The following is a 57,671-nucleotide window of genomic DNA, read 5'->3' as shown; positions in this document are numbered from 1 at the left end:
TCGATCAGGATGCCGAAGATGGCGCCGAATATCGCCGCGGTGCCGAGGAGCGGACGGCCGGTCATGAAGAACCAGACGATCAGTCCTCCGTAAAGCAGGGCAATCAGGCCGCCGACATACGGCTGGACAATCCGTTTTTCACGCTTCGGGGCGGGTGCCGGCCCGCCTTTCATGAGCTTCGGTTTCCCTTTCCACCATTTTGTCTTGGCAACTTTCACACCGGCAAAGGTCCCGACGCCGGTTGCGACAATGAAGATCCACGAGTGGAACGAAAACTGCGGGACACCGGTAAAAAACGCGGCGAGGTTGCAGCCCATCGCGAGGCGCGCGCCGAACCCGGCGATTGTGCCGCCGATCAGGCCCTGGACGTAGCGGCGTTTTTGTTGCGGCTTGCGGATCTTGAAGTTGTTGGCAAGAAGAACGGTGATGAGCGCGCCGATCAGCATCCCCCAGACGATCCAGCCGTCGGAGCGGCCGAACGACGAGCCTTCCAGATGGACGAGGTCCAAATAGGCCCAGCCGGAGACATCACCTCCGAAAAATTCGATGACATGGCCGCCGAGTCTCGTAAACTCACCCGTCACCGCCCACACCGTGCCGGTGAGCCCGAAGTAAGCCGCACTGAAAATGCCTGCGAGAACCAGTGCCATCGCCGGGTTCCAATACTGGCCGAATACCCGGTTATAAAGGGATTTCATGATAAGGACTCCTTACATAAAAAAGACGGATCGAAATCCGTCGTGTAGTCTTTTTCCAATATAAATTATAGTCCTTGCGCTTTGGCTGGTCAACAAGATTTCCATAATGCGGAAGTTTCATCTCTGACATCCCGTTTATCCCTTTTTCCGCCTTTGAATCATCCCCCGCACGACATCCGGAGCCGGCCCGCCGGTGATGCGCCTTCTGGCGACGAACGTGATGGGGTCGGTGATGGCGTTCCAGTCCTCGGCGGTAAGTTTGACGTCGCCGAGCCAGCCGTTAACGGTTTCAAGGGGGATTTCATACAGTTCCTTTTCCTGTCGGTCGGCTTCGCGGGCAATGACGCTCGCCTTGTGGTGGGCCCGGCGGAACGACACGCCGTAGTCCCTGGCGAGCACGTCCGCCAATTCGGTGATGGTGATCATGTTCTCCCTTGCCTGACGCAGTGCGCGGTCTTTATTGAAAGTGAGCGTAGTTACCACGGCATGCATCAGCCGGAGAACGCGGTTGGCTTTTTCAAAGCCGGTGTACAGATGCGGCTGGAGGTCATCTTCGGTGTCGTTGATGTCCCCATATGGCGTGTTGTGGATCATATGGATGACTGCGAGGCCTTCTGCTGCGGCGCTCGAGGCGAGTGCGCGGGAGTGCTCCATCGACACCGGGTTCCGCTTTTGTGGCATGATGCTCGAAATCTGCACGTACGCATCCGACACCCGAAGCAAACCGACTTCCTTGGACGCCATCCGGAGGAATTCCTGGATCCAGCGGCCCATGTTTGTCATGAGGCTCACGAGACTCTGGGCGGCTTCGATCAGGTAATCCCCCGTCCCGATCGCGTCATACGAGTTCTCGATCATCCCCTCGAACCCGAGCAGTTCCACCATCCGCTCCCGGCTGATCGGAAAGCCTGTTGTCGTGATTGCGGCAGCGCCCATCGGGGACTGGTTGACGGTATGGCGGGCGCGCTTCAGCCGCTCGATGTCCCGGATCAGGTTGTCGTAGATCGCAACCAGGTAATGCCCGAACGTCGTCGGCTGGGCAGGCTGTGTGTGCGTGTGAGCCGGCATGACGGACTCCACATGCTCCTCCGCCTGGGCGAGCAGTGCTTCCGCCAATGCCTCCGCCTGCTCGACCGTCTCGGCCAGATACTGCCTGAGGACGATCCGGTACATCGCCTCGCCCATGTCGTTCCGGCTTTTCGCGATATGCATCTTCCCCGCCAATTCCTCGCCGATCAGCTCGCCGATCTTCGACTCCACGAGGAAAAACAGGTCTTCATGCTCTGCTGAATACTTTAGTTCCGCCCGGTCCATCTTCCAGACTTCCCGGATGGCGTTCAGAATCTTGCCCGCCTCCGATTCGGCCAGGATCTTCTGTTCCGCGAGCATCTGTGTGTGGGCGGCGTGCACCTCGAACATCGCATCAAAAAGATAGTCACGCTGGTCATTGAACACAGGACGGAGAAGAACGTCCACGTACGTTTTTCCCGGGAAGACGTCCCCATCCGCCACAACAAATTCTTTTTTCCAAGCACTCATATTGCTGGCACCTCAAATTCTTTTTATTAACCCAGGGACTTCTCTGCTTTAACCCCGAGGAACCTGCTGGAGATGAACATGACCACTGCAATCAGGGCAACCTGGATCATGCCGTAGGCTGCGGCCTGCCCGATGTTGAACATCCGGAGCTGGTTCATGATTTCAATCGAAATCGGTCGGTTTCCGATTGTGTAGAGAAGGACGGATGTCGGAAACTCCCCAACCGCCTGGACGAAGGCAAGCAGCGTACCGCTCAAAACGCCGGGCATGATGATGGGAATCACGACCTTCCGGAATGTATAGAACCATTTGGCCCCGAGGTTCTGCGCTGCCTCTTCAATAGAGTCGTCCAGTTGCTCCAGCACCGCGTTGGTCGAACGCACGACAAGCGGCAGGAAACGGATAAAATAGGCAAGCGGCAAAATCCAAAACGTCCCGACAAGGATCTGTCCGAACGAGAACGGGTTCGGCGAGTTGAATGCCAGGATCAGGTTCATCCCGACAACCGTTGCCGGAAGCGCCCAAGGAATCATGACGAGAATATCCAGAAGGTTTTTCCCGATGAACTTCCGTTTCACAAGCGCATAGGAAGTGAAAATCCCGAAGACAAAGACGCCAAGACAGGCGATGAACGCCATGATCAGACTGTTTCGGACCGGTTCCCAGATGTATGGCGTGTCAAACAGCATCGTATAGTTTTCCAGGTTGAATGCAGTCGGATAGGTCTGCCACGTCCAGGTCCCTTCCGGCACGAGCGAAAGGATGAGCAACGTCGCATGCGGGAGAAGCAGGATGACCACTGCGAAGACTCCGAGTGTGACCATCGTCCACTTTAGCAGCGGATTGCTTACTTCACTGCGGTGGGCACCGATCCCCTTTGAAGCCATCCGGTAGTCTTTCCTGCCCTGATACCAGCGCATGAACAACAGGAACACAATGGACACGATCGACAAAATGACGGACTGGGTGGCGGCCATTTCCAGGTCTCCATTAATTTTTGAGAAATAGATCTGTAGGCTCAGCACCCGGAAGCCCCCTGCCAGCAGGAACGGCGCACTAAAACTGGCCATCGAGACCATGAAGACAAGGAGTGATGCGGCCACGAGTCCCGGTGTCAGGAGCGGGAATGTCACCTGCCAGAACACCTTGAAGCGATTCGCCCCCAGGTTGGAAGCCGCTTCCTCGAGCGATGGATCCAGGTTCGACAAGGCAGATGCCGTCGTCATGTAAAAGTAAGGGTACATCGTATAGGCGTGGACGATCAGGATGCCTGAAATCCCGCCGATCTTGAACGGCACTTCGGATAGGTTCAGCAAGTCTTTGATCGCATTGGGAATGAGACCGGCTTCACCGTACAAGAACATAAACGCCATGACGCCGACGAGCGACGGCAGCACGATCGGCATGATGGCAATGTTGGAGAAAAAACGGCGGCCGGGGAACTCATAACGGTTGAAAATGTATGCAAGCGGCACACCGATCAGCGCGCTGAACAGGACCGACAGCAGGGAAATCCAGACCGAATTCCAAAGCGCCTGCAGGTTCGCCTTTGCCTTCGAGCCGAAGAAGTCTTCATAGTTCTGAAGGGACGGGACGCCGTTGTGGAAAAAGCTCTCATAAGCTGTCCTCAAAGTCGGGTAGAGCACATAGCCGATCAGGATGAGAATGACCGGAATGAGAAGCAGCAGGGTTTTCTTCTTTTCAGCGTTCAGCATGACGACGTCCTCCTTCCGCAAGGGCGTGCGGATTCCGATTTCTCATGGATCACACCCCCGCTTTCGGCACAATCCGGATCTGGTCTTCGGGAAGACGGACATATACTTCGGCGCCTTCTTTCAGATAGGTGCTCGGCCCCTGGTTCAAGGCAGTTCCAACTAGTGTCAGCCGGTCATTCATCTCTACATAGGTATGTACGGCCGCCCCGGTGAACTGGACCATTTTCACCTTGCCGGGAAAAACATTTGCCCCGGTGATCGGCTGGTCGGAAACCTGTACCGCTTCCGGTCGGACCGACATCCTCAGTTCATCATTTTCGGTATACTCGGCAACATTCAGGGAAGTATTGTTCACCGTCACGTCATTGCCCAGCATATCCACATGATATGAGCGCTGGCTGTTTCCCGAGCCGGCCTCCACGACAGTCAGCAAGTTGGTCTCCCCAATGAATTCCGCGACAAAGTCGTTGACCGGTTCATTGTAAATCTCCGTCGGCGTGCCGACCTGCTGGCATTTGCCGAAGTTGAACACTGCAATCCGGTCGCTCATCGTCAGGGCCTCGACCTGGTCATGGGTCACATAAATGGTCGTGATCTGATATTCCTGCTGCAGCCGGAGAATTTCCGCCCGCATTTCATCCCGCAGGCGGGCATCCAGGTTACTGAGGGGCTCATCCAGCAACAGGATATCCGGCTCGATGACGAGTGCACGCGCCAAAGCAACACGTTGCTGCTGGCCTCCGGAAAGCTGGCTTACCTGGCGTTCAGCATACTGGTCAAGCCGGACTTTCCCCAACACATCGTCCACCCGTTTTTTTGTCTCAGCCTTACTCATCTTTCGTACTTTCAGGCCGAACGCAACATTCTCGAACACCGTCATATGCGGGAATAGGGCATAGTTCTGGAACACCATGCCGGTATTTCGTTTTTCAGGCGGAACGGTTGTCATGTCGCGGTCGTTAAACCTGACGGCACCTTTTGTCGGGTAATAGAATCCGGCGACCATCCTGAGTGTCGTCGTCTTCCCGCAGCCGCTTGGTCCCAGGAACGTGAAGAATTCCCCTTCCTTGATCAGGAGGTCAAGATCCTCCACTGCCGTGACTTTGCCAAACTGTTTGGTAATCGCTGATAAATGAACGGTTGACACAGCAACCACTCCCTTCCCTGTAAAAACACTGGACTACCGCTGGCATTGCTGCCCGCGATAGTCCAACGTCAAGAGTAAACGCTATACGGAGCCCATGCAGACTGCAGGTTACTCGCCTGTTTCTTTTTCCGCGTTTTTGATTTGGTTATCCCAGTGGTCCATCCACTCATCGGATTTTTCCTGGAACAGAGCCCAGTCAATGTCCATCGGCTTAATCTCGTCTTCGGCTTCAGTGATCCACTCCGGAAGATCGGTCACGTCTTCACGTGTCGGAATCCGGTAGTATTTTTCCGCGAGCAGTTTTGCCGCTTCCGGCGTGTTGACGAATTCATAGAACGCTTCTGCCGCTTTCGGATGAGGGGCATCCTTGACGATTGCGATCCCTTCGGTCAGAACCGGTGTGCCGCTTTCCGGGAGAACATAACCGAACGGATAACCCTTTTCTTCTGCGAGCATGACGGCATCCGGCATGTTCCAGACCGTCAGGGATCCGACGCCTTTGGCCAGCTGGTTGTACATCAGCTCAGGGTTGGCCGAGTATTCTTTCGTGTTGTTATCAAGTTTCTCAAGCCATTCGTAGCCTTCCTGCGGATCTTCCGTGTCCTTGTATGTCCGGTAGATCATTGCGGAATAGATCGTGCGCATCGTACCGGAAGCGAGCGGATAGCGGATGATCAGCTCATCCTGCCACTTTGGATCAATCAGGTCGTCCCAGTCTTTCGGTGCTTCTTCCTCGGATATTTCTTTGTTGTTGTACATGATGACTTCCGGTGTCATCGAAGTACCGCTCCACATCCAGTCTTCGTCGTGATACATTTCATCCAGCGCATCCGCGTAGGACGGCTTGTATTTGGCTAGCAGTCCTTCATCCTTCGCCTGGTCGAAGTTCACCTGAGGCGCTCCCCACCAGACGTCCGCCTGTGTATTGTTTTTCTCGGAGCGGATCCGGTCCAAAATTTCCTGCGAGCCCATGTCCAGGAACTCCATATTGATGCCATACTCTTCTTCAAACTGTTGCTTGAAATCCCCCAGAATGTCACTGCCGTGCGGGGAATAGACGACCACTTTTTCCTCCAGGTCTTCTGAAGCGGCAGTTTCGCCACCCGCATCTCCGGTTGTTCCGGAAGCATCCTCTTCCTCTCCTCCGCCGGAATCGGCCATGCAGCCTGCCAAAGCAAGCGCAAACAATGCCGTCAAAACAAGCAACCAGCTTTTCTTAACCCATTTCCCCATTCAAACTGCCCCCTTCGTTTTAAATGTTGTACAACCCCTCATGCTCCTTCAACAGCAAGGCAACAGCGCCGATTACGCCGGCTTCCTGTCCGAACGCCGTCCTGACGATCTCACATTCTTTCGGTGCGTACCGCTTCACGTTGTCTGAGACAATCGGCCGGATCACATCGAATGACTGTGACAGACCACCTCCTAAAATGATCATCTCCGGATTCAGCAGGGACACGTAGTTCGCGACTGCAACCCCGAGATGTTCCAGTGCGTGCCGGATCGTTTCGGTGGCATCTCTGTCTCCGGATCGGTACCTGTCGAACGCCTCTGCCGCCGTCACTTCCCTGCCGAGACGTTCAGACAGTGCCCTGCCGACAGAGGTTCCGCCCGCGACACTTTCAAGGAATCCATAGCCTTCATAGGAAGGCTGATAGCTTTTGGCAAGACTCCGGTCTGTCACCATGTAACCGATCTCGCCGGCACTGTACTGGCTTCCGCGGAACAGTTGGCCATTCAGGATGATTCCGCTGCCAATCCCTGTTCCGATGGCAATGTAGATGAGGTTCTGCTTGCCCTTGCCGCGACCCGTCCAGTGTTCCCCCAGCACGCCGATGTTGACGTCATTGTCTACGTATACGGGATACGGAAACACTTCCTCCAGCTTTTCCCGGACCGGATAATTCCTCCATTGCAAAGCCGGTGCTTCTTCCACGATTCCGGTCTGTACGTTGGTCACCCCCGGGACACCAACGCCTACACCCAGAATTTCCTCTTTATCCAGGGACAGCTCTGCCATCATTTCATCGGTTATCTTACGCATCGCATGGAAGAAATCACGGTCCAGGTGTTGTTGGGTCGTGAATGTCCTGTAGCTCTCAAGCTCCCCTTTCAGATCGGTGATGCCGACCGCCACTTTTGTTCCCCCGATGTCAATCCCGATGCAGTGGGCCTTTTTCGGGTTGAACTTCAGGTTCACCGGCTTGCGGCCGCCGCTCGCGGATGCCTCCCCGCTGCCTGTCTCGGTGACCCACCCTTCTTCAATGAGCCTGGAGATTGCCGCTGAAACAGTCGGCTTGCTGAGAGACAGTTTTTTTGCAATTGCCGTCCGGGTTGTCGGCTCTGTTTCCAGCACACACTTGAGCACCTGCCGTGCATTGCTGTTGATATTAGATTCGTCATTCACAAATTGCATGGCACTGCCCCTAAAAGGTTAGTTTGTTAACTTAACTTACTAACTTATCTGAAAACATTGTAATCAACGAAATTGAAAATGTAAACCGCTTTTATAAACTTTTCTTCCTTTTCTTCCTAAAAATATAGACTGCAGACTTGGTCTCTGCAGTCTATGCTTTCGGCACTCGGATTTATTGATCGGCTCCGTAGCTGATCAGGTTTGCGAAGATCCGGTAACCGCCCGGCACCTGTGCACCGACCTGACGGTAGAATACAAGGTTCGTATACAGATAGGTCCCCTCTCCGTATTCAGCCATGAGGATTCCGCTCGTGAACGGGTCTTCTCCCGGGTCCGCCATCGACACGAATGTCTCGAAGCGCTCATCCCATTCCATCGGGAAGTAGAGACCGCGCTCCTGTACCCAGTTGTCCCAGTCACTGTCGGTGATTTTATTCGGATAGTTGAACAGCGGATGATCCGGTTGGGTGACGGTCACTTCCGCGTTCTCATCGGTCACGCGCCACCGGATGGACGGTGTACCGATTTTCAGGCGATAAGGAGCCGTCAGCTCTGCATCCCACGGATCGGAAGCTGTGACATACTGCATGACAAAGTGTCCTCCGTTCCGCACGTACTCCTTGATCCGATCGTTATTTGTAAGAAGGTCCTCCCTGCCGAGTGTGGCGCGGATACCCGTCACGATTGTGTCGTACTGTGAAAGATCTGCTGATGCCAGGTCTTCAGGCGTCAGCTTGGTGATGTCGAAACCGGCATTGATAAACGAATCGGCAATCGTATCAAAGCCGCTGTCGATGTATCCGACCTTCAGGTTTTCCGGCTTCAGGAGTTCAAATGCGACGCCGTTGATGGCGGAAGGATACAGATAGTAAGAGTCATTGATATGCTCGTATTTGATTTCTTGCACGGTCGTGCTGTGCGTTTTGCCATTCGCTTCGGCGATGGCCTCGATCGCAAACTCTCCTTCTTCCACCTGTGAAGGTGGAATCAGATTGAATGACACGCTCTTTTCCTCAAAACGCTCTTCCAGATTCACTTCAGCCGATGCCGGCTCGCTGATCCACCCCTCAGGCAGGTTCAGAGAAACCGTTGCTTCCTGAGAAGCATCAGCGTAGTTCTTCACTTTCACGCTAACCGGAATCGTTTCCTGCACATCAGCCGTATTTACCGTGATATTGACCGGATCAGGCGTAACGCCCAGTTCAGGCAGGACACTGACCGTATTGTCGAGGTCACTGACAAATGTTGTATCCACTCCATTCTCCTTGAATGACAGTTGTGCCTGGATAGAAGCTTCGGCATAAGGCTCAAAGTATTTCGCATCCTCCGGCACTTTTACCGTGAAGCTGGCTGTCTTGGATTCACCAGGTTTCAAATGCTTGAGCTTAGCGGCCTTTTCGTGTTTCCAGTCCTCAGGAGTCAGAAGTGCCGCTTCAATATGGTGAAGCTTTCGGCTTCCTTCATTGGTGACTGTCACTTCCACTTCCGTCTGCTCACCCTGGGTAAGCACGTAAGAGCCGATGGAAATGTCCACAGTCAGTTCGGAGGCCACACGGCTTACTTCAACAAGCTGCTCCTCTTTCAGCTCCAGCTTGTGGAGAAGATCATTCTTGACGTTCTGGTCAAGCTTGGATGCTGCCACTTCCCCGGCCAGTTTCCTTACATCGCGCAGCGCCTTCTGGGAGTCAGGAAGGATGGCTCCCCGATCCGGATAAAGTTCAACGATCCGGTCTAGTTCTTGCTGAAGGGAACGGAGGGTTTCACTGAGCTTTTGATCTGAAATATCATTCGCCCATTCATCAAAGTCATAGGGGATTCCGCTGAACAGGTTGCCGGACTCCTCCTGCACCGCGGATTCAGCAAGTTTCAAGTGAACCTGGCGAGGCTCAACCGGAACGTCACGGCCCATGCCCTGGCTCTTATGAAGATAGCGTGACGCTTCACCCAACTGTGGATAGCTCATTCCGTAAATCGGATCGTAGTCACCGATCTCAATGGACACAGTCGCTTCATCCTTCGAAACCGGCAGGTAGAGCTTTTTGATCTGCCAAGGTTCCAGCCCGTTCTCGATCTGTTCCGGGAAGACCGTCGGATCGGCCGCATCCTCGAAAGCCTTTAGTGACAGGACATTGATCGCCCGGTGATGCCCATGCTGGCTGTCCACATTAAGGAAAGAAGGCATCACCACATCCGGCTGATACGTTCGGATGAATTCGATAAGACGTGAATAGGTGACTTCCTCTCCCCATTTCTCCAGTGTTTCTTCCGGAGATTTCGAGAAGCCAAAATCATAGATGGCGTCCGAGGTGGTGTCGCTCAGGTGATAGGCTTTAACACCATTGACTTTGGCTGCTTCGATCATCTCGTTGGAACGGATGATGCCGAGCCCATTCCCCAACTCATTTCCGATCGCATTCTGCCCGCCTTCCCCGCGGTTGGCGATCAGGCTGGCCGTCTTCACACCCAGCCCCCTCGACAAATAAGCGAGGAAGTCACTGCGTTCGTCATCCGGGTGGGCACCCGTGTTGAGGAACGTGACCGTCGTATCCAACGGCTTCACGGCATTCCATAGTTCCACGTCGGGCGCATTCTGATTTTCTCCCTGGACGGCCTGCGGCAGCACGGACAGCACCAGCAAGACGGAAAGCACAGCGTACCAAAACCTATTCACATTTCTCGCCCCTTTCATGAAATTGATTTTAAAAGAAAGCGCATACAAGTTGGTTAGTAAAAGTTACTAACTAACTAAAAATGAGTGCTTTCCTTTATTAAAACCAGTATACATATAGTCAGAATATTTTTAATCTACCGATGTGACTATTTATCTTTCTGGATACGGGTACTTAGGCGGAGGATAAAAGTCTGGCTATTTTGGCGTGATCCTGTTTTGCACCGAAAAAAACATCCGAGATCTCTCGGATGTTCAAATCTGCTAGATAGATTCCGCCATATTCTTTACCGCATCCTGCCTGCCAAAGATAATCCTCAGGAAAATCGGAACGATAAACAGGATAAACAGCACTCGGAACAGCTGATAGGCGGCAACCATCGAGACGTCCGCCCGGATCTCCTGTGCGGTCACGCCCATCTCCGGCAGTCCGCCCGGCGCAATGCACAGGAATGCCGTTGCGAGGGACATCGGGTGGATCCGGTGAAGGATGTAAGCCAGGAGCAGGGCAAATGCGACCAGGAGCAGTCCGGTCACGAGTGAAAACGGCAGCAGCCGCTTCCAGTCTTTCAGCATGTCCGGACGGATGCTGATGCCCAGATAAACACCGAGGAGCAGCTGGGCGAGCACGGTCAGGATTGGCGGCAGACCGGGCGGGCCAAATCCGCTCACTGTGAGGATGGCGGCCGCAATCAGCGGGCCGAGGATCCACGGGGTCGGGAATCGGAGCCGGAGGGCAAAAACCGTCACGGCGAAAACGGCTCCCACCGCTGTGATTACCTGCAACGGGCCAACTGCACCCGTCCCGACGGAAGAAAAGCCAGCGCCTGTTGCCGCGCCTTCCGAGAAGGCATAGGTGGAAAGCATCGGAACCATGAAGGTGACGGACAGCATCCGGATCGTCTGCATGAAGGTGACTACGGTCGGATCGGCACCGCGGATTTCCTCACTCAGCATCGTCATCTGGGACAGTCCGCCCGGCGTCGTCCCCATGACCGCAGTCGGAATGTTGATGCCGGTCAGCTTTGAAGCGAGCATGGCAAGGCCAAGTCCGCCGGCAATCATGAGCACGGTGACGACCGTCATGGAAGGCAGCTGGCCAGTGATTTGTCTGGCGCTTTCCGCTGTAAATGACAGGCCCATGCCGTAGCCGAGCAGGACCTGGCCACCATTTTTGAAGCTTTTTGGCCAGTAGAGTGTCCGTTTTGTCAGCAAGCTCCACAGGATCACGGCCGTCAGCGGGCCGAGCATCCAGGCAAGCGGAAGGCCGATCCAAGAAAATACGGCTCCGCCTGTCAGCCCGCACAGCAGCGCTTCGATAAACGGCCGTTTAATTATTTGTTTTTCTGTTGGTTTCATCCTGGTGCACTCCTGCCTGATTCCTTTTCTCTGACTATCTTAGCATAACGGCCAAACTCCGCTTCCTGACTGCCCAAAAAGAGGGTTTGCCCTTTCTCTGTCGAAAGCAGAATCATATTCAGGAAGGAGGCCGGCCGATGTTTCCTTTTGTCGGAAGAAAAACGATCATAACAGGCGACCCCAAGTTTTCTTACCGTTACTTCACCGGGTCACCGGATGACGATGTGCTGCGCCACATTGCAAAGGAGCTCGCTCGGCTCTATCAAACACATGATGGCGATGTCGTCTTTTTATGTATCGGTTCGGACCGCTCGACCGGGGATTCCTACGGTCCCTTTGTCGGATCGATGCTGAAGGAAAGCCGTTTCCCCCATCCCCTCTATGGAACCATCGAAGACCCCGTCCACGCCCTGAATATCCAGCAGACACTCAGGGAGATCCGCAGCCGGACCCGGGAACCGCTCATTGTCAGTGTGGATGCCTGCCTGGGAGTGACCGACCGGATCGGCTCCATTCTTTTCAATGAAGGCCCTTTAATTCCGGGCTATGCCGTCCGGAATCCGCTGCCAGGCGTGGGCGCGTGTCATTTCAAGGGCATCGTGAACCATCTTGACCCGCATTATCCCGCCGATTCACTGAACAGCACCCGGCTGGATACGGTTCTCCGGCTTGCCAGAATCACATCTGATATTATTTTGGACTCGGTCCTGTTGGCCACCTCTGAAAATGCTAGCCACCCATGATCCGGTCAAACTCATTGTCTTTCGGGAATGTCAGCGTGAGGACGGTGCCCCGCCCTTTTTCCGAGGCGGCGGACAGTTGGATGCCGAGCCTCTTGGCCACCGTATCGGCCAGATACAGACCAAGTCCCGTCGCGGCGTTATGAATGCGGCCCGTGCCCCCGGTATAGCCTTTTTCGAAAATCCGGGGCAGGTCATGCGCCGGGATCCCCGGCCCTTCGTCTGTGATCCGCAGCCGCACGTTTTCTTCGGGGGAGCAGTCGGCCGTGATGGAGATCGTGCCGCCGACCGGGCTGTATTTCACCGCGTTCGTCAGGATCTGGCGGATGATAAACCGCGCCCATTTCACGTCGGTCCGAACAGAAAGATCGTCCCCTTTCAGTTCGACGGCGACATCCTTTTCCATGCACCAAGCGGCGAGTTCCCGGACTTCAGGTACGGTGAGCGAGCGCACGCTCGACGTCTCCGGCAGGAAATCTGCCGCAAGCGTCGGCATCCGCGAAATGTACAGCTGGCGATCGATCAGAAGATGAAGGCGGAGCCACTCCGACTGAAGCCGCCGCACGGCTGGGTCTGCCCGGTGCTCATCCAGAATCAGCTTCATCGCCGTCATCGGCGCCTTCGCCTCATGCACCCACGCCGCCACGTAATCCGCCTCGAGATACTGCGCATCGGCGAGCTTCGCCAGCTCCTCCCGGTGGACCCGGGAAGCAGCGGTGAGCAGCTCAGCCGTCGTTTGTTCCAGGCCGGTCGGCCGCTTCGGCAACAGCTCCTCCCATTCCCGGAGCGATTCATCGGACAACCTGGATGCCTCCCGGAGAAACGCCGTTTCCCGCCGCCAGCGCCAGATGATGAACAGGGTGAAGACGGCGAGCAGAAGAACATTCATATACACGACGGACGCCGCTTCGATTTCAATTCCGTCATCGAGGAGGATGATCAGGTCTGCGAGAAGGAGAGCGCCGAGGAAGAAAAGGATCCATGGGAGACGGGATTTTAGGTAGGGGATGAACACGGTGAGTTTGCCTCCTTCCAGGTGGGGGTGGTTGATATCTTTCTAAAAGTGCTCGATATCCGAATGAAAGTGAACGATATCTTCGGGTAAGTGGACGGAAACCGGTTTGACTGAGCGTTCAGTCAGGCTAATTTGTCCTCCACTGCCACATACCCCATGCCCTTCTTTGTCACAATCTTGTCCCCCAGCCTGATTTCCTCGAGCTTATTCCGCAGGCGGTTGATGTTCACAGTCAGGGTATTGTCGTTCACGAACCGCTCGTCATCCCAGAGTTTCCGGATCAATTCATCGCGTGTCACGATTTCGTTGCGCGACTCGACGAGGACCGCGAGAATGAAGAATTCATTTTTCGTCAGTTCGACGTCGATGCCGCCTGATCGGATGGTCCCCCGCTTCAGATCAAGGATAGCTCCGTTCCATTCCACAATATCCGGCTTTTCGTCGGTATAGGCGTACGTACGCCGGAGAATTGCCTGGAGCTTTGCCAGCAGGACGTCCGAGTTGAACGGCTTCTGGATAAAGTCGTCGGCGCCCATCGACATTGCCATCACCTGGTCCATCGGATGGTCGCGCGACGACAAAAAGACGATCGGCACGTTCGACTCCGCACGGATCTCGCGGCACCAGTGGTACCCGTCAAACGCCGGCAGCCCGATATCGAGAATTACGAGATGGGGGCCGACCGCGCGGAACACTTCCATCACCCTGTGAAAATCGTCCGGGCCCATGACCGACAGCCCCCACTGCCCGAGCTTGTTGGACAGTGACCGGAAAATCGCCTCGTCATCCTCCACCAAAAACACTGTGAATTCCATTACGCAGACCCCCTTTTCCATCATTTTACCGGAAACTCCGAAAGTTTTTTGGGAAAACATGAATAACTCCCCGCAAGGCGGGTAACCTATTAGCAACCCCACTTCTCTATTTCCCCCTTTTAGAGAATGCAGGTCCTGGCCCGCCGGCGATGTCGGCGGGCATTTTTTGCGTTGTCATAAGAAAAATAGCTCGATACATAGTTATATTAAGTAACTCAAAAACAAAAGGAGAGTAGTTTAGATATGGACAAGAACGATATCGCGAAAGTCATTTTGAGGGTCATCCTCGGTTTTACCTTCTTCATTCACGGACTGGTTAAGTTCCAGGGCGGCATTGCCAATACGGTCGGGTACTTTGATAGCCTCGGCATCCCGGGGTTGATGGCCTATGCCGTAGCCACCATTGAGCTTGTCGGCGGATTGGCGATGATTCTCGGCATCGGTACAAAGATTGTCGGTATTCTTTTCGCCATCATCATGATCGGTGCCATCTTTACCGCAAAGCTTTCACTCGGCTTCCTCGGCAATGGCCAGATGGCGGGCTATGAACTGGATCTGATCCTGCTTGCGGCTTCCCTGTACTTTGTACTCGCCGACCGTTCCGTCCTGTCGGCTGACCACAAACTTGCCCAAAAAGGATAATTGAACGATTACCCGGATAATGATTACTTTCCTCTTGACCGGGTACCCTATAACCAACCCCTTCTCTATTTCCCCCTTTTAGAGAATGCAGGTCCTGGCCCGCCGGCGATGTCGGCGGGCATTTTTTGCGGAAAGAAGAAGTGCGGAACCCCTTCCTCCGCTGATTGGACGGGAAAATTAAAGAAAATTCATTTCTTTAGGATTAAAATCCGACGGACCGGGTAACCTATGACCAGCCCCACTTCTCTATTTCCCCCTTTTAGAGAAAGCAGGTCTTTGATCCGCCCGGTTGTCGGCGGATCCTTTTTTTGTACACAAAAAACAACCCTCCATCAAAAGAAGATGGAGGGTTGATGTTCAGTTAACGGGATACGCGTAAAAGACGAACCGTTCCGGAGCGGAGCCCAATGCATCAAAGGGATAGCATGTCGAGACGACAAGGACTTCCTCGCCCATGCTTCGGATCACGGAGGTGTCATCGGCATCCACAATTTCTGTATCCCGGATCACGTACTCAAACTCACCGTAAGGCATTTGGACGATGAATGTGTCACTGATCTCGAGCTCCGCAAACCTCTTGAATACGGTGTCCCGGTGCCCCGCCAGCAGAATCTGCTCGTTCTGCCCCGGGAACACCGATTCGGTCAAGTGCCCCACCCCCTTCATCAAAGCGTCAGGGTCGGTCCCTTCGACAATCGGCAATTCCTTGCCGAGTTTCGGCACTTGCAATAGGCCGATTGCATCGCCGGATGCGGCTTTGAAAGCCTCTGCGTTTGCATCTGTCTTCGTGCCGTTTTGGCCCTGTTCGAGCCGTTCCTTGGCCTCTACGAGCGACTGTTCCTGCGCTTTCGAGTGGCTGAAATAGGACCAGCCCGCAAACACGAGCGCTGCCGCTCCGATGACAATCAGGATGTTGCTGATCCATTTCATATGCTCACTCCTTCCTTCTTAATACCGGGTTTCCCCGGTTGCTTCACTGAACGTTTTTTCCCTTGCGTGCAAAGCGCCTCATCAGCAGACCCGCGAGGAGAACACCGCCTCCTGCCAGCCCCAATGCACCGGTCGCTGTCGCTGTCTTTGGAAGCTTTTGTCCGGAACTGCTGCCGCTCGTACCGCTCGTACCCTTCGTACCGGACTCTGCCTTGTAGTCCGAGCCTGAGCCGGATTCTGCTGCTTTCTCAACGGTCACTTGAACCGGTTCGCTCAACTTGCCATCCGGGTCGGACTGACGGACTTCAACTTTCGTTCCAGCCTTGAGCTTTTCTTGTAGTTTGATCGAGAAATCGCCATCCTCATTGACGTCAGCCTTTCCGATTTCCTTCCCATCCACGTAGGCGATGATGCTGTGCTGATCCTTACCTTCACCCGTGATGGAAAGATCGGCATCGGTGATCGGATCCACACTCGGCTTGTCCACCTTCACAGCGTCCCCCGTCTTCAATACGGTCGTTGAGACGAAGTCGCTGTATTCGCCGTCCTCCGAAGCCTGGAACAAATCGATCACCGTTCCCGCTTCAAGCGGTTCAAACAGTTCAATGGCATAGTTCCCTTCACCATCCGCCTCTGCAATGCCGATGAGTTCATCGTCCACGATTGCAAACACCGCATTATTAGCTCCAGCAGTGCCGTTGATTTCGAGATCGGTATCATAGACATCATTCACTTTTGGGGCTTCGAGTGTCGCCACGGATTCCTTGACTACAGTAAAGACGAAATCGCTGTATTCTTCCTCGTCATTCACCTGCAATAAGGCGACTTCCCTACCTACTTCTAGCTGGGATTCCAATTCAATGAAGTAAGAGCCGTCCTCCATCACTTCAGCCATACCTAAGAATTCCTCTTCGGTAAACGCTCCCACAAGATTACCTGGTGTAGCGGTGCCGGTAATCCAGTAATCAAGATTATAAATATCATCAACTACAGGAATCTCAAGCGTAGGATTCCATTCCTCGTCCTGCGGGGAAGGAAGTACCTGCGCGCGATAAACCTCACTCTCTTGGCCATCTTCTGTCATCTGATAAAAATCGATGAATTCTCCTTCCTCCAGCGGCCTGTCAAGTACCATTTCGAAAATACCATTGTTGCCCACCACAACATCCTGTGCAGAGAAGAGGGAGTACGGCGGCTGCACTTTGGCGTTGCCAATATAGCCCCCATTAGACCTTGCAAATACGGTAGCGCCGACAAGCCCTTCACCTATCACGAAGGTGTCCCCTGCGAAGATCCAGTACGGATTCGGCTTGTCCGGAATAATGACCACCTGCCTGGATTCATCGAAGTGGACTTCATCTGTCGCAGTAAGTGCCCGAAGCTCTTCTTCGCTTGGATCAGCCACTGTCAGACCGCCTCTAATGGTAATGTCTCCATCCACATAAGCTGGTTTCGGCAAACGGAGTTCGGCGTGTGCCGTGATATGTCCGATTACTTTGGCTGTCTCAAAATCTTTGGTCCACTCTGAGGGTTGGATACCCAAAACCGTTTGCAGTTCCCCCGTCAGTCTGGAGAGGTCTTCTTGAGCCGGTTTGATAATATCAAGGACGACCTCCTCCGCAAGACTTGTCTCCGTCATCACTCCGCCATCGGAGGAATTGATGTCTTCTTCCGGCTGTTCTTCATTACCAGTCCCTTGAGGCTGTTCATCCGCCTGATTCTCTATTACATTCAGATTTTCTGCAGCAACGTTCAACTGTTTTAACGCCTGTCGGATACCCTCTTCGATTTCTGTTTCAAGCTGTGCATCGAGCGCTTCAGAAAAGTCACCTATGGCCCCACCATTCTCTCGGACATCCATCGGGGCTTCTCCACTGTAATCCGACAGGTCAGAAAGCATTTCGGGTTCTGCAAATCCAGCGATTGCTTCGTGCAGGCCGTCGATACCTTCGATACGAATTAGATCGGATACTTTAAGGCTATTCTCCCCATCAACCGGCCTTTCCAGGAATTCCTGCAGTTCGACAGCCAGTAAATCCGCCTGTTCTAAAATCGGCTGTGTAGTATTGGACAGGGTCGGCAATTCTGTCATGCTGAGTGGAGCGACATCGATGTCCACATTCACAGGACCTGTGGCCATCAACCGAGTGGACAGGGTCGGAGCATAGAATGCCGCTGCACTCTCCGGCGTCCCGACCCCGTTTCCGCTGCCCGAAAGATTCAAGGACAGCCGATAATAATCCTCCTCTTCCAAAAGCTCCGCATCCAGCGTCATAACGGATTCCTGCGTCTGAGCCATCATACTGGCCTCGGCTTTGTCTCTGACAGATACCGGAACACCCGATGGCAATGTGCTGAGAACCAGCGCTGCAGTGACACCTGAAGCTGTAATCATACGCTTCATCCGGCCGGCTGCGGACCTCCGACTATCCCCCATCTTCTTTTTATAATCGAACGACCTCATATAAATCCCCCTTCTCCCTTTATGAATCTTTTTTATATCGGAGACCGGCAACCTTCGCCGACCATATATAATCTTGGGCGGTAGTACAATTTTCCCGGTTCAGCCATTGAATTCGACCTATGCTGTGTCGAATCCTTCTTGGACATAGGTGTGAAAAAATAATTTTGGAAATATAAAAACCGAAACACATTCGCCCGCTAATTCATTTCCTTTTGACCGAAAGATTTTGTCATCAGCGGAGGTTTGTCCCCGCTTTCTTCAGACTCCGCCTCACTGCGGATACCCTTGCGTTTAGCCAACTGTTCCATCTGCCTTCGCAGTTCGGGACTTGCACGCTATAGGCTACGCCCATGACGGGCGCACAACAAAAAAACCGCCGCCCAATCGGGCAGCGGTCTTCATGTTCGGTCAGTCTTCGTCTTTTTCAAAGTTGATGATGTTGCCGTTTTCTGCGTCAATGTCGACTTCGTATTCGAACTTGTCATCACGAAGTTCCACTTCATAGTTCCAGCGGCCATCGTCTTCATCGAGCTCGGATTCAATCACTTCGGCTGCCGAGCCGGCCTTGGCTTTCGCGATCTTGATCGCTTCCTCTTCCTTAATCAGGTTGTCCGGAGCAGCCTTGCTGTCGTTTTGGTCGTCATCCTCGTCATCCTCGTCATCCTCGTCATCCTGTTCGGTCTTCAAGACCTTTCCGGATTTCGCATCAACCTTGACCTCTACTTCGCCGGACTCGCCGCGAATTTCGAACTCATACTCTTGGTCTTCGCGATCCAGCTCCATCTCGCGGACTTCTCCGCCGCCTGCCGCTTCAATTGCAATTGTCTTTGCCTCATCCGCCGAAATCCAGCCCGATGCCACCTGCTTCACTTTCGCTTCAGCCGTATTGACCGGCGCGAGTTTCCCTGTGTCTTCTGCAAAAGCCGCCATGCCTCCGATTGCCAGAACCCCTGCTGCGACCGGTGCAATGAACCAACGTTTTTTCATGTTAATTTCCTCCTCGTTTGTTATTGTCCTTATCATATCCTCGCTGGATTAAGGGACACTGAGGAGAAGATTAGAGATTCATGAGAAAAAACATGTTAGCCAATTTCTTCCTCATCCATTACCTACAGGAAAAGAAAGACCGGGGATATCCCCCGGCCCTGATTGTTATAAGCAGCCTGACCCCGCAAATACGAACGAAAAGTCATCGCAAAAGATACTGCATTACCCAATATTAGATTTTTTTGTGTTCTTTTGGCGTCCGAATAACCTTGCAATTAGACCGAGCAGAATCGCTCCCGCTCCTGCGGCACCTACCCCTCCTACAAGGGTGGCTGTCTTCGGCAGCTTCTTTCCGTTTGCTTCTCCGGACTCTTCGTTCACGGAGAAATTCTCCTTTGAGCCACCATTGGTAGCACTTTGGTTAGTTGAGGAATTCACGTCCTCTGATTGATCTTCATCAGTTGTTGAATTACCACTCTCTTTTTTACCATCTTCATCTTTATGAACCGTTTCCTCATCAGACTCATCTGTCTTAGTTGATTCTTCCGGTTGCTCTTCTTCGTCACCTGGATTGGTTGATTCTTCAGGCTGTTCTGCACCATCACCTGGAATAGTCGGATCATCTGGTTGCTCTTCTTCTCCGTCTGGCTCTGTCGGATCCCCCGGCTGCTCTTCTTCTCCGCCTGGCTCTGTCGGATCTCCCGGCTGCTCTTCTTCTCCGCCTGGCTCTGTCGGATCTCCCGGCTGTTCTTCTCCATCTCCCGGTTCAGTTGGTTCTCCCGGTTGCTCTTCTCCGTCTCCCGGCTCGGTCGGTTCTCCAGGTTGTTCTTCTCCATCTCCCGGCTCAACCGGTTCTCCAGGTTGCTCTTCTTCGTCTCCCGGCTCGGTCGGTTCTCCAGGTTGTTCCTCCCCATCACCTGGAGTGGTCGGCTCTTCTGGCTGTTCTACACTATCTTCCGGCTCAGCATTTTTTTGAACTTCGATTACTACGATTTTGCTATAATTCCCGTCAGAATCCACTTGTTCGATGGTTATTGTATGGTCTGCAGTGAGTTCCAAGTTTCCTAGGTCAATGACGAAATCTCCGTTTTTATCTGCAATGGCAATAGCATGATTACCCTTTCCATCTCTTACCGTCAAGTAGCCTCCGGGTACAGCTCCGCCCCCTGTAATTTCCCCCGAGTTTTCTTTAACATCATTCACTGTTGGTGGTACAAGTATTTCTTCGCCTGTAGCTTCCATAGCCACCTGGACGAATGTTGATTCACTCTGGTTGCCTTCTGTGTCAACCTGGAACAATTCAATCGTACTTCCACCTTGGAGCCTCTCATTATCAAGTTTGAGGGTGTATTCCACAAGGTCGGAGTCACTTTGGTTTGATATAGAAGCAAAAGCCATGAACATCATCTGTATACTTTCTTTCTCTTCAGTCTCGATATCCCCGATTTTCGTATGCCCTACCACTTCACTGTTAACCAATGCATAAACGGTAGCTCCTTCAACGCCACTGCCATTAATAACTGTAGTTGTCTCCGATATTACAGATTCCACCACTTTAGGTTTTTTAATGTTACCATTTTTCTCTCCTAGTACCCTTAGGTCAACATAACTACTTATCCCATCATATTCATCAGCTTTGTGGGCTTCAAAGAACCTTAACTGCGTCCCGAAGGGGAAAATATTCTTGATTTCAAAAATTCCGTTTTCATCAATTCCATACCACCGTTCATACGAACCGTTTATAACAAGTCCAATAGTTTTCCCCGGTGTTCCCGTTCCTTTGATATATTCGTCTTTCATAGTAAATGGATTAATTGTTGGAGCAGGCAAATACTCAGTTGTGTCTTTCTCAACAATGTACTGAACAGCTTCGCTGCTTGTACCATCTATAGTTTGATAGATTTCTACAACAGTATCCTTTGGAAACGGTTCATTTAATCTAAATTCAAAGTATCCAGAAGTAACTTCGGCTTCAATGACTTGATCATTTGCCTTTAAATATACAGAAGCGCCTTTTTTCGCCCAACCAGCTATAAAGGTTGTTTGATCAGTTAATAAGTGATTTGCTACATCGGGTTTATCTAACAGTTGTGCATTTGAATGTGAGAATTCATCCACCTTAAATTCCTTATCAGCTTCTTCAGAGTGTTCATCCGTTACATTATCCTTATCAGCAACTACAGCTTCAGTCAATTGTTCATTAATCTTTTCTTCATTAGGCGTAACAATTGTACTTTCAATTGCCTCGATGTCATTTTCCCCATCTGCCTCTAGTTCCTCTTCTTTAGTTTCCATATCCTCAGCTTCTTTATCGTTCGGCTCATCCAAAAGCACGTCTTCCATCTCATCTACGAAATCTGTATTTTCATCTAAAGTGATAGATTCACTTTTTTCAGCAACCGTTGCTTCTGTGGTCTGTTCATCTTGGTGCATAATTTCCGCAGTCTTGGTTGTCTCGGTTGCATCTACTGGCATTGAAGTTCCCACACCAATAACTGTCACCAGTGCTGATGAGGCAACAACTCGTCTTGTCCGGCGGAAAGTAGTCTGTTGCTTTGCCCCCATTTTCTTTTTGAAGTCGAATGATTTCAAAGTTTCCCCTCTTCTCTCTCTTTTTTGCAGAATAGAATTCGCACCGTTACTTCCTGTCTAATGGTCTCCCCTCGTTTAATAGGATTGAAAATTATGTATCATAGAGCAGTGAATCCTGTTAAACCAAAAGACTCATTGGATAATAGTCTGAATTTACTATACTGCCATATTTATCATATACATCATTTTACAACTTATCAATATTATTTCCTGCAATGGGTAATATCACTCAAATTCTAATAAATAATTGATTTTCTGCTTTTTTAAAACCTCTTATTCCTATCATTTCAATAGTATTAGGTCTTGATCTTAAATCGAATGTTAAAAATCCAGTAAATTCGTCCAAAATAAAAAGCCCTGCATAGCAGAGCTTTTTCAAAATCCTGATCATGGTTATTCTAGAATGGCATCAATACCGGTGAAAATATTGAATCCATCACTGATAGAAACGCAACCTTAATCGTCCCAAGATATGGTCAAAATCTCACCAGTGATGGCGTGGATTTGGATATCTGCTTCCCGGTCATCTGCTGTTTCGACCTGGACCATGTAGTAGCCGCCGTCTTCGGTATCCTCGAAGTCGATGTCATCATCCAGCTCTCCCGGGATCTCCTTGACAGCGATGTCTCCGGCTTCACTTGGTGTAAGCCGGACGGACTGCTTAGGCGCTTCTTCCTGTGCAGGCCCGGCCGGTTCTTTTTCGGTCACGGATTCTTTGATCTGCTCACCGGTGACTGCGTCGTACTCAGCTTCTGTCGTTCGGGTTTCGTCTTCGACGGTTGCGCTGTAGACGTTATCTTTCAGCTCGAGCACGACTGGTTCTGAGCCGTATTGCTCCGCGACTTTCACTTTCATGTCCGCTTCGGGGATCGGGTCGACGCTTTCGGCCTTGGTCAGCGATATGATGGCGCCGCCGTCGCTGTCGACGACCGCTTCGAAAACGCCGTCTATGCGTTCGAGCGTAACTCGATAGACGTCGCCGTCCTGCACGATTTCCTGCACTTCGCCGCCGTACATCTGCTTGAGCTTGTCTTCGACGTCAGCCGCGGCCATCGCCTCCCCGCCACCGCGAAGGGCCATGATAGCCACAACGACCACGACCAAAGCCGCCGCCCCGATCGCCGAGGGCCATAGCCATTTTCGTTTATCCATGATGAACGACCCCCTTCTTTTCACCTATTATACAAAGCCAATATTAAAAAACGGTGAGAGGCCTGACGTTCTGATTGCTGCGTATTCATTGGTCTGCCTGACTGGCGGGTCGGGGATTCAAGTTGGTGTTCGCCCCGGGTTCTTCTTTTTTTCCGGCATTGGACCGCTTCCTGCCTGTTGCCATTTTGAAGGAAAGCTAATCCTGAATACCGTCCCGACACCGATGATGCTTTCCACACTCAGCTCCGCCCCGAGTCCGTCCGCGATTTCCTTGGCGAGTGCGAGGCCGAGGCCGGTGCCGCCGGTTTTGCGGTTCCGGTCATTGTTGACGCGGTAGAAGCGGTCGAACAAGTGCGGAATGTCCGCTTCGGTAATGCCCGGGCCGTGGTCGGCAACGGCAAGTTCGACGCGGCCGCCGCTTTCTTCCAACGTAAGGCGGACTGCGCCGTCGCTGTACTTCCGTGCGTTGTCCAGAAGGATGAACAGCAGTTGACGGAGTTTGTCCGGGTCGGTGTCGGCAAGGAGTTTGTCCGGTCCCTCAATCGAGAATTCCCTGCCGTACGCCTGGCGCATCGGCCGGACCGTTTCTTCGGCGATATCCCGGATGTCCGCCTGCTTGAACATATAGGCGGCCGCCCGGTCGGACCTGGCAAGGTCCAGGAGCTGTGCGGTCAGGTCTTTCATGCGGACGGCCTGCGACAAAATGGCGTCGACGGCCTCAACCGCTACGCTCCGGTCATTGAATCCGCGCCGCTTCAGCAGGCGCGCGTAGCTTTCGATGACGGTGATCGGCGTTTTCAGCTCATGGGAGGCGTCGGAGACGAAACGCTCCTGCTTTTCGTAGTTCCGGCCCAGTTGATCCATCATGTCGTTGTAGGCAAGCGCCATCTCATGCAGTTCATCCCGTCCGTGGCCTTCATCGATTTTCTCATAGGCGCCCTTTTCCCGGTTTTCGCGCATCGTGCCGGTAAGCACGTTGATCGGCCGGGTGACGAGACGGCCGAGTGCGACGCTCGAGGCAATGACCGGGATCATCGCGGCGGCGGTGAGCCCGATCAGAATCAGCCTGAGCAAGGCCAGTTCGTGTGCGATGTCGTCCGCAAGCTGTGTGATGCGGAGCTCAGCCACTTCACCGCCCGTACTGATAAATGGCATGGCCACCGTCACGGCGGGCACGCCTTTCACTTCATTAATGGTATACGGTTCGCCGCCGGCCGGTTCAGCCGTGAAATTACGCAGCCGGCTGTCGCTTTCCACTTTGCGGATTACCCGCCCGTCCTCCCCTATGATCTGCAGCGCGCCGTCCGGCGGCATATAGGCCCGGATGACCATGTTCGCGTCTGCGGGAGCGATTTCATTCAGCTCGGCGGTCAGCTCCTCCCCTCTCTCGATTAACTGCCCCGCCTGCCGCTCGTAGGTCATTTTCTCGAACAGGAAGTAGATGCCGATGCTGAGCCCTGTCAGGATGAGGAACATGAGGAACGTCGTGAACACATGGATCCTCGTTTTCAGCTTCATTTCGGTGCTTCCTTCAGCACATAGCCGACGCCGCGGACCGTATGGATGAGCCCGTCACCGATTTTCTTGCGCACGTAACGGACGTACACATCGACGACATTCGTGTCGCCATAATAATCAAATCCCCATACCGCATCCAGCAGCTGCTCACGCTCGAACACGCGGTTCGGGTGTTTCAGGAAATGCAGCAGCAGATCGTATTCCCGCGGGGTCAGTTCGATGGCGCGGCCGTCACGGGTCACGTCGCGTGTTTCTTCATTAATGGTAAGTCCCGCGAACGAGTGGATATGCTCCGGTGTCTCTTCCTTTGCCCCGATGAGCGCCTTCGCCACACGCAGCATCGCCCGGATGCGCGCCAGTAGCTCCTCGATCTCGAACGGCTTCGTGACGTAGTCGTTTGCCCCGAGGTCAAGTCCCGCCACTTTGTCTTCCACATCACTTTTCGCCGTCAGCAAAATGACCGGAACCGCCGTGTCGCTCGCCCGGATACGGCGAAGCACATCCAGCCCGGACAGCCCCGGAAGCATCAGATCGAGCAGCACGAGATCCCATCCGCCCTCGCGGAACTTGATCAGCCCCTCATCCCCCGCGTGCGCCACTCCGGCCTCGTAGCCCTCAAACTCCAGCTCGAGCTGCAGCACCCGCGCGATGTTCTCCTCGTCCTCCACAATCAGGATCCGTTCTGCCATGCCGTCCGCCTCCTTCACTTTCTACCTATTACTATGATGGCGGCGGAATTTGGCGTCAAGGGCGGAAGGGCTCAAAGCCTGCAGGTCGCAGAGGGCGTGCGGCGCACGGCATTTCTCACCAAAAGGATTCACCGGGCGTTCCGGTGGTACACTGTTGATAACGCGTTTTCTGAGGAGGGGTTTTGAATGAAAGTGATTCCTGTCGGGATCTGGGGCGGCTATCCGAAGGCCGAGTCGGCGACGTCGTCGTTTCTGATCGAGCATGAGGGGTTTCGGGTGCTGTTTGACTGCGGGAGCGGGGTGCTGGCGCAGGTGCAGCGGTACATTACGCTGGATGAGATCGATGCGGTCGTGATCAGCCATTATCACGCGGATCATGTGGCGGATGTCGGAAGCCTGCAGTACCATCATCTGATTGCGTACTACACGGGGCGCCCGCTCCGGAAGCTGACGTTTTACGGGCATGACCGGGATGCGGACGGGTTCGGGAAACTGACGTATAAGGAAGTTGCCGAGGGGCATGCGGTGTCGCCGGGCGAGACGTACGATATCGGGCCGTTTTCCGTAACATTCGAGGAGACGGTCCATCCGGTGTATTGCCTGGCGGCGCGCTTTGAGGCGGGCGGCAAGGCGGCCATGTTCACGGCGGACACGGAGTTCCACGAGCCGCTTGCGGAGTTTGCGTCGGGCGCGGACCTGCTTGTGAGCGAGGCGAATCTGTATGAGGAATACAAGGGCAAATCGCCTGGGCATATGACGGGCAGCGAGGCCGGCGAACTCGCACGTCTTGCGGGTGCGAAGCGGCTTTTGCTGACCCACCTGCCCCAGGACGGCGATGTGCAGCTGATTTTATCCGCCGCCCAGGAAGCGTTCGGCGGGAGCGCGCGGCTTGCGGAAGCAGGAGCGGTGATCGAGATATGAATGAAGAAAAGGGTTCCGCCGGGATGGGATGGCGGCACCCTTTTCTTTGTGGGTCTGATTGCTATTTCTGTCTAATCATATAGAATGTTGTAGTTGGTGCTGCAGAAATTTTTCTTAATTTTCATCAAGGTTTAAGGAGGATAAACGATCATGGCTGTTTTGCCGAATTGCCCCAAATGCCAATCGGAGTATACTTACGAGGACCGCAATGTATTCGTATGTCCTGAATGTGCAAATGAGTGGACACTTGAAGATGAAGAAAAAAGTGAGGAAAACGTTGTAAAAGACGTCCACGGCAATAGTTTGAAAGACGGAGATACAGTGACCGTCATTAAAGATTTAAAAGTGAAGGGCAGTTCATCAGTCCTCAAAATCGGTACGAAAGTAAAAGGGATCCGTATCGTTGATGGTGACCACAATATTGATTGCAAGATCGATGGATTCGGTGCCATGCAGCTGAAATCTGAATTTGTGAAAAAGGCCTAAATACAGCAATCGGCACGGACGCCTGAGATACCTGCGGGAAAAGCCGGGCTGTTGAGATCCGCTTCACGCGGAGCTTAACAGCCCGGACCTCAGGTAAGACCAGATTCCGTGCCGTTTGCTTTTTTATCGTGTCAATGACTTCCATTAAAATTCGATTTTAGGGTGATGAAGAGTGCGTGTTAAGAAACACACGGGCACAGCGTCCTCATTCTGCCGCCGGTGCTTCCGCCACGACTTTCTTCGAGCGCAGTTCCTTCATCTTGTAGAACACCATGCAGGCGATAAAGAAGCCGACGCCGTAGAGGAGGCCGATGCGCTGTGTCGGGTCGACGAACAGGCTTTGAACTACAGGTCTTCGATGCAGCCGCCGTCTTCACATCCCCAACACTTTCTCCGCAACTTTTACATAATAAGCGGCTCCGAGCGGGAGGGCAGTTTCGTCAACTTTCATCTTCCCATGATGGAGCGGGTAAGCGGGTCCCCAGTCATCGTTGTGGACGCCAATGAATTGCATGGAGGCAGGGATGGCTTCCGAGTAGAAGGCGAAATCTTCGGTGCCGAAGGCAGGTTCGGCCACTTCGATGACCCTGTCTTCGCCGTACACTTCGCGGGCGGCTTCTCTGGTAACGGCAGTTGGAGCCGGGGCGTTGATGACGCCCGGGCAGCCGAGCTCCCATTCGAGTTCATACGTGGCGCCATGGGCGGCGGTGATGCCCCGGATCACCTGTTCAAACAGGTCACGAGCCTTGACGCGCACATCAGGATCGTGGGAGCGGATGGTACCGGTAAGTTCTGCATCGGAGGCAATGACATTGTTCGCCGTGCCGCAGTGGAAAGTCGCAATCGTGAGGACCGGAACCTTGAGCGGCGGAAGCTTGCGGGAGACAATTTGCTGGGCGCTCGTGACAATTTCGGAACCGATGACGAGCGGATCGACGGTGAGTTCGGGTGTCGAGGCGTGGCCGCCACTGCCGAGTATTCTAACTTTAAAGTCATCCGCCGCACTCGTAAACGCGCCTTCCCGCACAGCGAACACTCCGGCCGGATAGTCAGGCTGAATGTGGAGCGCATAGATCTGATCGACACCGTCAATCACGCCTTTAGCAACGAGCTGTTCCGCGCCGCCCGGCGACACTTCCTCTGCGTGCTGGAAGATAAACCGGATTTCGCCCGCAAATTCACTCTGCTTCTCAACAAGTTCGCTGACTGCCCCGAGCAGCATTGCGGGATGGCAGTCATGGCCGCAGGCGTGCATGACTCCAGGGCTTTCCGATTGATAGTCGATATCCGCCTCCTCCCGGATTGGCAACGCGTCAATGTCTGCCCGAAAAGCAATAACGGGAGCACGTCTTTCCGAAGGCTTTGATCCTTTCAGGACAGCGAGCACACTTGTTTCAGTAGGCCTTGTAATTTCAAGACCACCTCCAAAACTCTTCAACACCTCCTCGATATACCTGGCCGTCTCGTATTCCTCGTGCGACAGTTCCGGATGCCGGTGCAGGTGGCGCCGCCATCCGACAATCTGATCAACGCGTGTTTTTGTCATCTGTACCATGTCTGATATCCCCTTTCATTCGAAGCCGGTCGTTCTATTTAAAACGGACCATAGCCGATGGCCTGTGCGATCAGGAGGAAGATAGCGCCGACTACGACTTGAGCCACAAACAGCGGGAATACCCATTTCACCCATTTCGTGAATGGAATGCCCATCATGGCAAGCCCCGCCAGTGTGACGCCACTCGTCGGAATCACAATGTTCGAGAGTCCGTCGCCAAGCTGGAAGGCGAGCACGGCGGTTTGCCGGGTGACACCGAGCAGGTCCGCCAGCGGTGCCATGACCGGCATGGTGAGCGCAGCCTGTCCGCTTCCCGAAGGCACCAGGAAGTTGATAAATAGTTGCGTAATAAACATGCCAACCGCGTTCAGGCTCGCCGGAAGCGTACCGAGCAGCCCGGCTGCCGCATGCAGGATCGTGTCCAAAAGGGCCCCTTCACGGGCAATGACTAGAATCGTCGTGGCCACCCCGATGATGAGGGCACCCGACGTCATTTCCTTCGCACCTTCGATAAATCCATCCGCCATTTCCCCCGGCGCAATACGGCAAATGATGGCCATGACAATGCCGCCAAGAAGGAAGATGCCTGCGATTTCACTGATGTACCAGCCTAGGTTGATCACCCCGTAGACGAGTCCCGCAAAAGTCAGTCCGAGTATGACCATCGACAACTTGTGGCTGGCAGATGCTTTGTAACTTTTATTAACTTCAGGGATTTCTTCCGGATTGTACTTTCCGTAGACCATCCGGGACGGGTCTTTTTTGATTTTCTTCATATGGAGGAAGATGTAGCCGACAACCATGATATAAAACACCGCAAACAGTGCGATACGGAGACCCATCCCGGAATAGACCGGCAGCTCGGCGATCGTCTGAGCAACACCGATATTAAATGGGTTCGTAATACCTGAAACAAAGCCGACCGACATCATGCCGAGCGCTACAGACGCATAGGCCGTCAGTGTATCCAGTTTCAGCGCAAGGAGCATCGGTGCGATAATCGCGATGTAAACCAGTTGATCCTCTGCCGAGCCGATCAGTGCGCCGAGGAGCGCAAACATGAGCGTCAGAATCGGAACGAGTACGTACTCGCGGGAGGCGAAGCGGGCAGCGGTTACCTTAATAAGCGCATCGATGGCGCCTGTCCGCTGCATGATGCCGAGTGCCCCGCCGAACAGAAAGACGAACAAAATGATCATCCCGCCTTCGACAAATCCCACGTGGACACTGTTGAACATCTCCAGGAAGCCGATCGGCTGTTGGTCGATATAACGGAATGTCTCCGGATCGACAACACTTCTGCCTTCCACTTCAACCCGGTCATACTGTCCTGCCGGGACGATATAAGTGAGTGCGGTCATGATGGCGATGATGAAAAACATGAGGACAAACGGGTTCAGGGATTTCGATAGATCCTTTTTCTGCTTGGTGGCTGACACGGGACCTTCGATGGGCTGATTCATCTTGAAGTCCTCCATTTCCTTTTTATTATTTGGTCACTCCGCTGTTGCCGTTGGTTCAGGCACGACTTTCTTCGCGCGCAGTTCCTTCATCTTATAGAACACCATGCAGGCGATAAAGAAACCGACGCCGTAAAGGAGGCCGATGCGCTGTGTCGGGTCGACGAACAGGAAGCCCAGGATCAGCAGGCAGAAGGCGATGCAGAACAGCGGCAGGATCGGATAAAGCGGTGCCTTGAACTTCAGTTCCTCGAGGCGGCCGCCGTCCCGCACATACTTTCTGCGGAACATGAATTGGCTGGCGGCGATGCCCATCCAGGAGATCGTGACGGAGATGCCGGCGATCGACATCAGCAGGACAAAGACGGCATCGGCTTCCATGAAGCTGGTCAGGAGCGACAGGAGCGAAAAGACCATCGTGAAGAGCAGTGCGTTCAGCGGGACTTTCCTCTTGGTCAGCTTGCGGAACTTCCCAGGTGCCATCCCTTCCCCCGCCATAGACCAAAGAAGGCGTGTCGATGCGTAGAGGCAGGAGTTGCCGACGGACAGGATCGCCGTCAGGATGATGAAGTTCATAATGTCTGCTGCGAACGGCACCCCCGCAATCGTCATGAGTGTGACAAATGGGCTTTCCAGGAGACCGAGCTCGGACGCCGGGAAGATGGAGGACAAGATGATGATGGACGCGATATAAAACAGGATGATGCGGACCAGGATCGTGCGGATCGCACGCGGGATATTTTTCTCAGGGTTTTCTGTTTCCCCTGCGGCGACACCGACCAGTTCCGATCCCTGGTAGGAAAAGATGACGTTCATCATCGTCACAAAGACAATGGCAATCCCCGCCGGGAACAGGCCGGCCGGCGCGAGGTTGCCGAGTCCGGGCGACGGGCGGTCGGCGAGCGGGACTGCTCCGAAGATGGCCAGCGCCCCGATGATGATAAAGGCGATCACCGCGAGCACCTTGATGCCGGCAAACCAGAATTCCGCCTCCGCGAAGCCCCGTGTCGACAGCGCGTTCAGCCCGAACAGGAGCAGCATGAAGACCGCGCACCAGATCCAGACCGGCACATCCGGGAACCAGTGCTGCATCAGGATGCCGGCTGCGGTAAACTCGACGCCTGCAGTTGCCGCGGACCCGACAAAGTACATCCAGCCGAGTGAGAATCCGGCCGACGGGCTGATGAATTTCGTGGCGTACGTCTGGAATGACCCGGTGACCGGCATATGGGTCGCGAGTTCCCCGAGGCACGTCATGACCATGTACAGAATCAGGCCGCCGACGAGATAGCCGAGGATGGCCCCGCCCGGCCCCGCCTGGTTGACTGTGTAGCCGGCATTGAGAAACAGTCCCGTCCCGATGACTCCGCCCAGGCTGAGCATGAGCAGATGCCGGCTTTTCATTGACCGGTTGAGTTCCTGCGGCGGCATGAGATTGCTTGAATCGTTCATTTTATCCCCCTGACCGGCGGCCCGTCCCCTCCGGATTGCCGCCTGGTTTGATTTTTCGTGAACACGCTTACAGAAATGGTCAATAGAACCAATTTTCTGTTTCTTAAGTGTTTAAGGAAAGCCCGCATCCCTCCTGGTGTGCGGGCTTTTCTTGATGCAGCAATCAGAACCGTAGTGACAGGCAGCTCAGGCCGCCATCCTGCTTACGGATTTCGCTCATTTCCAGCTCGACCGTCTGGTAGCCGGCTTCCTCGATTTTGCGTTTGGTCTCCGGGTAACCGGCCGGGATGATGACGTGATCGTTCACACGGATGCAGTTCGCGGAGTATTCGTCTTCTTTGCCGATGACGATTTGGTTGTAGTCCGCAAAGGCCGGATGCCCGATGAATTCGCCGGCGACGACCATGTTGTTGTTGCCGAGGTAGGCGATGCCCGTCTTCAGATGGAAGAATTCCTTGAGCGGCAAGATATCGGCCCCGTAGCCTTCCTTCTCGAGAATCTCCTTGAGCTGGCGGGCCCCTTCTTCGTTTGTCCGCTCCGACAAACCGATGTAGAACCGGTTGTCCGCCTGGAGGACATCGCCGCCGTCCAGATAACCCGGGGCTTCGATGCGGTGGAACTTGTCGTAGAAGTTTTTCAGTGCTTCCTCGATCGCTTCTTTTTCCCCATTGCGGGAGTCTGCGCCCGGGTTGGCGATCACGGCAAATTCCTTGGTGAGAACAGCCGGGTCTTCGACAAAAACGGAGTCCGGATACTGTTCATCCGCCGGCAGCGCGGTGACTTCAACGCCGCAGGTTTTGAGCGCTTCCACGTAGGCATTGTGCTGTTCGACCACCTTATCATAGTCGGGCGTGCCGAGGTCGGACGTGGTCAGGCCATTTACATAGCTTTTTGCAGGTGCCTTGACGATGACGTTCTGGAATTGGGACATGGAGGATTTTCCTTTCCGGATGTGATTGTTTTTAGTTTTGTTTCTTCTTGTCGATGAACAGTTCGCGGATGAGCGTTTCCAGCATGATCGGGAGCCTCCTGAAGGCGCTGTCGATATGGAGCCGTTCGGTGCGCTGGTGGGCATCGCGGCCGAGCGGGCCGATGTTCAGGACGGGAGCCTGCAAGTGCTTCATGCCTTCAAACGGGATGCTGTATGTGTCTCCCCATACAGGCGTGTTCCGCTCGTAGGCCACCCAGCCGTCGCCGTCGTCTTTGTAGTTGACATAGCTCAGGTCGCAGATGCCGTTGAAGTAGTGGACCTGGCCCAGGTCGCTTCCGAGCGAGCGTGCAGTTTCCTGCATTAGCGTGACCGCCTGCCTGACGAGCGGGTCTTCCGTCGAGTTGACCGCCGGGTAATAAGGCGGCGCGTACAACAGGACGATTGCCGGCGCCAGTTCCTGGCATTCGATCATGAGCCGGTCGGCCACCGCAAAGCTTTGCTCACGCTCGTCGCTTCCCGCCTTTTCGATCGCTTCCGCCTTCAGTTTCCGGACAGCATCCGCCCCGAGCTTTTCTTCTGCATGGGCGACAATCTGCTCGTACCGGTAGAAGCTGACCTCACCGATCCCGCCCACGCCGTTGCGGCGGCACAGTTCGCGGTAAGCGGTGTTGCACGCGGATGCCGCGTCTCTTGCAGCCTGATCGAACGTCTCCATCACATCTGCCGCCGTGCGTTTGTACAGGAAAACATTGTAGAGCGCGGCTGCGCGGTACGGGGTCTGGGTGGAGTACTGGTCTTTCAGATCCCGCTGGTAAAGCGATACCGGAAGCGGTGTTTTTTCCCCATATGCCGTTTCTTCAAATAGGGCGCTGAATTCCATCTGCTGTGTCAGATAGGAAGCGATGTAGTTTGCGGTCAGCCCCTGGAGCGGTTCGCCGACGTGGGTTTCCTTGCCGTAGAACAGCGCGGCCGGCATGATTTTGCCGATCGTGCCTGAATAAATGTATTCCTTCGTGTCCCCCGGCTCCTGCGTAAAGGACGGCTCACCGTTCAGAAACAGGCTGTAGGAGAGGCCGTGTTTCCCTTCAAGATCGATCAGGACATCCACCGCCGCCCGCATCCCCGCAGAATTGACTTCTTCATCCGGAACCGTGAGGAGCAGCAGGTTCACCGGCCAATTTTCGTCGATAGCCTGTTCGACCAGCGCGAGATGTGCGGCGAGTCCCGCCTTCATGTCCATCGTGCCGCGGCCAAACAGGTACTCGCCCGATTCCAGGTCGGCACGCGCTTCATTGTGCAGCGTGTGCTTTAACTCATGAAGCTTCGCCGTCAGTTCTTCCGGCAGCGTGGACAGCGCCTGAAGGCTGCCGTATTCGTCGGTCTGGACCGTGTCGAAGTGACTGATGAGGACGACCGTATCTTCGGCATCCGGATGACTGTAAAGCGCGGTCACCGCATGGCGGCCGAGGCCGGCGTCATGAAGCCCGACCAGGTCAGGGTGTTGCGAAAAATACGGCATGTCGCGGAGTTTGGTCTCAAGCCGCTGTGCAAACAGCCGCTCCCCCTCCGTAAGCGTCCTGCTGTCCCAGCTTACAAGCTCGCAAAGAAGCGCGCGGCGCGCTTCAGGTGAATCCCATCGGCGTCCCATCGTCTGTTCCCCCTTGCTGGATTGCTTTTCATAAATCAGCGTCATGGCTGTCTCACCACCGGGCAGGTCAGGCACGTCGGCCCGCCGGTTCCTTTGTAGGAGATTTCGTCTCCTTTGTATTCATACACCGTGGCACCGGCTTCCTCGAGGCCCGCTTTCGTCACCGGATTGCCCGCCGGAATCATCACGATGCGCGGGGCAAGCGCCAGCACGTTGCAGCCGAGGTTGTCATACTCTCCCTGCGGAACTTCGACCAGCCGGACCCCGCTCTCGATAAGTCGCTGGCGGAGAAACACCGGCATGAGCGGCGAATAAACGACGGCGAGGTCCTTGTCGACGATGCTGAGGAAAGACATCAGGTGCAGACACTCCGCCTCCCCGCGGTCATGAGGGAGCTGAACTTCGATGAATTCATCAACGAAAGGCGCCGTGATTTCCCGCAGCTGGCGGATCGCTTCATCATTCGTCCGGTAACCCCTGCCGACCGCAATCGTACGGTCATCGATCCAGACGATATCCCCGCCGTCGGAAACGGCGTCACCTTCGAGCTCGCCGATGACCGGGATTCCCTTTTCCTCGAGGAACCTTTTGTAGACGGGTGCTTCCGGCTGCCGCAGCTCTTTGCCGGATTTCAGAATGATCGCTCCCGCCGGCGTGAACTTGACCGGATCATGGGCATAGAGGGAATCGAGTCCCGTTTCTGCTGCCTCCGGCAAATAATCAATTTGCGGAACATGCTTTTCCAGGATTGCGAGGAATGTTTCGTATTCACGGAGCGCTTCCTGATAATCCGGAACACTCGCGTAGTTGAATGTCCGCCAGTGTTCATCAAGATGCTCCTGGCTCTTGAAGGCCTCTTGCGGCCGCTTGACGATGACCCGTTGAAGAGGGTGATACATCGACGATAGATAGGACATGGGATTGGCCCTCCTTTTCCGTTGTACGGAAACTGATTTCATTGATTGGAAACTTGTTATTCTCAATATAGGCATTCGGTGCTATACTGTCAATGTATTTTGAAATTTCCGTTTGGCGGAAAAGTGAGGGGTCACCATCCATGCAGGCACTTGAACGATCAATGAAAATAGCGGAAATTTTATCGGACGCCGAACAAGGAGGAATGAGCATTTCCGAGCTGTCCGGCCGGAGCGGACTTGCGCTCAGCACGATGCACCGGATCCTTCAGGGAATGGCACGACAGCGGATGGTCGAGCAGGACGAGCATTCCAAGCTGTACCGTCTCGGTCCGGTCTGGATGGAATACGGCCTGCGCCTCTATGATTCGATGGACTACGTCACGAAGATCCGTCCCGAACTCGAGCAGCTGGCGCGGGAAGTCAAGGAAAGCGTCTATCTGAGCCGGCCATCCGGCAATGAGGCGATTGTCATGGAGCGCATCGACAGCGAGGAGAATCCAATCCGCATCAATGACCCGCTCGGCATCCGGATCCCTCTCCATATCGGAGCGGCCAACAAGGCGATCCTGGCGGCCATGCCGGCGGACCGCGCCAGGCGGATCGTCGAAAACCTTGTTCCTGAAGAAAAGCGGGACGAATTTTACATCATGCTTCAGCAAATCCGTGAAACCGGCTTTGCCGAAAGCCACGGCGAACGCACTCCCGGCACCGCTTCCGTCGCCGTTGCCGTCAAAGACGGGCTCGGCGAAGTGATCGGCGCCGTGTCGATCGGCTTCCTCGACTACGAGCTGGAGGAGGAGCGGCTTGCTTACCTGTCGGAGAAAGTCAAAGAAGCGGGTGACCGGATCGGGAGGAAACTCGGAGCGGGGTGAGGGGTTCTTAACACTCGGGGCATCTTACTTAACTTCATCCCAAACACAGCAAAACCCCCTCGCCGGAGCGAGGGGGATTCCCTATGATCAGTTTCCGTTGTAGTAGATCGGTGCATCCGGTCCGAGCGGGAGGCCGAGAAGCATCCAGATGATGAGGACGGCCGACCAGACGAACAGGAACGCCATGGAGTATGGGAACATCGTGGAGACGAGTGTTCCGATCCCCATTTTCTTGTCGTACTTTTGCGCGAACGCGATGATGATCGCAAAGTACGTCATGAGCGGCGAGATGATGTTCGTTGAGGAGTCCGCGACGCGGTACGCCATCTGCGTAAGCTCCGGCGAGTAGCCGAGCTGCATCATGATCGGAACGAAAATCGGCGCCATCATGGCCCACTTCGCGGAAGCGGAACCGATGAACAGGTTGATGAACGCGGCAATCGCGATAAACAGCAGGACGAGCGGAATGCCGTCGAGCTTGATGCTCTGCAGGAATTCTGCGCCGTACACACCGAGGACGAGGCCCATGCCCGACTCGGAGAAGTAAGCGACGAACTGGGCAGCGGTGAAGCTGAGGACGATGAACATCCCCATCGACGCCATGGTTTTGCCCATCATTTCGGCGACGTCTTTGTCGCTGCGGATCGCTTTTGTGACCATCCCGTAGACCACACCCGGGATAAAGAACAGGATCGCGATGATCGGAACGAGCGAGCTCATGAACGGCGAGCGGATGATCGGCATGTCCGCCTCATCCCCGCGGAGCGGAGCACCCGGGATCAGGACGAGCAGTGCCATAAGGGCCGCTCCGACAATAACCGAGACAGTCGCCCACACAAGGCCCTTTTTCTCGACAGCCGTGAGCTTGTCCATGCTCTCGCGGAACTCGCCCTTGTATTCGCCGAGGCGCGGCTCGACGATTTTCTCTGTGATCCAAGCCCCGACGAACGTCAGGACAAAGACAGAGATGATGATGAAGTAGTAGTTCATGGCAATGTTCATGCCGTCGGCGTACGCCGGGTCGATAATGGCGGCGCCGAGAATTGTCAGCTCACCGAGGAGCGCGTCTGTTCCCGACAGGAGAAGGTTCGCGCTGAATCCGCCGGATACCCCGGCGAATGCGGCGGCCAGACCCGCGAGCGGGTGCCGGCCGAGCGCGGCGAAGATGACCGCTCCGAGCGGCGGCAGGACGACATAACCCGCATCGGATGCGACGGACGACATGACCCCTGCGAACACAAGGCCGAGGGTGATGAGGCGTTTCGGCACCGACATGACGAAGCCGCGCAGGAGCGCGGAGATGAGGCCGGAATGTTCCGCGACCCCGATGCCGAGCATCGTGAGGAGCACGACGCCGAGCGGCGCAAAGCCGATGAAGTTATCGGTCATGCTCGTGAATATGTAGTGGATTCCCTCTTTATTGAGAAGGTTCTTGACCTCGATAATCTCCCCTTCTTTGCCCGGGTGCTCTACCGAGATGCCGAAGGACGAGACGATTGCGGAAAGGATGAGAACGAGAAGTGCCAGCCCGGCAAACAGTGTAACCGGATGGGGCAGCTTGTTCCCGACCGTTTCGATCGTATCGAGGAATTTTTGGACGAACCCTTTTTTCTTGGTCGCTTCCATGTTTTCTCCTTTCTTAGATGACAAATAATATTCAGTCATTTTAGCGTTCGGAAAATTACGCTTTGGTCAGTATATCGCGGACTGCGCTAGAATTGAAGGCGTTTTCAATATGTTCTAATTGGGGGAATTGATCGAACCTTTGCAATCGGCGTACTGTCCAGAGGCAACCCGGCCAGGCTGAAGGGAGGGAATTTGCTTCATACTCGCGGCAGTTTCCTTAATTTTCACTTGCTGTTTTCAACCTCCGCCCATCAGGAAAGCTCCTGCCCGGGGGCAGGAGCTTCCATTTTATCACTCGTCTTCTTCGGATTGGCGGGTACTCTGTTCAGCGAGCGTGTCCCAGAATGACGTATCTTTTGATTCGATAGAGCCGTCTGCAATTGCCCGGACCGTTGCATCAAGCGTCGTGATCGTCTGCTTGATCAGGTAGCCGTTGCTCTTCTGGCCGAGGACATACGGCTCGTATTCGTGGTCGGACATGCCGCGCATTTCAAAGAGGAGCGTGGAAATACCGTATTCGACCGCAATGCCGTTGCGGGAGATCGTCTCGGCCGTGCCGCCGACGTACTTGCCGAGGTGTCCCCAGCCTGTGGAGTCAACAGCGTCAAAGACGACCGCTCCCAGCTTCTTTGAACCCTCGAGTACGTCAGGGTCAACGTTCGGTGTTGTCGGATAGAGGATCGAGCCAGATACGAGCTCTCCGTCACGTTCGCTGCGTGCCCCCTGATGATGCAAATCGATCATATAATCGATGTCATACTTCTGCATGACATTAAAGTGCAGCGCCTGTGTTTCCGGCTGGATCTTCGTGACGTGGTCGCGGTTCAGGTCGATGCCGAGCGCATTGTAGCGCGTCAGATGGCGGTCCCCGGAAGCGACATAGTCATCCAGCGAGAAGTCGACATCTCCCATCGCCCCGTCCGGATTCAGCATCGGCACGATCAGGATGTTGACGTTGTCCGTCACGCCCTTCATCTTGCCCGTTCCGAGGTGCTTGATGAACTCAAGCGCGCCTTCCGTCGTCAGCTGCTCGTTGCCGTGCTGCTGTGTCAGGAAGAGGATCGTCGGGTTTTCAGGGTTCTTCATGTACTTCACGAGGTACAGGTCGCGGCCCTTGACCGACTGGCCGATCACTTCGAGCTCCATATCCTTCTGCTTGGCCTCCTGCTTCTGCAGGTATGACGCCATCTCGCTGTACGTATGGAGAATCGACGTGTTGATCGTCTCATTTCCCCCGTAGTTTGGCCCGTTCCCTACTGCGTCCGCCTGCAATGGCGCTGCACTCAGAACAAGCGCGCCTGCGGCAACAAGTGAAATCATCGCTTTCTTCATGTCCCCACTCCCCCTTCAAATATCTATCTCTATCGTACACCCCAAAAGTAACCGCTTCCATATGACGTTGGACGGGTTTCCGGACCTGTCCTGAGGGTCTTTACGAACCCTTTTGGAAAGAAAAGATGGGCCTTTTTCCCTCTCCTGTTGTCCTGTCTGAAGGAAAAAAGGAGCCCGGCGGCTGCCGGGCTTCCCTCATCTCTATTATTCCGCCGGGCGGTAAGCAGTCAGCGGGATATCCTCGTAATCTTCAGGGTCCAGGTCATGGACGGATCCGTCGGCGACAGCATTCACGATGCCGAGAAGGCCGGTCTCTACTGCCTTCACGAGCTGGCCGCGCTTTTTCTGGCCGAACGACTGGGTCTGGCCGGTCACTTCAAACAGGACGGTGCCGCTGCCGTTCAGCGCATACGAGCCGAGCGCCGTGCCGGGCAGGTCAAGCCCCTGCGAGTAAAGCGTGATGTTGTTGAAGATCGAATTGCCCTTGGCCTGGAGTGCATCATAGGCGGCGACGTTCAGCTGGCGCGAGAAATCGTAGTTGTACGTGTCCGCATACTCGGCGTAATCCGCGCCTTCAGGGCTCGACGGGTCCGGGACAAACTGCGCCGACAGCGACAGCGTCACTTCGTCGGACGTACCCTCGACGTAGTAGACCCCCTGGTGGTGCAGGTCGATGAAGACGTCGACTTTACCGAACTCTTCGACGAGCGACTTGTATACGTCACGCGACGTCTGCGATTCAGGTGTGATGAACCAGCCCGGGTCGGACGAGCTTCCCGGGAAGTCCTCCGGCTGCGGCACGTAGTCGAGATCCGGGTTGAAGTCACGGTTCACGTCGAAGCCGGGGTTTTTGCTGTAGTCATAGTTTTGCTGGACGCGGTCGTCCAGGTAGTTCCACGACGGCTGTGCTCCGCTGAGCTGAGGGAAGTCCTCGACCACGTCCGCCCACGTCATCGTGTTGCGGCGCTTGTCCCCTTCTGATGCATCCGGGTTCATCATCGGCATGAAGACGAACGTGATCTCTTCACGGAGCTGCTCGGCATAAGGCGAGCTACCCGACACCGTCTTCAGGAGATTCAGGATCGCATCGGTCCCGGTCTTTTCATTGCCGTGGATTTCACTTTGGATGAGGACGACTTTGTCCCCGGAACCGACTCGTGCCGTATAGATATCGCGGCCCTGGTTCGACTGACCCGCCACGTCAACCGAAACCAGCCCCTTGCTCGTCTGCTCGATCTGCTGGAGCTTTTTCGTCAGCTCCGCATAATCGGTGAACCCCTTGATTGAAAACTCATGATGAGACTCTTCCTTCGCAAGCGTCTCCCCCGGTGCTGCAGGCAGGGCAATCCCTGCCGCCATGGCGATCGCCGCCGTCACGCCAACCCACTTCTTCATCTATCCCCACACTCCTTCAAAATAAGTTCAACGCCAGCATAGCAAGGTTCGCAGAATCGCTCAATACTTGTTCCAATTTTCAGTCATATAGATACAGAGCGCTGTCGAATCGTTGGGAAAAGAAGTGCCGAACGGAGTGGTGGCGGGGTGATCCGATAGGCTGAATCGGCGAGTCATTTCGTAGTTCGAAATAAATATCGCATGGGTCCAACCGCTCATTTTACATGGGCAAAATCGAATCCTGGACTCCTTTAGCTGCGCAAAATTGAAAAACGGCCAAACCCTCGCCGCATAGCGGTTTCCGCCCCTCTTTCAGGCTTGGAAATTCCGTGGTATGGTGAGTGAAAATAAGAGGGACGGTGGGGGAAATCACGATAAAAGGGGCGACTTACTGGAACGTATTTGCACACGATCGCTTGCTATGCCTGCTTCCGGTCTGGGAGCCGAAACGGAACGAACTGGAGACGCAGCAGAAAAACCGCAAGGCCGGCCAGGCGGGTGAGGAGCGGGTTATGGAAGTGATCCGTTCATCTGGGTTGCCGAATGACTGTTTGGTTCTGTCCGACATCAGCTTAGAGATCATCCCGGGTGTAACCATCCAGATGGATGCACTAGTCCTGACGCCTGCCATCATTCTGATTTTTGAAACCAAACAAGTTGCAGGCCGCTTGCGCTTCGTCCGAAATCCTGCGCAACTTGAGAAAGTGGAGGACGGCAAGATCATCCTTTCCATGGACTGTCCCGCCGCCCAATTCGAGGACCAGCGGGCAAGCTTGGAAACGTGGCTCCGGATGAGGGGATTTTTCATTCCGATCGGCGGTTCGGTCGTCTTCACAACCAATCCGATCATCGAAACAATTCCACAAGGGCTCCCGGTCATCAAACTCCGTGAATTGCGTGGTTTCATTGCAAAATCTTTGCAATTCACCCCCGTCATAAGTGTGCATGAAGTGGAAGTGCTGGCCAACACGATCCGTTCAAGCCTTTCTCCCTACATTCCGTTTCCCCTGTTCGGGAAATATGGGTTTGAATCTGAAAAGTTTGACTGGGGCCCCAGGTGCGACTGCGGCAACCTTCTTGATAAGACGTCCGAGATGACTTGGTCGTGCCGCCCTTGTGAGCTGGTTATCAAAGATCCGTATGTAAAAACCTTGTTGACCTGGTTTCTGCTGCGTAGCAAAACCATTACAGTAAAGCAATTCTGCTTGATTTTTCAGTGCTCAAGGAGAACCGGGGTACGGGTGCTTAATCGGCTCCCGCTCATGAGAAAGGGGAACGCCCGGTCGACTTATTATGAGATCGACTATCGACAACTTAATCTCTTTGAGTGGTGAATGTCTCGATAGTGCCCGCGAATGTCTCGATACAACCTATGAATGTCTCAATACCGCGCCTGAATGTCTCGATACCGCCCCTGAATGTCTCGATACGCCACTGCCCACACAAAAACCCCGCCGAAGCGGGGTTTTCACATTCACCTCACATCCACACAATCCATGCCAGGACCGCGGCGATGACGAGGCGGTAGATGGCGAATGGGGTGAGTTTGATGCGGTCGATGAGTTTGAGGAAGAATTTGATCGACAGGAGGGCGAAGACGAACGCGCTCACGAAGCCGACGATGTAGAACGACAGGTAGTCCATCGACATCATGTCCATGTTTTTCACGACGGAGACGAGGCTCGCGCCGGCCATGATCGGGACGGCCATGATGAAGGTGAAGTCGGCGGCTGTTTTATGGTTCAGTCCGAACAGGACGCCGCCGGAGATGGTCGCGCCGGAGCGCGAGAAGCCCGGCCATAGCGAGAGGCACTGGACGAGGCCAATCGAGAAGGCCTGTTTATATGTCAGCTGGTCAAGCGACGTGACTCGCGGAGTTTTCGGGCCGAATTTATCGGCCGCGATCATGAGGATCGCTCCGGCGACGAGCGCCCAGATGACGGTCTCCACGCTGAACAGGTGGTCGTCGATAAAGTCCTTGAATGCGAAGCCGAGCACGACCGCCGGCAGCATGCCGATGATGACGTGCATCAGGTTGAACCGTGTGCTTCCGCCTTCGCGCGTTTCCACCTGGTACAGCCCGATCAGGCTGAACAGGCGCTTCCAGAATACGAAGACGACGGCCAGGATCGATCCGAGCTGGATGACGATCTTGAACGTGTTCGCCGGGTACTTCCCGAGGAACTCCTCCGTCTTTAGCCACATGTCGTCGACGATGATCAGGTGGCCGGTCGAGGAAACCGGCGCAAACTCCGTCATCCCTTCGACGAAGCCCAAAATGATTGCTTTTAACAGGTCAAACCAATCCATATTTCATTAAGCCCGCTTTCTTCTGAAGTTGATGTACCAGACGATTGCCGCAATCCCCAGCACAGCGATGATCGCATACGCGACATTGGAATAAACATCCATATACTCTACGATTCTTTCCCAGTTGTCCCCGACAGCCGCTCCGAGCGAGACGAGGACGGTATTCCAGATCAGGCTGCCGAGTGTCGTGAGGAGGAGGAACAAAAGGAAATTCATGTTCGACATCCCCGCCGGGAGCGAAATCAGGCTCCGGATCAGCGGCACGAGCCGGCAGAAAAACACCGTCCACGGCCCGTACTTGTCGAACCACGCATCCGCCTTATGGATGTCGTCGCGGGTCAGGCGGAGCACTCTGCCCCAGCGATCCACGATCTTCCCGAGCCGCTCCACATCAAGCAGCAGCCCGATGCCATACAGAATAACAGCGCCCGCGACGGAACCCGCCGTCGCGGCCGCGATCACCCCGATTTTCGTGAGCGAACTGGCCGTCGTCATGAACCCGCCAAACGTCAGGATCACCTCGGACGGAATCGGCGGGAACACATTCTCCAGCATGATCAGCACAAACACACCGGCATACCCGAACTGCTCCATGACGCCCGTGATCCAATTCTCCATCTGTATCCTCCAAATTTTAGCCTTTAGACAGTTTACTAGACAACCCTGTTTTTGGGAAGACGGGCCGTGCGCCGCTTTGGCCGGACGGCCTGCAGGCGGCGCGGGGCGCACTTCCGGAGTTCATAAAGACGCAGCGGGCCATGGAAGGTTCCCGGTTATTCTTCTTCCCCGGCGATGGTGATCGACCGGTCGATCCGGAGCGTGAAATGGACAGTTTCCTCGGAATTTGCCGGCACCGTAACGGGGATCAGGACGTCGCCGAACTCCCGCTCCGCCGGAAGATCCGACTCGGCGATGTCCCAGTGGCGATCATGGACCGGGTGCCGGACGATGACCGTGACTGGTACGTCCTTTGCGTTGCGGATGTTGTACATGTAGGATTCAAAGTCGTAACGGCCCTCTTTTCTCGAGGCCGTGCGCCCGGAATCCACGGTGATGTCGAATGCGCTGCCGAGGCGGAGGCGGACCCGCTCTCCCTTGGCGGTGTGCCCGATCCGGTCTTCTCCCACGAATTCCGCCGTTCCGTCTGCCGGGTTGTTCCGGTAGAACTTCACCGTCCCTTGCGGCAGCGGGAATCCGAGGCCGGCTTCTCCGGTGTTGTCAAAATCAAAGTAGATGGCCGGATTGCGGTCATACGGGCCCGCTTCATAGATGGTGCGGCCCCTCGCCCCCTCCGCTCCGATCAGCCGGACCTGCTTTTGCTGGCGGTCCTTGATCGTGACGGTGCCCGGGATCGTATAAAGATGATAATCAGCGAACGATTCGGGTTCCGGCATGCCGCGCTCCTGGATGGCGCTGTAGACCACATACGGTTCCGGCTCTTCCGCCCGGTGGACCTCACCGGCAAGCACCCGGAGCACCGCATCTTCGTACGTCATCCCCGACTCGTTCCGGAGCGTCATCCAGCCGGTCAGACTGAACGTCTCCTCGCCCCCCGATTCAGCGGGCAGCGCGATGACATAGTCCGTCTCCCACGACATCCCCTGTGTCAGATAGCTGACGCGGGCCTCGTCCGAAGCGGGCGGCTCCGCATGCCAGACAAGCGCCGGCGTCAAAATGAGCCCGCCCGGCAGCTCCGGCAGGCGGACCTGCCCTTTCGGATCAAGGACGATTTCGCCCGTCTCCAGATCCTCCACAACCATCCCGTTCGCGATGCTCAAAAGCCGGTAACGGGACCGTTTGCCGGACTCCGGGTCGATAATCGTGAGCTCTTTCCCGATATACTTCTCCAACAATTTATTCTTGTCCACGAGGTCATATTCGTAATTCATCTCCCGGATATCGAGCCCCTCTACGAGAATCGACTCCGTCTCAATCCGCTGCGCGACGTCCAGATAACGCAATACCCCATCCGCCGGAAACTCCGGCAGCTTCCTCGTTTCCTTGACCAGCGCGAACCCGTCGTTGTAGACGGTCAGCGCACGCATCACCGCATCCTTGCCTGAAATATCAGCCGGCATGGCGATTCCCCCTTTTTCCTGATTGTACCACTGGTTCCCCTCAGAATATTATTTCAACCATACGAAAAAAAATCGGGCCGGGGCCCGATTCCTTATGCATGGATCTCTTTGCTATTTTCTTCTAAAGCGGCATCCCCAAGAAAGTCGAGTACGGCTCCGATAAAGGTTTTTCCGATGTACTGGATCGAGCGTTCGTCGACATTGAACTTCGGATGATGGTGCGGGTACTCGGCGCCGATTTCCGGGTTGCCCCCGCCTGCGATAAAGTAGGTGCCCTTCACATGCTGTGTGTAGTAGGCGAAGTCTTCGCTGCCGGACATCGGCTCGACATACCGGACATTTTCAGCGCCGAAGATGGAAGCCGCCACTTTGGCGACCCGCTTTGTTTCCTCCGCGTCGTTATAAATCGACGGGCAGTCGCGGACATGGCTGAACTCATAGCCGGCACCGTTTCCTTCACACGTCGTCCTGGTCAGCCGTTCCATCGCTTCCTCAATCAGGTCGCGCACTTCAGGATCATAGGTTCGGACCGTGCCTTTCAGGACCGCTTTGTCCGGAATGACATTTGTCGCTTCACCGCTCTGGAACGAGCCGACCGTGATGACGCCCGAGCGCATCGGATTCACGCGGCGGCTGAGGATCTGCTGGAAGTTGACGACCAGCTGGCTGCCGGTCACGAGCGGATCGATCGTCGTGTGCGGCGCCGCTCCATGGCCGCCTTTGCCCAAAATCGTGATTTCAAAATCGTCCTGGGCAGAAGAGGCGTAGCCTTCCATCACCCCGACGGTGCCGAGGGGCTCATCAGACATGACGTGCGCTCCGTAAATCACATCCACCCCGTCGAGGCAGCCGTCCTGAATCATAAAGTCAGCGCCCCCAGGCGTCGTCTCCTCCGCGTGCTGGTGCAGGAAGACGACCGTGCCGGAAAGCTCATCACGGACTTCGGAAAGCACCTTGGCTACACCGAGCAGCGTCGCCGTATGGAGGTCGTGGCCGCAGGCGTGCATGACGCCAGGCACTGTCGACTTGTACGGGACCTCTTTTTCATCCTGGATCGGCAGCGCGTCAAAGTCCGCCCGCAGGGCAACCGTCCGTCCCGGCTTCCCGCCCTTGAGCGTCCCGACGACCCCGCGGCCGCCGACGCCCGTGCGGACCTCGATGCCGAGATTCCGGAGATACTCGGCGACAAACGCCGGTGTCCGCTCCTCGGTGTGTCCGACTTCCGGATGCATATGAAGGTCGCGGCGGATGGCGACCAGCTCTTCCTGAAGCTGCTCGTAACGTTCATATAATTGGTTAATCAATGGATTCACTCCTCGTTGATATACTCCTATAGTTCTCACCGCTTTTCAATGTCAAGCGGGCCAGATAAACAGATGGGCGATCGTGACAATGATGATCGCCATGACGAATTGGATGGCAAACAGCGGAGCCATCCACTTGAACCATTTCGTGATCGAAATACCTGCCATGGCGAGTGCCGCGAACAAAAGCCCGTTCGTCGGTGAGAAGATGTTCGTGATGCCGTCGCCCATCTGGAATGCGAGGACCACCGTCTGGCGGCTGACGCCAAGCAGATCGCCAAGCGGCGTCATGAGCGGCATCGTCAATGCGGCCTGGCCGCTTCCGGATGCGACGATGAGATTCATGAACGCCTGGACGACAAACATGGCACCCGCGGCCAGCACGGTCGGCAGCTCCGAGACGAGTCCGGATATGCCGTAGAGAATCGTGTCGATCGTATTGCTGTTTTCAAGAAGCGTGACGGCACCGTAGGCAAACCCGACGACGAGGGCGCCTACGATCAGCTCCTCGCATCCCCGGACGAATGCCATCGTCGTCCCGTTGATTCCCATTCGGTTCACGATGCCGATCACGATCGCCATGATGACGAACAGTGCGGAAATCTCCTGAATGTACCAGCCGTACTTGATGACACCGAATGCCAGGGTGATGAATGTGGCAAGCAGGATCAGGAGCGTGATGCCCTGTTTGCGGGTCAGCTTCATCTCCATGACGGCGGCCTTGTCTACATTGCGTTTTTTGTCTTCTTCAAACGTCACGCTCAGCTCCGGGTTCTTCTTTACCTTGGCGGCATAGCGCATGACGAAGAGGATTGATACCGTCACATAGAAGAACCAGAAGAAAATCCGCGGACCCATGCCCGAGAAGGTCGGGAGCTCGGCAATGCCCTGTGCCACGCCGACCGTGAACGGGTTCATGAACGCTGCGGTGAACCCGGTGGCAACCCCGACGATGACCACTGCGGCACCGGTCATGGAGTCAAAGCCCATCATCATCGCGAGCGGCACCAGGATCAGGATAAACGGCAGGGCTTCTTCGAACATGCCGATCGTCGCGCCCCCGATGGCGAAGAACATCATGAACACCGGGATCATCAGCATCTCCCTGCCCTCCAGCTTGCCGGAGACGGAGCCGAATGCGCCTTCGATCGCTTTCGTTTCCTTGAAGACGTTAAACGCCCCGCCGACGATGAAAATAAAGAAGACGATACCGGCGCTGGTCGTGAGGCCGGCATGGATCGCCTTGAAGATGTCCATAAATCCGGCCGGGCTGGATTCAATCTGCTGATAGGAGCCTTCCACGACCAGGGTCTGCCCTTCTTCGTTTGTCGTACGTTCATACTCGCCTGCAGGAATCAGGTAGGTACTGAGTGCCGTCAGCAGGATAACTGCGAATAGTATGGCAAATGGATGGGGAACTTCGAATTTAAATCGTTTTTTTCGGGTAGTGGTTTCTGCGATGTCGGCCACGTGCTGTCACTCCTTGAGGTCGAAGACTGTCGAATTTTGAATAAGTATAAATATAAGTGAATAAGAGTAGGCGGTCAATACGAAATCTACAGAAAATAAAAACCAACCCCCTCCTCTGATTGCATTTTCAAGAAATGGAAAAACCGGGCATCGCCCGGTTTTGTTCCTCGGTTAAGTAGATATCCGCGTTTAAGAGTGGTGAGAGTTTTCGTTGGCTCCTTGGTATTACGGACCACTAGACTTGATCTTAAACTCTGACTCTCCTGCAAAGACTTCTGCATAATCAAGTACCTTGTCTGCCACTACCGGACGTTGCTGCAGATATGACTCATCCAGGAAGACAATAAGTTGTTCCATATCTGGCCCTGCCTTGTGTCTGTAACCGGGCGTAGTTGTACGTTTAGGGGTTTCATCGAGATTTGTTCGTTCCTTAAACTCGTCCAGATCCAAGCTCTCTGGTTTTAAGTCAAAGACAAGTCGGATCTTTCCCCTTTTCAGCGCATCTGCTTGTCCCCATTTGTAACCATGGCGATTACGAAACGTGAAGCCTGCGCCTTTTAATGCGGTTGTTTTGGTGGAACAACCAATCTGTTTTTCGAGTGTGTATTTCAGTTTTCGCAAAAATTCTTGTGTATCCAGTTATTATTCCTCCCTTTACACCGTCTGCCCCAGCTGTTCGCGCAGTTTCGCCTTGAGGAACTTGCCGACGGAGGTTTTCGGGATTTCGTCGATGAAGACGACGTTGTCCGGGACCCACCATTTGGCGAATTGGCCTTCGAGGTAGTCGAGAAGCTCCTGCTTTTTCTCATCGGTCCGGCCGATTCCGTCTTTCAGGACAACGCAGGCGAGCGGGCGCTCGAGCCACTTTTCGTGCGGGACGGCGATGACGGCAGCTTCGAAGACGTCTTCATGGGTCATGAGGGCGTTTTCCAAGTCGACCGAGGAGATCCACTCGCCGCCCGACTTGATCAGGTCCTTGGTCCGGTCGGTGATTTTGATATAGCCTTCCGGTGTCATGACGGCGATGTCGCCGGTGTACAGCCAACCGTCGCGGAAGGCGTCCTGTGTGCGCTCGTCCTTGTAGTATTCGTCCGCGATCCACGGGCCGCGGACGGTCAGCTCGCCCATCGTCTTGCCGTCCCACGGCACTTCGCCCTGTTCGTTGACCACACGGGTGTCGATTCCTGCGATGGTCATGCCCTGCGACGCGCGAAGGTCGAGCTTTTCTTCCGCCGGCCGGTCTTCCACGGAAGACGTGTAGTTTGACAAGCTGACGAGCGGAGACGTTTCGGTCATGCCGTAGCCGACGATGAACGGGATGCCGTACTTTTCCTCGAACGCCCTGATCAGGCCCTTCGGCGATGCCGAGCCGCCGCAGACGATGGCCCGGAGTGAGCTGATGTCGCGCGGTTTCTTTTCGAGCGCCTTCAGTACGCCAAGCCAGATGGTCGGCACGCCGGCGGTGAGCGTGACTTTTTCCTGCTCGATCAGGTCAAGCAGGACCTCCGGATTGAATCCGCCCGGCCCCGGAAGTACCTGTGTGGTACCGAAGAAAACACCGGCGAACGGCATGCCCCATGCGTTTGCGTGGAACATCGGAACGACCGACAGCGCGATGTCCCGCTCCGAAATTCCCATACTGTCCACCAGCCCGAGCGCGTAGCTGTGCAAAACGAGCCCGCGGTGGGAGTAGACGACGCCCTTCGGATTGCCGGTCGTGGCGCTTGTGTAGCACATCCCGGCAGGCGTGTTTTCGTCGAGATCATCCGGGAACTCGAAGTCGTCCGACGCTTTTGCCATGAGCGCCTCATAGGAATGGACGTTTTCCAGAGCGGTGTCCGGAAGCTTGTCCGAATCCGACATGACGACGATGTGCCTGACCGTCTTGAACTGTGGCGCGAGCTTTTCGATCAGCGGGAACAGGTCATCATCGACAAGCAGAATCTCATCTTCCGCGTGGTTGATGACATAGACGATATGTTCCGGCGACAGACGGATGTTGATCATGTGCAGGATCGCGCCGGCGCACGGGACGCCGAAGTAGGCTTCCAGATGCCGGTGCGTGTTCCAGGCAAATGAGCCGACCTTCGTCCCCCGCTCCATGCCGAGCGCAGTCAGCAGTGACGCGAGCTTGCGGGTGCGCTTCGCGAATTCGCGGTACGGGATGCGGTGCGTCTGTGTCGCGGTCTTTGAGATGATCTCCTTGTCCGGGAAATACCGCTCCGCGCGGTCCACGAACGTCTTCAAGAGCAACGGCGTCTTCATCATATATAATCCATCTCCTTTTGTTTGGCGGATTGGCGATGGTGATGGTCTGGTTGCAGGTGGTGCTGCATGGGACTGAGTTTGAAGATTAGGTCTTCGAGTTTGAAGATTACACTCCCGGGTTTGAAGATTAGGCCCCCGGGTTTGAAGATTACGTCACGCTCAGCGCTTCTTCCAGTGCGGGTGGTCCTCAAGCTCGCCCGGACGGAGAACCGGGGTCAGGCAGAAGTCGGTCCGGAGCGAGACATCGAGCCAGTGGCTGAGAGGTTCCGCTTGGAAGTAGCGGGCGACTTCTTCATGGACATCGTCCCGTTCCTTCCATTCCGGGTGGCCCGCAAAGTCGCAGAAGGCGTGCCAGAACTTGTCCTCGAGCGCGCCGAGCGCTACGTATCGGCCGTCGGCGGTCGGGTAGATGGCATATCGGGCGCGGGAGCCGTCGAGGTCGGGCACTCCGCCGTCAGACAATCCGGCTTCCTCAAATGCCTGGTGGACGCTCTGCCAATGCGTGAGCCCATCGGTGATGGAGACGTCGAGACGAGCGCCTTCCCCGGTCTTCATTTTCCGGACAAGCGCGGCAAGGACGGCTTCCGCGACAAAGTGCCCGCCGGCAAAGTCGGCCAGCGTGTTTTTCGGCTGGACCGGCCGGCCGCTTTCATCGGTCAGCTGTGACAGGACGCCCGACAGCGCCAGGTAATTCAAGTCGTGGCTGCCGGCCTTGGCGTAATTGCCTTCCAGGCCATAGCCGGTCATTGAGCAATAGATGAGGCCGGGGTTGAGTCCGAACAGCTCGTCCTCGCCGAAGCCGAGCCGCCCGAGCGTGCCGGGACGGAACGATTCGATCAGGACGTCAGCCTCCTTGATCAGTTCCTTCATCCGCGTGCGGCCTTCATCCGACTTCAGGTCAAGCTCCACGATGGTCTTGCCGGCGTTTTTCTTTTCATGGATGAGCCCTCCGGCAAAGCGGCGGGCGGGTTCCCCGCCGGGCGGCTCGACCTTTGTGACATCGGCGCCCATTTCGGCGAGGCGGTAACTCGAATAGGGTCCCGGCAAATAATATGTCACGTCCAGTACTTTTATGCCTTCGAGGAAGCTGCCGCCTGGAGGGCGGACGGAAGGATGAGTGCGCATTTCACTCTTGCTGGTCATGTCTTTTTTCCTCCTGAGAGCCCCATGTTTTTCGCGATGATTGTTTTCATGATTTCGTTCGTGCCTGCGTAGATCGACATGACCGGGATATCGCGGTACCAGCGGGCGATCTTGTATTCTTCCATATAACCGTAGCCACCGTGGAGCTGCATGCACTCGGCCGCGGCCTTCCGTGCGGTTTCGGTGATCCAGTACTTCGCCATCGATACCTTCGTCACGATGTCCTTGCCGGCGAGATGGTCGGCAATCAGCGACTCGAGAAACGCCTTGCCAAGTTCGGCTTCCGTCGCGAGCTCCGCCAGCTTGAACTGCGTGTTCTGGAACGAGGCGACCGGCCGGCCGAACGCTTCGCGGGATTTGACATAGTCGATGGTGATTTCGAGCATGTCCTCCATCGCGGTTTGGGCGCCGATTGCGACGGTGAGCCGCTCTTGCTGCAGCTTTTCCATCATGTAATGGAAGCCCTTGCCTTCTTCTCCGAGCAGGTTCGAAACCGGAACGCGGCAGTCCTCGAAATAAAGCTCCGCCGTGTCCTGTGAATACATGCCGACCTTGTCGAGTTTCCGGCCTTTCGTGAAGCCGGGGGTCCCTTCTTCAATAAGAAGCAAACTCACGCCGCGATGTTTCGGCTCCGCCTTCGGATCGGTCTTTACCGCGACCAGCGCCAAGTTCGTATTGATCCCGTTCGTGATAAACGTCTTCTGGCCGTTCACGACGTAATGGCCGCCGTCTTTGATCGCTGTCGTCTTGATGTTGGCCAGGTCGGAACCGGTCCCGGGTTCGGTCATGGCGATTGAAGTGATGTAGTCTCCCTTCACGCAGCCCGGCAAGTAGCGTTTTTTCTGTTCGTCGGTCCCGTACGCTTCGATGTACGGCACGACGATGTCATTGTGCAGCCCGACACCGGTGAGCCCGGCGCCGACCCGCTCCATTTCCTCTTCGATCACGACACCAAAACTGAAATCCAGGACGAGCCCGCCGTACTTTTCTTCCACCTGCGGGCAGAGGAACCCGAGCTCCCCAAGCTTTTTCCAGAACGACTTCGGAATCAAGTGATCCTGTTCCCATTGTTCATAATGCGGCACCGCTTCTTTTTCGAGAAACTTCCGGAGCGACTCCCGGAACAGATCATGCTCTTCCGTCTCCCAGTGATAACGCGGCATGGCGACCACTCCCTTCTTTGTATATGGGTTGGTTGGGGCGGGTGGATCGGATTTGCGACGGCAGCGGGTGGTTTTGCGGCGGCAACCCGCTGATTCGCGACCGCAACCCTTGAGTTCGCGACCGCAACTCCCAATTTCGCGACCGCTCCCTCCAATGCCCCTTACTTCGGCTGCATCCGGATGGCGCCGTCCAGGCGGATGACGGTACCGTTCAGCATGCGGTTTGTGACGATCGATTCGACGAGCCGGGCGTATTCTTCCGGCTGGCCGAGGCGTTTCGGGAACGGCACCATCTGTTCGAGAGCGGTGCGGGCATTGTCCGGCAGGCCATCGAACATCGGTGTATTGATGAGGCCCGGGGCGATCGTCATGACTCGGATGCCGTACGCCGCGAGTTCGCGGGCGATCGGGAGCGTCATGCCGGCGACGCCGCCTTTGGATGCGCTGTAGGCGACCTGGCCGATCTGGCCTTCGAATGCGGCGACGGAGGCGGTGTTGATGATGACACCGCGTTCGCCATCTTGTCCGGGCTCGTTGTCCGTCATGGCATCAGCGGCGAGGCGGATCACGTTGAATGTGCCTGTCAGGTTGACACGGATCACCTGCTCGAACTGCTCCAGCGGGTGGACGCCTTTTCTGCCGATCAGCTTGCCCGGCGTACCGATGCCGGCGCAGTTGACGACCGTGTTGAGCCCCCCCATTGCTTGTTTCGCGGCTGCCACGTTTGACGCGACGGCTTCCCCGCCGGCGACGTCCGTCTGATAAAAGAAGGCGCTGCCTTCCCCAAGCTCGGATGCGTACGCCGCGCCTTTTTCTTCATTCACATCGAAGATGGCGACCTTGCCGCCGGCTTCGATGATCCGTTTTGCGGTCGCGCCGCCGAGGCCCGATGCCCCGCCGGTGACGATCGCCTTTACGTTGTTCATGTCCATCCCGAATCCCCCTTTTTCTGACTGAACGCTCATTCACGCCATCCCGTCATTCTTCATCCAATCGCTCAATCACCGTAGCATTCGCCATCCCCATGCCTTCGCAGATCGCAAGCAGGCCGTATCGTCCGCCGGTCCGCTCCAGGCGGTTCAAGAGTGTGACGAGCAGTTTTGTTCCCGTCGCGCCGAGCGGGTGGCCGAGCGCGATGGCGCCTCCGTCCACGTTCAGCTTTTCCGGGTCCCCCCCGGTCTCCTTGAGCCACGCAAGCGGAACAGGCGCGAACGCTTCATTCACCTCATACGTATCCATGTCCCCGATCTCCAGTCCGGCTTTCTTCAATACTTTCTCCGTCGCGGCAATCGGTCCCGTCAGCATCAATGTCGGGTCGGATCCGACAACGGAACGCGCGACGATGCGTGCTTTCGGCTTGAGTCCAAGCTCATCCGCTTTTTCGCGGGACATAAGGAGCACCGCGGAGGCGCCGTCGCTCATCTGGCTGGCATTGCCGGCCGTGATGACGCCGTCTTCCTTGAATACCGTCTTGAGCCCTCCGAGCACGTCAGGAGTCGAGCCTTCGCGCGGGCCTTCATCCGTGTCAAACAAGTTGCCGTCCGCTGTCTCCACAGGAACGATCTCGTCCTTGAACCGGCCTTCTCCGATCGCCGCAAAAGCGCGTTCGTGGCTTTTCGCACTGTATTCGTCAAGCTCCCGGCGGCTCATGCCCCATTTTTCCGCGATGCGTTCAGCGGACAGCCCCTGGTTGATGATTTCGTATTGCGATGTCAGCTTCTCGCTCGGCTTCGCGTCCCCGACATTCGAGAACATCGGCTCGCGCGTCATGCTTTCAACGCCGCCCGCGATGACGATGTCCATGTCGCCCGCGGCAATCGCCTGTGCGCCGAAGTGGACCGCCTGCTGGCTTGATCCGCACTGGCGGTCGATCGTGACGCCCGGCACCTCGATCGGGAATCCCGCGATCAGTGCAGATGTCCTGGCAATGTTGCCTCCCTGTTCGCCCGACTGTGTCACGCAGCCGAGGATCACATCTTCCACCTGTTCCTTCCCGACACCCGCGCGTGTCACAAGTTCATCCAATACGACCGCCGCCAGTTCATCTGGACGGGTGCCGGAAAGCGCCCCCTTGCGCCTGCCGACTGCCGTACGCACGCCTTCGACAATCACAACTTCTCTCATTCTCTCTCCCCCTTTATCACAATAGAAAGACTATTCTTGAAAGAATCGTATCATGAAAACGCTCTCAACGTCCATATCATTCGGCGTCCGGATGGACATACATGTCCGAGCGAAAATCAGCCTCAAGACCTAGACGGAAATCAACACGCAGCCCGTTCGGAAAACCTGAGTTCCTGCCTACAATAAGGTTAACAACGAAAGGAGGCGGAAACCTTGAAGAAATTTCTGCTGATCACCATCGGAATCATCGCAGGGATCACCGTCCTTGCCAACCTCGGCGCGATCATCGGTCTCGCCATCTCAGCCGCCATCATGTATGCCGGTTACCACTACTACAAGAGGAGCACTTCCGGCTTCGCGCGTTTTTGCTGGGCAGCGGTCGGCATCATCGGCCTCTTGACTGCCATCGGCAACATCCCGGCATTTGTCGGCCTGCTCGCCATCGCAGCGCTCTGGTATGTATACCAGAAGTGGAATGCCCGTGAAGCGGTCCTGTTCGAAACCGACAGTGACCCGTTCGCCAACTTCGAGCGCGAGTGGAAAAATATCACGAAATAAGATCCCACCGAGGAGGAATCGCTATGCATTCACTGTTTAACCGCATCAAGTACAGCGTCCAGGCCGATCTTCATGAACTACTGGACAAAAAGGAAGAAAAAAACCCCGTCTCCCTTCTGAATGAATACCTCCGCCAGGCGGAAAAACAGACCGAAGCGACTGGCCGTCTGCTGGACCGGCAGGCGAAGCTGAAAGAGGAACTGGAAAAGGAACGAAAAGATGCGGCATCCATGCTTGAAAAACGCCGCGGACAGCTGGGGATTGCAGAGAAAGCGGGCGTGGACGATCTCGTCGCCTTTGCCCAGGATGAAATCCGCGCTTATGGCAACCGCGTCGACGAACTCGACCGCACGCTTGCCGAGACGGATGCCGAACTGATCGGCCTCGAGCGCAAGTACGAAGAAATGAAACATAAGATTAAGGACATGAAAGTGCGCCAGCTCCAGCTGATGGGCAAAGAGAATGTGACGCGCGCCCACCGCCGCATGGACCAGGTGATCCAGGATGAAAGCAGCGGTATGGCCCCTTATTCCGAAATGAAGGCGTACGTCGAGCAGCTCGGCGGCAAGATCGAGAAGGAACACAGCCATGACACGATGGAGCGCCGGCTGGACGCGCTCACCATCATCGAACAGGCGGAGAACGCCGGAAAAGCCGATCAGGAGACCGTCTGACGGGGACATCGGCGCCAAGATTTTGTAAGATGGGAAGGGGGATCTCCCCCTTCCCTTAACATTAGCCTAAGATTAGCGGGACGGGCGGCTGCCCGCTCCGCTTGATCCTTAAATCGCCCGAAAGGAGTCCGCGCCATGCATGTGTCGTCCGACCAGATCCGTTTTATCCTCGTTGCATTTGTGCTGCTCGTGTTTGTCGAGGCGGCGTTTTTCCAGGACGGCAGCATCATCTTTGTCCTTATCGGCGGCGCGCTGGCCTATTTCGGTTTCCGGCACCGCAACAAATGGCTTCTCTGGACGGGCGTCTTCTTTCTCGGAATCGCGGTGCTGTCGCTCTGGAGCCTGCGGCTGCTCGTGTTCGGCGTGCTCGTCTACATTTTCCTGAGCCTCTGGAAAGGCGTGCCGGCAGAGGAAATCACCCGGCCGCTCCGGGAAGCGCGCACCGAGACACCGAACGGCATCCTGAAAAACCGCCTGTTCTCCGTCCAGTCGACCCCGTTCAGCTCCTACGAATGGGAAGACGTGCATATCCAGGGGCTGTTCGGGGATATCCACGTCGATGTCACGGAGACGGTCCTTCCCAAGGGGACATCGCTCATCTCCATCCGACAGGGCATCGGCAAGGTCCGGGTCGACGTGCCGTACGAGATCCCGGTCCGCGTGCACTACACGACGCTTCTCGGCGACTCCCGGCTGTTCGGCCGTCACCAGAACCGCCTGTTCAACGAACAGCTTCACATGAAGGATGGCTACGGCGCGGAAGAACCCCCGGCATCCGAGCTGATCATCACGATTGCCACCTGGTTCGGGGACGTGGAGGTGATGCGGAAATGAGGCATTTGCTCACACGCGGGGTTGCCCTGTCCACCCTGTTCCTTGCCGTTTCGGCAGGAATCCTCTTCCTTCTGCTCGGCGTCCCGGATGAAGACTGGTGGTTTCTCATCAAAGAAGAGCGGTACGGCCTCCCGGCTGCCGTTTGGATTGCGGCCGGTTCATTTGCCGCGGGCTGGCTGATTGCCTTCTGGGCGTCCGGCCTTGTCCGCTCGAGCATCCGCGCGGTCGAGCGGCGGCTGTACGGCCTGCTTGAGACGGCTCCGGCCAAAAAGCCGCGAAAGCTTCCCCGCCCGACCGAGCGTGCGGTCGGCGAAGTGGAGAGCCTTCTCACCACCCAGCGCGAGCGGCTCAAGGAGATTTCCGACAAGCGGGCGGAAAACCAGGAACAGATGGTCCAGGAGCGGCTTGTCCAGGAACGCCAGCGGCTTGCCCGCGAGCTGCACGACTCCGTCTCCCAGCAACTGTTCGCCGCCTCGATGCTGTTGTCCGCAATGGCGGAGCGTGAACGTGCCGAGACCGGCTCGACGTCGCGAACGCTCGGACAGGTTGAGAAAACCGTCCAGCAGGCGCAGGTCGAGATGCGGGCGCTGCTCCTCCATCTCCGTCCGGCACCGCTCAATGATAAGACACTGTCGGAAGGACTCCGCGGCCTCCTGCACGAATTGGATGAAAAGGTCCACTTCACGATCCGCGGACGCATCGAGGACGTTCCGCTTTCCAAGGGCGCCGAGGACCATCTGTTCCGGATCGCGCAGGAAACGCTGTCAAACACGCTCCGCCATGCCAAGGCGACCGAGCTCGACGTGCTGTTCGTCGAGCGGGACGGCCTCGCGATTTTCCGTGTGCAGGACAATGGCGTCGGTTTCCGCGACGGCGACGGCAAAAGCGGATCCTACGGCCTGCGCAATGTGCGCGAGCGCGCCGTCGAAATCGGCGGCACGTGCAAGATCGTCTCGGTGCCGTCGCAGGGAACAATCGTCGAAGTGAAGCTTCCGGTGACGCGTCCAGAAGAAGACGGCCAGCCGGAAACAAAAGCGGAAACCGCCCCTCTTCCCCATACAGAGGAAAAGGCGGACGGCCAACCGGAAGAAACGGAGGAAACGAAATGATCCGGGTACTGCTTGCGGATGACCACGAAATGGTGCGGATCGGCGTGTCCGCCTACCTTCAGGTCCAGCCCGACATGGAAGTGGTCGGCGAGGCCTCGAACGGGCGCGAGGCGGTCGAGCTCGCGCTCCGGCTGCGGCCGGACATCATCCTGATGGACATGGTCATGCTGGAGATGAACGGCGCGGAGGCGACGGCCGCCATCATGAAGGCATGGCCGGAGGCGAAGATCATGGTCGTCACGAGCTTCCTCGATGACGACAAGGTGTACCCGGCGCTTGAGGCCGGCGCGTCCAGCTACATCCTGAAGACTTCCAAGGCGTCGCGCATTGCCGATGCCATCCGCGACACACTCGGCGGGCGGACGGTGCTCGAGCCCGAGGTGACGACAAAGATGATGCAGCGCATGCGCGGCACGGAGCGCGCTCCGCACGACGAGCTCACCGCGCGGGAGATGGAGATTCTGCTTCTCATCGCAAAGGGCAGGACGAACCAGGACATTTCCGACGAGCTGTTCATCGCCCTCAAGACGGTCAAGACGCATGTTTCGAACATCCTCTCGAAGCTCGGCGTCGACGACCGCACGCAGGCCGCGGTGTACGCCTATCAGAACGGCCTCGCGGAATAAGAAAATCCGCGGCCCGGCCGCGGAAAAGCAGGTGCATGTGATTGAACAACAACAACAACAACCAGAATTCAGCATTCATCCCGGTGGCGCTCATTTTGCTGATTGCCGCCATCCTGTTCCTGAACGTCGTCCTCCCCGCGCTTTCTTTCCGGTGGATGATGGTCATCATCATCCACCGGCAAGGAAGCGCGGGGAGGACGACGGTCAGGAACAGGCTGGCGGGCAGCAGAACACGGGGAACCAACAGGACGGAAGAGGCCGGCTGGTAGGTGGGGTGGTGGCGGCGGCAGAGGCACGGGTGGCGCCGAGGAGGCGAGAGTGAGCTTCCG

At 55.6% G+C, this 57,671-nt stretch carries 49 protein-coding genes (1 of these 49 running past the window's edge); 12 read left to right on the top strand and 37 right to left on the bottom strand.

All coding sequences use genetic code 11. The features are described 5' to 3' along the window. From yedE to KHA84_RS05135, 8 genes are all read right to left on the bottom strand, one after another. A protein-coding gene (gene yedE / locus KHA84_RS05170) for a selenium metabolism membrane protein YedE/FdhT (protein WP_213422469.1) crosses the window boundary here: on the bottom strand, positions 1-698 show its 5' portion. Its footprint begins 514 nt before the window's first position; the window shows 698 of its 1,212 coding nt (coding positions 1-698); it begins with the start codon at positions 696-698; its stop codon lies off the left edge, out of view. A 135-nt stretch (positions 699-833) separates the two neighbouring features. Continuing rightward, complete coding sequence (argH, locus tag KHA84_RS05165; protein ID WP_213422468.1) at positions 834-2,237, bottom strand: argininosuccinate lyase; 1,404 nt, start codon at positions 2,235-2,237, stop codon at positions 834-836. 26 nt (positions 2,238-2,263) lie between these two features. Beyond that, complete coding sequence (locus KHA84_RS05160) at positions 2,264-3,952, bottom strand: ABC transporter permease (RefSeq protein ID WP_213422467.1); 1,689 nt, start codon at positions 3,950-3,952, stop codon at positions 2,264-2,266. Positions 3,953-4,001: 49 nt separating this feature from the next. Beyond that, on the bottom strand, positions 4,002-5,099 hold the full coding sequence (locus tag KHA84_RS05155) for an ABC transporter ATP-binding protein (protein ID WP_213422466.1): 1,098 nt from the start codon (positions 5,097-5,099) through the stop codon (positions 4,002-4,004). A gap of 108 nt (positions 5,100-5,207) precedes the next feature. Continuing rightward, entirely contained in the window at positions 5,208-6,332 is a 1,125-nt protein-coding gene (locus tag KHA84_RS05150) for an extracellular solute-binding protein (protein WP_236823131.1), read from the bottom strand. 19 nt (positions 6,333-6,351) lie between these two features. Then, a complete protein-coding gene (locus tag KHA84_RS05145; protein ID WP_213422465.1) occupies positions 6,352-7,515 on the bottom strand; it encodes an ROK family transcriptional regulator in 1,164 nt (387 codons plus the stop codon). 172 nt (positions 7,516-7,687) lie between these two features. Next, positions 7,688-10,186 (bottom strand): NEW3 domain-containing protein, encoded by a 2,499-nt coding sequence (locus tag KHA84_RS05140; protein ID WP_336511094.1) that lies wholly within the window; start codon positions 10,184-10,186, stop codon positions 7,688-7,690. A 261-nt stretch (positions 10,187-10,447) separates the two neighbouring features. Beyond that, on the bottom strand, positions 10,448-11,542 hold the full coding sequence (locus KHA84_RS05135; RefSeq protein WP_213422463.1) for an AbrB family transcriptional regulator: 1,095 nt from the start codon (positions 11,540-11,542) through the stop codon (positions 10,448-10,450). Positions 11,543-11,679: 137 nt separating this feature from the next. On the opposite strand from KHA84_RS05135, the gene yyaC reads away from it, so the two are divergent. Then, the gene (gene yyaC / locus KHA84_RS05130; protein ID WP_213422462.1) at positions 11,680-12,285 is read left to right on the top strand and encodes a spore protease YyaC; all 606 of its coding nucleotides are present in this window, start codon (positions 11,680-11,682) and stop codon (positions 12,283-12,285) included. Here the strand turns inward: yyaC and KHA84_RS05125 are convergent. Together KHA84_RS05125 and KHA84_RS05120 are read right to left on the bottom strand one after the other, a co-directional pair. Further along, positions 12,272-13,297, bottom strand: coding sequence for a sensor histidine kinase (locus tag KHA84_RS05125; protein WP_213422461.1), 1,026 nt, complete (start codon positions 13,295-13,297; stop codon positions 12,272-12,274). The two genes, yyaC and KHA84_RS05125, sit on opposite strands and share 14 nt — an antisense overlap. 122 nt (positions 13,298-13,419) lie before the next feature. Beyond that, on the bottom strand, positions 13,420-14,112 hold the full coding sequence (locus KHA84_RS05120) for a response regulator transcription factor (protein WP_213422460.1): 693 nt from the start codon (positions 14,110-14,112) through the stop codon (positions 13,420-13,422). Positions 14,113-14,355: 243 nt separating this feature from the next. Between KHA84_RS05120 and KHA84_RS05115 the strand changes: the two genes are divergently transcribed. Further along, the gene (locus tag KHA84_RS05115; RefSeq protein ID WP_213422459.1) at positions 14,356-14,754 is read left to right on the top strand and encodes a DoxX family protein; all 399 of its coding nucleotides are present in this window, start codon (positions 14,356-14,358) and stop codon (positions 14,752-14,754) included. 357 nt (positions 14,755-15,111) lie between these two features. Here KHA84_RS05115 and KHA84_RS05110 read toward each other — a convergent pair whose 3' ends face one another. From KHA84_RS05110 to KHA84_RS05080, 7 genes are all read right to left on the bottom strand, one after another. Continuing rightward, on the bottom strand, positions 15,112-15,684 hold the full coding sequence (locus KHA84_RS05110) for a class D sortase (RefSeq protein WP_213422458.1): 573 nt from the start codon (positions 15,682-15,684) through the stop codon (positions 15,112-15,114). A gap of 43 nt (positions 15,685-15,727) precedes the next feature. Next, positions 15,728-18,148, bottom strand: coding sequence for an Ig-like domain-containing protein (locus KHA84_RS05105; RefSeq protein ID WP_213422457.1), 2,421 nt, complete (start codon positions 18,146-18,148; stop codon positions 15,728-15,730). A gap of 408 nt (positions 18,149-18,556) precedes the next feature. Beyond that, positions 18,557-19,135, bottom strand: a complete 579-nt coding sequence (locus KHA84_RS05100) for a PepSY domain-containing protein (RefSeq protein ID WP_213422456.1) — start codon at positions 19,133-19,135, stop codon at positions 18,557-18,559. Positions 19,136-19,357: 222 nt separating this feature from the next. Next, positions 19,358-21,727: an Ig-like domain-containing protein gene (locus KHA84_RS05095; protein WP_213422455.1), complete on the bottom strand. Its 2,370-nt coding sequence runs from the start codon at positions 21,725-21,727 to the stop codon at positions 19,358-19,360. Positions 21,728-22,183: 456 nt separating this feature from the next. Continuing rightward, a complete protein-coding gene (locus KHA84_RS05090; protein WP_213422454.1) occupies positions 22,184-22,879 on the bottom strand; it encodes a PepSY domain-containing protein in 696 nt (231 codons plus the stop codon). 117 nt (positions 22,880-22,996) lie between these two features. After that, positions 22,997-24,397, bottom strand: coding sequence for a sensor histidine kinase (locus KHA84_RS05085; RefSeq protein ID WP_213422453.1), 1,401 nt, complete (start codon positions 24,395-24,397; stop codon positions 22,997-22,999). After that, positions 24,394-25,086 carry a response regulator transcription factor gene (locus KHA84_RS05080; RefSeq protein WP_213422452.1) on the bottom strand — a complete coding sequence of 231 codons (693 nt, stop codon included), beginning with the start codon at positions 25,084-25,086 and terminating at the stop codon, positions 24,394-24,396. Before KHA84_RS05080 ends, KHA84_RS05085 begins: the two co-directional genes overlap by 4 nt. 186 nt (positions 25,087-25,272) lie before the next feature. On the opposite strand from KHA84_RS05080, the gene KHA84_RS05075 reads away from it, so the two are divergent. Then, entirely contained in the window at positions 25,273-26,007 is a 735-nt protein-coding gene (locus KHA84_RS05075; RefSeq protein WP_213422451.1) for an MBL fold metallo-hydrolase, read from the top strand. Between the two features lie 150 nt (positions 26,008-26,157). After that, positions 26,158-26,493, top strand: a complete 336-nt coding sequence (locus KHA84_RS05070; RefSeq protein ID WP_213422450.1) for a zinc ribbon domain-containing protein YjdM — start codon at positions 26,158-26,160, stop codon at positions 26,491-26,493. 373 nt (positions 26,494-26,866) lie between these two features. Here the strand turns inward: KHA84_RS05070 and KHA84_RS05065 are convergent, their stop codons facing one another. From KHA84_RS05065 to KHA84_RS05040, 6 genes are all read right to left on the bottom strand, one after another. Then, complete coding sequence (locus KHA84_RS05065) at positions 26,867-28,048, bottom strand: M20 metallopeptidase family protein (RefSeq protein ID WP_213422449.1); 1,182 nt, start codon at positions 28,046-28,048, stop codon at positions 26,867-26,869. A gap of 38 nt (positions 28,049-28,086) precedes the next feature. Continuing rightward, positions 28,087-29,511, bottom strand: a complete 1,425-nt coding sequence (locus KHA84_RS05060) for a YfcC family protein (protein WP_213422448.1) — start codon at positions 29,509-29,511, stop codon at positions 28,087-28,089. Positions 29,512-29,544: 33 nt separating this feature from the next. Continuing rightward, positions 29,545-30,960: an amino acid permease gene (locus KHA84_RS05055; RefSeq protein ID WP_213422447.1), complete on the bottom strand. Its 1,416-nt coding sequence runs from the start codon at positions 30,958-30,960 to the stop codon at positions 29,545-29,547. Between the two features lie 163 nt (positions 30,961-31,123). Further along, complete coding sequence (locus KHA84_RS05050) at positions 31,124-31,891, bottom strand: dimethylarginine dimethylaminohydrolase family protein (protein ID WP_213422446.1); 768 nt, start codon at positions 31,889-31,891, stop codon at positions 31,124-31,126. Between the two features lie 31 nt (positions 31,892-31,922). Further along, positions 31,923-33,584: a M20/M25/M40 family metallo-hydrolase gene (locus KHA84_RS05045; RefSeq protein WP_419465581.1), complete on the bottom strand. Its 1,662-nt coding sequence runs from the start codon at positions 33,582-33,584 to the stop codon at positions 31,923-31,925. Continuing rightward, positions 33,581-34,456, bottom strand: coding sequence for a dimethylarginine dimethylaminohydrolase family protein (locus tag KHA84_RS05040; protein ID WP_213422445.1), 876 nt, complete (start codon positions 34,454-34,456; stop codon positions 33,581-33,583). Before KHA84_RS05040 ends, KHA84_RS05045 begins: the two co-directional genes overlap by 4 nt. A 140-nt stretch (positions 34,457-34,596) precedes the next feature. Between KHA84_RS05040 and KHA84_RS05035 the strand changes: the two genes are divergently transcribed. Continuing rightward, positions 34,597-35,328, top strand: coding sequence for an IclR family transcriptional regulator (locus tag KHA84_RS05035; RefSeq protein ID WP_213422444.1), 732 nt, complete (start codon positions 34,597-34,599; stop codon positions 35,326-35,328). A gap of 87 nt (positions 35,329-35,415) precedes the next feature. Here KHA84_RS05035 and KHA84_RS05030 read toward each other — a convergent pair whose 3' ends face one another. The 3 genes from KHA84_RS05030 to KHA84_RS05020 all read right to left on the bottom strand — a co-directional run bounded on the left by KHA84_RS05030 (position 35,416) and on the right by KHA84_RS05020 (position 39,681). Then, positions 35,416-36,954: an AbgT family transporter gene (locus KHA84_RS05030; RefSeq protein ID WP_213422443.1), complete on the bottom strand. Its 1,539-nt coding sequence runs from the start codon at positions 36,952-36,954 to the stop codon at positions 35,416-35,418. 291 nt (positions 36,955-37,245) lie between these two features. Then, a complete protein-coding gene (locus KHA84_RS05025; RefSeq protein WP_213422442.1) occupies positions 37,246-38,286 on the bottom strand; it encodes a M14 family zinc carboxypeptidase in 1,041 nt (346 codons plus the stop codon). 204 nt (positions 38,287-38,490) lie between these two features. Continuing rightward, positions 38,491-39,681 carry a M14 family zinc carboxypeptidase gene (locus KHA84_RS05020; RefSeq protein WP_213422441.1) on the bottom strand — a complete coding sequence of 397 codons (1,191 nt, stop codon included), beginning with the start codon at positions 39,679-39,681 and terminating at the stop codon, positions 38,491-38,493. A 341-nt stretch (positions 39,682-40,022) separates the two neighbouring features. Here KHA84_RS05020 and KHA84_RS05015 point away from each other — a divergent pair, with 341 nt between their 5' ends. Continuing rightward, entirely contained in the window at positions 40,023-41,015 is a 993-nt protein-coding gene (locus KHA84_RS05015) for a nuclease-related domain-containing protein (RefSeq protein ID WP_336511092.1), read from the top strand. Between the two features lie 145 nt (positions 41,016-41,160). On the opposite strand, the gene KHA84_RS05010 is transcribed toward KHA84_RS05015, so the two are convergent. The 11 genes from KHA84_RS05010 to KHA84_RS04960 all read right to left on the bottom strand — a co-directional run bounded on the left by KHA84_RS05010 (position 41,161) and on the right by KHA84_RS04960 (position 53,541). Further along, the gene (locus tag KHA84_RS05010; RefSeq protein ID WP_213422439.1) at positions 41,161-41,991 is read right to left on the bottom strand and encodes an undecaprenyl-diphosphate phosphatase; all 831 of its coding nucleotides are present in this window, start codon (positions 41,989-41,991) and stop codon (positions 41,161-41,163) included. Positions 41,992-41,997: 6 nt separating this feature from the next. Next, on the bottom strand, positions 41,998-42,609 hold the full coding sequence (locus KHA84_RS05005; protein ID WP_213422438.1) for a DedA family protein: 612 nt from the start codon (positions 42,607-42,609) through the stop codon (positions 41,998-42,000). A gap of 155 nt (positions 42,610-42,764) precedes the next feature. After that, complete coding sequence (locus KHA84_RS05000; protein ID WP_213422437.1) at positions 42,765-44,069, bottom strand: DUF4139 domain-containing protein; 1,305 nt, start codon at positions 44,067-44,069, stop codon at positions 42,765-42,767. A 92-nt stretch (positions 44,070-44,161) separates the two neighbouring features. Further along, positions 44,162-45,373, bottom strand: a complete 1,212-nt coding sequence (locus tag KHA84_RS04995) for a M20 metallopeptidase family protein (protein ID WP_213422436.1) — start codon at positions 45,371-45,373, stop codon at positions 44,162-44,164. Positions 45,374-45,424: 51 nt separating this feature from the next. Next, entirely contained in the window at positions 45,425-46,843 is a 1,419-nt protein-coding gene (locus KHA84_RS04990) for a YfcC family protein (RefSeq protein WP_213422435.1), read from the bottom strand. Positions 46,844-47,068: 225 nt separating this feature from the next. Next, positions 47,069-47,464, bottom strand: coding sequence for a hypothetical protein (locus KHA84_RS04985; RefSeq protein ID WP_213422434.1), 396 nt, complete (start codon positions 47,462-47,464; stop codon positions 47,069-47,071). A 33-nt stretch (positions 47,465-47,497) separates the two neighbouring features. After that, positions 47,498-49,111: a long-chain fatty acid--CoA ligase gene (locus KHA84_RS04980; RefSeq protein ID WP_213422433.1), complete on the bottom strand. Its 1,614-nt coding sequence runs from the start codon at positions 49,109-49,111 to the stop codon at positions 47,498-47,500. Between the two features lie 159 nt (positions 49,112-49,270). Next, complete coding sequence (locus KHA84_RS04975) at positions 49,271-50,254, bottom strand: CaiB/BaiF CoA transferase family protein (RefSeq protein ID WP_213422432.1); 984 nt, start codon at positions 50,252-50,254, stop codon at positions 49,271-49,273. Next, the gene (locus KHA84_RS04970; RefSeq protein ID WP_213422431.1) at positions 50,251-51,417 is read right to left on the bottom strand and encodes an acyl-CoA dehydrogenase family protein; all 1,167 of its coding nucleotides are present in this window, start codon (positions 51,415-51,417) and stop codon (positions 50,251-50,253) included. Before KHA84_RS04970 ends, KHA84_RS04975 begins: the two co-directional genes overlap by 4 nt. 161 nt (positions 51,418-51,578) lie before the next feature. Beyond that, positions 51,579-52,349, bottom strand: a complete 771-nt coding sequence (locus tag KHA84_RS04965) for a 3-hydroxyacyl-CoA dehydrogenase (protein WP_213422430.1) — start codon at positions 52,347-52,349, stop codon at positions 51,579-51,581. 46 nt (positions 52,350-52,395) lie between these two features. Beyond that, complete coding sequence (locus tag KHA84_RS04960; RefSeq protein WP_213422429.1) at positions 52,396-53,541, bottom strand: thiolase family protein; 1,146 nt, start codon at positions 53,539-53,541, stop codon at positions 52,396-52,398. A gap of 213 nt (positions 53,542-53,754) precedes the next feature. Here KHA84_RS04960 and KHA84_RS04955 point away from each other — a divergent pair, with 213 nt between their 5' ends. From KHA84_RS04955 to KHA84_RS04930, 6 genes are all read left to right on the top strand, one after another. Then, positions 53,755-54,099 (top strand): lmo0954 family membrane protein, encoded by a 345-nt coding sequence (locus KHA84_RS04955; RefSeq protein ID WP_213422428.1) that lies wholly within the window; start codon positions 53,755-53,757, stop codon positions 54,097-54,099. Between the two features lie 23 nt (positions 54,100-54,122). Continuing rightward, entirely contained in the window at positions 54,123-54,773 is a 651-nt protein-coding gene (locus tag KHA84_RS04950) for a PspA/IM30 family protein (RefSeq protein WP_213422427.1), read from the top strand. A gap of 135 nt (positions 54,774-54,908) precedes the next feature. Further along, positions 54,909-55,607: a cell wall-active antibiotics response protein LiaF gene (gene liaF / locus KHA84_RS04945; protein ID WP_213422426.1), complete on the top strand. Its 699-nt coding sequence runs from the start codon at positions 54,909-54,911 to the stop codon at positions 55,605-55,607. Continuing rightward, positions 55,604-56,716 (top strand): sensor histidine kinase, encoded by a 1,113-nt coding sequence (locus tag KHA84_RS04940; RefSeq protein ID WP_213422425.1) that lies wholly within the window; start codon positions 55,604-55,606, stop codon positions 56,714-56,716. Before liaF ends, KHA84_RS04940 begins: the two co-directional genes overlap by 4 nt. After that, positions 56,713-57,342, top strand: coding sequence for a response regulator (locus tag KHA84_RS04935; RefSeq protein ID WP_213422424.1), 630 nt, complete (start codon positions 56,713-56,715; stop codon positions 57,340-57,342). Before KHA84_RS04940 ends, KHA84_RS04935 begins: the two co-directional genes overlap by 4 nt. Before the next feature lie 41 nt (positions 57,343-57,383). Continuing rightward, positions 57,384-57,611, top strand: coding sequence for a hypothetical protein (locus KHA84_RS04930; protein ID WP_213422423.1), 228 nt, complete (start codon positions 57,384-57,386; stop codon positions 57,609-57,611). The last annotated feature ends 60 nt before the right edge of the window (positions 57,612-57,671 follow it).

The organism is Bhargavaea massiliensis (assembly GCF_018390575.1).
GTDB classification, from domain to species: Bacteria; Bacillota; Bacilli; order Bacillales_A; family Planococcaceae; genus Bhargavaea; species Bhargavaea massiliensis.
This window is presented reverse-complemented; position numbering and strand designations above follow the sequence as displayed.

Bases quoted from the DNA above. Each gene is read 5' to 3' on its own strand.
- argH (WP_213422468.1), bottom strand. From the start codon at position 2,237: ATGAGTGCTTGGAAAAAAGAATTTGTTGTGGCGGATGGGGACGTCTTC.
- KHA84_RS05160 (WP_213422467.1), bottom strand. From the start codon at position 3,952: ATGCTGAACGCTGAAAAGAAGAAAACCCTGCTGCTTCTCATTCCGGTC.
- KHA84_RS05150 (WP_236823131.1), bottom strand. From the start codon at position 6,332: ATGGGGAAATGGGTTAAGAAAAGCTGGTTGCTTGTTTTGACGGCATTG.
- KHA84_RS05145 (WP_213422465.1), bottom strand. From the start codon at position 7,515: ATGCAATTTGTGAATGACGAATCTAATATCAACAGCAATGCACGGCAG.
- KHA84_RS05135 (WP_213422463.1), bottom strand. From the start codon at position 11,542: ATGAAACCAACAGAAAAACAAATAATTAAACGGCCGTTTATCGAAGCG.
- yyaC (WP_213422462.1), top strand. From the start codon at position 11,680: ATGTTTCCTTTTGTCGGAAGAAAAACGATCATAACAGGCGACCCCAAG.
- KHA84_RS05120 (WP_213422460.1), bottom strand. From the start codon at position 14,112: ATGGAATTCACAGTGTTTTTGGTGGAGGATGACGAGGCGATTTTCCGG.
- KHA84_RS05115 (WP_213422459.1), top strand. From the start codon at position 14,356: ATGGACAAGAACGATATCGCGAAAGTCATTTTGAGGGTCATCCTCGGT.
- KHA84_RS05110 (WP_213422458.1), bottom strand. From the start codon at position 15,684: ATGAAATGGATCAGCAACATCCTGATTGTCATCGGAGCGGCAGCGCTC.
- KHA84_RS05105 (WP_213422457.1), bottom strand. From the start codon at position 18,148: ATGAGGTCGTTCGATTATAAAAAGAAGATGGGGGATAGTCGGAGGTCC.
- KHA84_RS05100 (WP_213422456.1), bottom strand. From the start codon at position 19,135: ATGAAAAAACGTTGGTTCATTGCACCGGTCGCAGCAGGGGTTCTGGCA.
- KHA84_RS05090 (WP_213422454.1), bottom strand. From the start codon at position 22,879: ATGGATAAACGAAAATGGCTATGGCCCTCGGCGATCGGGGCGGCGGCT.
- KHA84_RS05085 (WP_213422453.1), bottom strand. From the start codon at position 24,397: ATGAAGCTGAAAACGAGGATCCATGTGTTCACGACGTTCCTCATGTTC.
- KHA84_RS05080 (WP_213422452.1), bottom strand. From the start codon at position 25,086: ATGGCAGAACGGATCCTGATTGTGGAGGACGAGGAGAACATCGCGCGG.
- KHA84_RS05075 (WP_213422451.1), top strand. From the start codon at position 25,273: ATGAAAGTGATTCCTGTCGGGATCTGGGGCGGCTATCCGAAGGCCGAG.
- KHA84_RS05070 (WP_213422450.1), top strand. From the start codon at position 26,158: ATGGCTGTTTTGCCGAATTGCCCCAAATGCCAATCGGAGTATACTTAC.
- KHA84_RS05065 (WP_213422449.1), bottom strand. From the start codon at position 28,048: ATGGTACAGATGACAAAAACACGCGTTGATCAGATTGTCGGATGGCGG.
- KHA84_RS05060 (WP_213422448.1), bottom strand. From the start codon at position 29,511: ATGAATCAGCCCATCGAAGGTCCCGTGTCAGCCACCAAGCAGAAAAAG.
- KHA84_RS05055 (WP_213422447.1), bottom strand. From the start codon at position 30,960: ATGAACGATTCAAGCAATCTCATGCCGCCGCAGGAACTCAACCGGTCA.
- KHA84_RS05050 (WP_213422446.1), bottom strand. From the start codon at position 31,891: ATGTCCCAATTCCAGAACGTCATCGTCAAGGCACCTGCAAAAAGCTAT.
- KHA84_RS05045 (WP_419465581.1), bottom strand. From the start codon at position 33,584: ATGACGCTGATTTATGAAAAGCAATCCAGCAAGGGGGAACAGACGATG.
- KHA84_RS05040 (WP_213422445.1), bottom strand. From the start codon at position 34,456: ATGTCCTATCTATCGTCGATGTATCACCCTCTTCAACGGGTCATCGTC.
- KHA84_RS05035 (WP_213422444.1), top strand. From the start codon at position 34,597: ATGCAGGCACTTGAACGATCAATGAAAATAGCGGAAATTTTATCGGAC.
- KHA84_RS05030 (WP_213422443.1), bottom strand. From the start codon at position 36,954: ATGGAAGCGACCAAGAAAAAAGGGTTCGTCCAAAAATTCCTCGATACG.
- KHA84_RS05025 (WP_213422442.1), bottom strand. From the start codon at position 38,286: ATGAAGAAAGCGATGATTTCACTTGTTGCCGCAGGCGCGCTTGTTCTG.
- KHA84_RS05020 (WP_213422441.1), bottom strand. From the start codon at position 39,681: ATGAAGAAGTGGGTTGGCGTGACGGCGGCGATCGCCATGGCGGCAGGG.
- KHA84_RS05010 (WP_213422439.1), bottom strand. From the start codon at position 41,991: ATGGATTGGTTTGACCTGTTAAAAGCAATCATTTTGGGCTTCGTCGAA.
- KHA84_RS05005 (WP_213422438.1), bottom strand. From the start codon at position 42,609: ATGGAGAATTGGATCACGGGCGTCATGGAGCAGTTCGGGTATGCCGGT.
- KHA84_RS05000 (WP_213422437.1), bottom strand. From the start codon at position 44,069: ATGCCGGCTGATATTTCAGGCAAGGATGCGGTGATGCGTGCGCTGACC.
- KHA84_RS04980 (WP_213422433.1), bottom strand. From the start codon at position 49,111: ATGATGAAGACGCCGTTGCTCTTGAAGACGTTCGTGGACCGCGCGGAG.
- KHA84_RS04975 (WP_213422432.1), bottom strand. From the start codon at position 50,254: ATGACCAGCAAGAGTGAAATGCGCACTCATCCTTCCGTCCGCCCTCCA.
- KHA84_RS04970 (WP_213422431.1), bottom strand. From the start codon at position 51,417: ATGCCGCGTTATCACTGGGAGACGGAAGAGCATGATCTGTTCCGGGAG.
- KHA84_RS04965 (WP_213422430.1), bottom strand. From the start codon at position 52,349: ATGGACATGAACAACGTAAAGGCGATCGTCACCGGCGGGGCATCGGGC.
- KHA84_RS04960 (WP_213422429.1), bottom strand. From the start codon at position 53,541: ATGAGAGAAGTTGTGATTGTCGAAGGCGTGCGTACGGCAGTCGGCAGG.
- KHA84_RS04950 (WP_213422427.1), top strand. From the start codon at position 54,123: ATGCATTCACTGTTTAACCGCATCAAGTACAGCGTCCAGGCCGATCTT.
- liaF (WP_213422426.1), top strand. From the start codon at position 54,909: ATGCATGTGTCGTCCGACCAGATCCGTTTTATCCTCGTTGCATTTGTG.
- KHA84_RS04940 (WP_213422425.1), top strand. From the start codon at position 55,604: ATGAGGCATTTGCTCACACGCGGGGTTGCCCTGTCCACCCTGTTCCTT.
- KHA84_RS04935 (WP_213422424.1), top strand. From the start codon at position 56,713: ATGATCCGGGTACTGCTTGCGGATGACCACGAAATGGTGCGGATCGGC.